60 protein-coding genes and 2 pseudogenes (2 of these 62 only partly in view) are annotated in these 55,685 nt (G+C 56.1%); 26 read left to right on the top strand and 36 right to left on the bottom strand.

Annotated elements, in window-relative coordinates:
* Positions 1–293, top strand: the final stretch of a protein-coding gene (locus F3J31_RS08105; RefSeq protein WP_167212419.1) for an SDR family oxidoreductase. Its footprint begins 1,144 nt before the window's first position; only the last 293 of its 1,437 coding nucleotides appear in the window; its start codon lies beyond the left edge, outside the window; it ends in the stop codon at positions 291–293.
* Positions 294–385: 92 nt separating this feature from the next.
* Positions 386–1,399 (top strand): NAD(P)-dependent oxidoreductase, encoded by a 1,014-nt coding sequence (locus F3J31_RS08100; RefSeq protein WP_032649241.1) that lies wholly within the window; start codon positions 386–388, stop codon positions 1,397–1,399.
* Positions 1,400–1,512: 113 nt separating this feature from the next.
* Here F3J31_RS08100 and F3J31_RS08095 read toward each other — a convergent pair whose 3' ends face one another.
* The 16 genes from F3J31_RS08095 to F3J31_RS08020 form a co-directional block, all read right to left on the bottom strand.
* Positions 1,513–3,324, bottom strand: coding sequence for a chitinase (locus tag F3J31_RS08095; protein WP_045908411.1), 1,812 nt, complete (start codon positions 3,322–3,324; stop codon positions 1,513–1,515).
* Positions 3,325–3,474: 150 nt separating this feature from the next.
* Positions 3,475–3,909: a type III secretion system invasion protein IagB gene (iagB, locus tag F3J31_RS08090; RefSeq protein ID WP_048027141.1), complete on the bottom strand. Its 435-nt coding sequence runs from the start codon at positions 3,907–3,909 to the stop codon at positions 3,475–3,477.
* Positions 3,910–4,044: 135 nt separating this feature from the next.
* Complete coding sequence (locus F3J31_RS08085) at positions 4,045–6,759, bottom strand: glycosyl hydrolase family 18 protein (protein WP_167212416.1); 2,715 nt, start codon at positions 6,757–6,759, stop codon at positions 4,045–4,047.
* A gap of 266 nt (positions 6,760–7,025) precedes the next feature.
* Positions 7,026–7,814 carry an A24 family peptidase gene (locus F3J31_RS08080; RefSeq protein ID WP_167212413.1) on the bottom strand — a complete coding sequence of 263 codons (789 nt, stop codon included), beginning with the start codon at positions 7,812–7,814 and terminating at the stop codon, positions 7,026–7,028.
* Positions 7,811–8,296 carry a type II secretion system protein M gene (locus tag F3J31_RS08075; RefSeq protein WP_045908415.1) on the bottom strand — a complete coding sequence of 162 codons (486 nt, stop codon included), beginning with the start codon at positions 8,294–8,296 and terminating at the stop codon, positions 7,811–7,813. Before F3J31_RS08075 ends, F3J31_RS08080 begins: the two co-directional genes overlap by 4 nt.
* Positions 8,293–9,435 (bottom strand): type II secretion system protein GspL, encoded by a 1,143-nt coding sequence (gspL, locus tag F3J31_RS08070; RefSeq protein ID WP_167212410.1) that lies wholly within the window; start codon positions 9,433–9,435, stop codon positions 8,293–8,295. The genes F3J31_RS08075 and gspL overlap by 4 nt, the downstream gene beginning before the upstream one ends.
* Before the next feature lie 15 nt (positions 9,436–9,450).
* Positions 9,451–10,461, bottom strand: coding sequence for a type II secretion system minor pseudopilin GspK (gene gspK, locus F3J31_RS08065; protein WP_167212407.1), 1,011 nt, complete (start codon positions 10,459–10,461; stop codon positions 9,451–9,453).
* A complete protein-coding gene (gspJ, locus tag F3J31_RS08060; protein ID WP_167212404.1) occupies positions 10,458–11,114 on the bottom strand; it encodes a type II secretion system minor pseudopilin GspJ in 657 nt (218 codons plus the stop codon). Before gspJ ends, gspK begins: the two co-directional genes overlap by 4 nt.
* Complete coding sequence (gene gspI, locus F3J31_RS08055; RefSeq protein ID WP_167212401.1) at positions 11,111–11,494, bottom strand: type II secretion system minor pseudopilin GspI; 384 nt, start codon at positions 11,492–11,494, stop codon at positions 11,111–11,113. The genes gspJ and gspI overlap by 4 nt, the downstream gene beginning before the upstream one ends.
* On the bottom strand, positions 11,487–11,972 hold the full coding sequence (gene gspH, locus F3J31_RS08050) for a type II secretion system minor pseudopilin GspH (protein WP_167212398.1): 486 nt from the start codon (positions 11,970–11,972) through the stop codon (positions 11,487–11,489). Before gspH ends, gspI begins: the two co-directional genes overlap by 8 nt.
* The gene (gene gspG / locus F3J31_RS08045; RefSeq protein ID WP_008500018.1) at positions 11,972–12,421 is read right to left on the bottom strand and encodes a type II secretion system major pseudopilin GspG; all 450 of its coding nucleotides are present in this window, start codon (positions 12,419–12,421) and stop codon (positions 11,972–11,974) included. The genes gspH and gspG overlap by 1 nt, the downstream gene beginning before the upstream one ends.
* A gap of 3 nt (positions 12,422–12,424) precedes the next feature.
* The gene (gene gspF, locus F3J31_RS08040; RefSeq protein ID WP_167212395.1) at positions 12,425–13,630 is read right to left on the bottom strand and encodes a type II secretion system inner membrane protein GspF; all 1,206 of its coding nucleotides are present in this window, start codon (positions 13,628–13,630) and stop codon (positions 12,425–12,427) included.
* Complete coding sequence (gene gspE, locus F3J31_RS08035) at positions 13,630–15,108, bottom strand: type II secretion system ATPase GspE (protein WP_048222252.1); 1,479 nt, start codon at positions 15,106–15,108, stop codon at positions 13,630–13,632. Before gspE ends, gspF begins: the two co-directional genes overlap by 1 nt.
* A gap of 15 nt (positions 15,109–15,123) precedes the next feature.
* Entirely contained in the window at positions 15,124–17,046 is a 1,923-nt protein-coding gene (gene gspD, locus F3J31_RS08030; protein WP_167212392.1) for a type II secretion system secretin GspD, read from the bottom strand.
* A gap of 13 nt (positions 17,047–17,059) precedes the next feature.
* Complete coding sequence (gene gspC, locus F3J31_RS08025) at positions 17,060–17,791, bottom strand: type II secretion system protein GspC (RefSeq protein WP_167212390.1); 732 nt, start codon at positions 17,789–17,791, stop codon at positions 17,060–17,062.
* Positions 17,742–18,071 carry a hypothetical protein gene (locus F3J31_RS08020; RefSeq protein ID WP_167212387.1) on the bottom strand — a complete coding sequence of 110 codons (330 nt, stop codon included), beginning with the start codon at positions 18,069–18,071 and terminating at the stop codon, positions 17,742–17,744. The genes gspC and F3J31_RS08020 overlap by 50 nt, the downstream gene beginning before the upstream one ends.
* A 21-nt stretch (positions 18,072–18,092) precedes the next feature.
* Between F3J31_RS08020 and F3J31_RS08015 the strand changes: the two genes are divergently transcribed.
* Positions 18,093–19,658 carry an ExeA family protein gene (locus tag F3J31_RS08015; protein ID WP_167212385.1) on the top strand — a complete coding sequence of 522 codons (1,566 nt, stop codon included), beginning with the start codon at positions 18,093–18,095 and terminating at the stop codon, positions 19,656–19,658.
* Positions 19,658–20,290: a hypothetical protein gene (locus tag F3J31_RS08010; RefSeq protein ID WP_048222245.1), complete on the top strand. Its 633-nt coding sequence runs from the start codon at positions 19,658–19,660 to the stop codon at positions 20,288–20,290. Before F3J31_RS08015 ends, F3J31_RS08010 begins: the two co-directional genes overlap by 1 nt.
* Here F3J31_RS08010 and F3J31_RS08005 read toward each other — a convergent pair whose 3' ends face one another.
* From F3J31_RS08005 to F3J31_RS07995, 3 genes are all read right to left on the bottom strand, one after another.
* Positions 20,291–20,914 carry a helix-turn-helix domain-containing protein gene (locus tag F3J31_RS08005; protein ID WP_045908427.1) on the bottom strand — a complete coding sequence of 208 codons (624 nt, stop codon included), beginning with the start codon at positions 20,912–20,914 and terminating at the stop codon, positions 20,291–20,293.
* 273 nt (positions 20,915–21,187) lie between these two features.
* A complete protein-coding gene (locus tag F3J31_RS08000) occupies positions 21,188–22,018 on the bottom strand; it encodes an N-acetylmuramoyl-L-alanine amidase (RefSeq protein ID WP_167212382.1) in 831 nt (276 codons plus the stop codon).
* The gene (locus F3J31_RS07995; RefSeq protein ID WP_023310944.1) at positions 22,015–22,338 is read right to left on the bottom strand and encodes a heavy metal-binding domain-containing protein; all 324 of its coding nucleotides are present in this window, start codon (positions 22,336–22,338) and stop codon (positions 22,015–22,017) included. The genes F3J31_RS08000 and F3J31_RS07995 overlap by 4 nt, the downstream gene beginning before the upstream one ends.
* A gap of 97 nt (positions 22,339–22,435) precedes the next feature.
* On the opposite strand from F3J31_RS07995, the gene F3J31_RS07990 reads away from it, so the two are divergent.
* From F3J31_RS07990 to artJ, 6 genes are all read left to right on the top strand, one after another.
* A complete protein-coding gene (locus tag F3J31_RS07990) occupies positions 22,436–22,954 on the top strand; it encodes a lipoprotein (RefSeq protein ID WP_167212378.1) in 519 nt (172 codons plus the stop codon).
* A gap of 226 nt (positions 22,955–23,180) precedes the next feature.
* Positions 23,181–23,909, top strand: coding sequence for an arginine ABC transporter ATP-binding protein ArtP (gene artP / locus F3J31_RS07985; RefSeq protein WP_008500030.1), 729 nt, complete (start codon positions 23,181–23,183; stop codon positions 23,907–23,909).
* Between the two features lie 19 nt (positions 23,910–23,928).
* Positions 23,929–24,660 carry an arginine ABC transporter substrate-binding protein ArtI gene (gene artI / locus F3J31_RS07980; RefSeq protein WP_008500032.1) on the top strand — a complete coding sequence of 244 codons (732 nt, stop codon included), beginning with the start codon at positions 23,929–23,931 and terminating at the stop codon, positions 24,658–24,660.
* A 6-nt stretch (positions 24,661–24,666) separates the two neighbouring features.
* Entirely contained in the window at positions 24,667–25,383 is a 717-nt protein-coding gene (artQ, locus tag F3J31_RS07975; protein WP_008500033.1) for an arginine ABC transporter permease ArtQ, read from the top strand.
* Positions 25,383–26,051 (top strand): arginine ABC transporter permease ArtM, encoded by a 669-nt coding sequence (artM, locus tag F3J31_RS07970; protein ID WP_167212375.1) that lies wholly within the window; start codon positions 25,383–25,385, stop codon positions 26,049–26,051. Before artQ ends, artM begins: the two co-directional genes overlap by 1 nt.
* Before the next feature lie 173 nt (positions 26,052–26,224).
* Positions 26,225–26,956: an arginine ABC transporter substrate-binding protein ArtJ gene (gene artJ / locus F3J31_RS07965; protein WP_045908430.1), complete on the top strand. Its 732-nt coding sequence runs from the start codon at positions 26,225–26,227 to the stop codon at positions 26,954–26,956.
* Positions 26,957–27,042: 86 nt separating this feature from the next.
* On the opposite strand, the gene F3J31_RS07960 is transcribed toward artJ, so the two are convergent.
* Together F3J31_RS07960 and F3J31_RS07955 are read right to left on the bottom strand one after the other, a co-directional pair.
* Positions 27,043–28,512 (bottom strand): ATP-binding protein, encoded by a 1,470-nt coding sequence (locus tag F3J31_RS07960; RefSeq protein ID WP_167212374.1) that lies wholly within the window; start codon positions 28,510–28,512, stop codon positions 27,043–27,045.
* The gene (locus F3J31_RS07955; RefSeq protein ID WP_025912904.1) at positions 28,496–29,203 is read right to left on the bottom strand and encodes a response regulator transcription factor; all 708 of its coding nucleotides are present in this window, start codon (positions 29,201–29,203) and stop codon (positions 28,496–28,498) included. The genes F3J31_RS07960 and F3J31_RS07955 overlap by 17 nt, the downstream gene beginning before the upstream one ends.
* 116 nt (positions 29,204–29,319) lie before the next feature.
* Between F3J31_RS07955 and F3J31_RS07950 the strand changes: the two genes are divergently transcribed.
* Positions 29,320–29,769, top strand: a complete 450-nt coding sequence (locus tag F3J31_RS07950; RefSeq protein WP_167212371.1) for a hypothetical protein — start codon at positions 29,320–29,322, stop codon at positions 29,767–29,769.
* 89 nt (positions 29,770–29,858) lie between these two features.
* Here F3J31_RS07950 and rlmC read toward each other — a convergent pair whose 3' ends face one another.
* The 9 genes from rlmC to nfsA all read right to left on the bottom strand — a co-directional run bounded on the left by rlmC (position 29,859) and on the right by nfsA (position 38,475).
* Positions 29,859–30,989, bottom strand: a complete 1,131-nt coding sequence (rlmC, locus tag F3J31_RS07945; RefSeq protein ID WP_167212368.1) for a 23S rRNA (uracil(747)-C(5))-methyltransferase RlmC — start codon at positions 30,987–30,989, stop codon at positions 29,859–29,861.
* 165 nt (positions 30,990–31,154) lie between these two features.
* Positions 31,155–31,628: a YbjO family protein gene (locus tag F3J31_RS07940; protein ID WP_045908434.1), complete on the bottom strand. Its 474-nt coding sequence runs from the start codon at positions 31,626–31,628 to the stop codon at positions 31,155–31,157.
* A 65-nt stretch (positions 31,629–31,693) separates the two neighbouring features.
* The gene (gene potI / locus F3J31_RS07935; RefSeq protein WP_008503447.1) at positions 31,694–32,539 is read right to left on the bottom strand and encodes a putrescine ABC transporter permease PotI; all 846 of its coding nucleotides are present in this window, start codon (positions 32,537–32,539) and stop codon (positions 31,694–31,696) included.
* The gene (potH, locus tag F3J31_RS07930; protein ID WP_024907854.1) at positions 32,536–33,489 is read right to left on the bottom strand and encodes a putrescine ABC transporter permease PotH; all 954 of its coding nucleotides are present in this window, start codon (positions 33,487–33,489) and stop codon (positions 32,536–32,538) included. The genes potI and potH overlap by 4 nt, the downstream gene beginning before the upstream one ends.
* Positions 33,490–33,499: 10 nt before the next feature.
* Positions 33,500–34,633 (bottom strand): putrescine ABC transporter ATP-binding subunit PotG, encoded by a 1,134-nt coding sequence (gene potG / locus F3J31_RS07925; RefSeq protein ID WP_045327359.1) that lies wholly within the window; start codon positions 34,631–34,633, stop codon positions 33,500–33,502.
* A 143-nt stretch (positions 34,634–34,776) separates the two neighbouring features.
* A complete protein-coding gene (gene potF, locus F3J31_RS07920) occupies positions 34,777–35,889 on the bottom strand; it encodes a spermidine/putrescine ABC transporter substrate-binding protein PotF (protein WP_045908435.1) in 1,113 nt (370 codons plus the stop codon).
* Between the two features lie 351 nt (positions 35,890–36,240).
* Positions 36,241–36,717: a YbjN domain-containing protein gene (locus tag F3J31_RS07915; protein ID WP_003858385.1), complete on the bottom strand. Its 477-nt coding sequence runs from the start codon at positions 36,715–36,717 to the stop codon at positions 36,241–36,243.
* A 63-nt stretch (positions 36,718–36,780) separates the two neighbouring features.
* Positions 36,781–37,683, bottom strand: coding sequence for a 30S ribosomal protein S6--L-glutamate ligase (gene rimK / locus F3J31_RS07910; protein WP_045908436.1), 903 nt, complete (start codon positions 37,681–37,683; stop codon positions 36,781–36,783).
* A 69-nt stretch (positions 37,684–37,752) separates the two neighbouring features.
* A complete protein-coding gene (gene nfsA, locus F3J31_RS07905; protein WP_008503442.1) occupies positions 37,753–38,475 on the bottom strand; it encodes a nitroreductase NfsA in 723 nt (240 codons plus the stop codon).
* 185 nt (positions 38,476–38,660) lie between these two features.
* Here nfsA and F3J31_RS07900 point away from each other — a divergent pair, with 185 nt between their 5' ends.
* A complete protein-coding gene (locus F3J31_RS07900) occupies positions 38,661–38,930 on the top strand; it encodes a GrxA family glutaredoxin (RefSeq protein ID WP_006809455.1) in 270 nt (89 codons plus the stop codon).
* A 30-nt stretch (positions 38,931–38,960) separates the two neighbouring features.
* Here the strand turns inward: F3J31_RS07900 and F3J31_RS07895 are convergent, their stop codons facing one another.
* The gene (locus F3J31_RS07895; RefSeq protein ID WP_024907859.1) at positions 38,961–39,335 is read right to left on the bottom strand and encodes an inner membrane protein YbjM; all 375 of its coding nucleotides are present in this window, start codon (positions 39,333–39,335) and stop codon (positions 38,961–38,963) included.
* 273 nt (positions 39,336–39,608) lie between these two features.
* Between F3J31_RS07895 and F3J31_RS07890 the strand changes: the two genes are divergently transcribed.
* On the top strand, positions 39,609–41,294 hold the full coding sequence (locus F3J31_RS07890; protein WP_014169303.1) for an aspartate:alanine antiporter: 1,686 nt from the start codon (positions 39,609–39,611) through the stop codon (positions 41,292–41,294).
* A 606-nt stretch (positions 41,295–41,900) separates the two neighbouring features.
* A complete protein-coding gene (locus F3J31_RS07885; protein ID WP_167212365.1) occupies positions 41,901–42,431 on the top strand; it encodes a hypothetical protein in 531 nt (176 codons plus the stop codon).
* A gap of 151 nt (positions 42,432–42,582) precedes the next feature.
* Here the strand turns inward: F3J31_RS07885 and F3J31_RS07880 are convergent, their stop codons facing one another.
* The 3 genes and pseudogenes from F3J31_RS07880 to F3J31_RS23415 form a co-directional block, all read right to left on the bottom strand.
* A complete protein-coding gene (locus F3J31_RS07880) occupies positions 42,583–43,014 on the bottom strand; it encodes a hypothetical protein (RefSeq protein WP_167212362.1) in 432 nt (143 codons plus the stop codon).
* A complete protein-coding gene (locus tag F3J31_RS07875) occupies positions 43,011–45,173 on the bottom strand; it encodes a glycoside hydrolase family 104 protein (protein ID WP_240152755.1) in 2,163 nt (720 codons plus the stop codon). The genes F3J31_RS07880 and F3J31_RS07875 overlap by 4 nt, the downstream gene beginning before the upstream one ends.
* A 151-nt stretch (positions 45,174–45,324) precedes the next feature.
* A pseudogene (locus F3J31_RS23415) lies at positions 45,325–45,531 on the bottom strand (hypothetical protein); the annotation flags it as partial.
* 159 nt (positions 45,532–45,690) lie between these two features.
* Here F3J31_RS23415 and F3J31_RS23410 point away from each other — a divergent pair.
* The 7 genes and pseudogenes from F3J31_RS23410 (at position 45,691) to F3J31_RS07845 (ending at position 49,821) form a co-directional block, all read left to right on the top strand.
* The gene (locus F3J31_RS23410) at positions 45,691–45,978 is read left to right on the top strand and encodes a hypothetical protein (protein WP_240152754.1); all 288 of its coding nucleotides are present in this window, start codon (positions 45,691–45,693) and stop codon (positions 45,976–45,978) included.
* Complete coding sequence (locus tag F3J31_RS23405; RefSeq protein WP_240152753.1) at positions 45,963–46,259, top strand: hypothetical protein; 297 nt, start codon at positions 45,963–45,965, stop codon at positions 46,257–46,259. The genes F3J31_RS23410 and F3J31_RS23405 overlap by 16 nt, the downstream gene beginning before the upstream one ends.
* Positions 46,260–46,272: 13 nt before the next feature.
* A pseudogene (gene tssD, locus F3J31_RS07865) lies at positions 46,273–46,614 on the top strand (type VI secretion system tube protein TssD); the annotation flags it as partial.
* Positions 46,615–46,837: 223 nt separating this feature from the next.
* Positions 46,838–47,158 (top strand): metalloregulator ArsR/SmtB family transcription factor, encoded by a 321-nt coding sequence (locus F3J31_RS07860; RefSeq protein ID WP_111967013.1) that lies wholly within the window; start codon positions 46,838–46,840, stop codon positions 47,156–47,158.
* 40 nt (positions 47,159–47,198) lie between these two features.
* A complete protein-coding gene (locus F3J31_RS07855) occupies positions 47,199–48,488 on the top strand; it encodes an arsenic transporter (protein WP_167212356.1) in 1,290 nt (429 codons plus the stop codon).
* A gap of 12 nt (positions 48,489–48,500) precedes the next feature.
* Entirely contained in the window at positions 48,501–48,932 is a 432-nt protein-coding gene (gene arsC / locus F3J31_RS07850) for a glutaredoxin-dependent arsenate reductase (RefSeq protein ID WP_167212353.1), read from the top strand.
* 118 nt (positions 48,933–49,050) lie between these two features.
* On the top strand, positions 49,051–49,821 hold the full coding sequence (locus F3J31_RS07845) for an SDR family oxidoreductase (RefSeq protein WP_167212350.1): 771 nt from the start codon (positions 49,051–49,053) through the stop codon (positions 49,819–49,821).
* Here the strand turns inward: F3J31_RS07845 and F3J31_RS07840 are convergent.
* Complete coding sequence (locus tag F3J31_RS07840; RefSeq protein WP_063621261.1) at positions 49,818–50,363, bottom strand: TetR family transcriptional regulator; 546 nt, start codon at positions 50,361–50,363, stop codon at positions 49,818–49,820. The two genes, F3J31_RS07845 and F3J31_RS07840, sit on opposite strands and share 4 nt — an antisense overlap.
* 81 nt (positions 50,364–50,444) lie before the next feature.
* Here F3J31_RS07840 and F3J31_RS07835 point away from each other — a divergent pair, with 81 nt between their 5' ends.
* Both F3J31_RS07835 and F3J31_RS07830 read left to right on the top strand, forming a co-directional pair.
* Positions 50,445–51,659 carry an MFS transporter gene (locus F3J31_RS07835; protein ID WP_167212346.1) on the top strand — a complete coding sequence of 405 codons (1,215 nt, stop codon included), beginning with the start codon at positions 50,445–50,447 and terminating at the stop codon, positions 51,657–51,659.
* The gene (locus F3J31_RS07830) at positions 51,649–52,461 is read left to right on the top strand and encodes a Cof-type HAD-IIB family hydrolase (RefSeq protein WP_167212343.1); all 813 of its coding nucleotides are present in this window, start codon (positions 51,649–51,651) and stop codon (positions 52,459–52,461) included. Before F3J31_RS07835 ends, F3J31_RS07830 begins: the two co-directional genes overlap by 11 nt.
* A 59-nt stretch (positions 52,462–52,520) precedes the next feature.
* Here the strand turns inward: F3J31_RS07830 and F3J31_RS07825 are convergent, their stop codons facing one another.
* Complete coding sequence (locus tag F3J31_RS07825; RefSeq protein WP_008503430.1) at positions 52,521–53,753, bottom strand: MFS transporter; 1,233 nt, start codon at positions 53,751–53,753, stop codon at positions 52,521–52,523.
* Between the two features lie 168 nt (positions 53,754–53,921).
* Between F3J31_RS07825 and F3J31_RS07820 the strand changes: the two genes are divergently transcribed.
* The 3 genes from F3J31_RS07820 to deoR form a co-directional block, all read left to right on the top strand.
* Complete coding sequence (locus F3J31_RS07820) at positions 53,922–54,650, top strand: phosphatase PAP2 family protein (RefSeq protein WP_167212340.1); 729 nt, start codon at positions 53,922–53,924, stop codon at positions 54,648–54,650.
* A gap of 7 nt (positions 54,651–54,657) precedes the next feature.
* On the top strand, positions 54,658–55,266 hold the full coding sequence (gene ybjG, locus F3J31_RS07815) for an undecaprenyl-diphosphate phosphatase (RefSeq protein ID WP_045908451.1): 609 nt from the start codon (positions 54,658–54,660) through the stop codon (positions 55,264–55,266).
* A 67-nt stretch (positions 55,267–55,333) separates the two neighbouring features.
* On the top strand, positions 55,334–55,685 hold the 5' end (the start) of the coding sequence (gene deoR / locus F3J31_RS07810) for a DNA-binding transcriptional repressor DeoR (RefSeq protein ID WP_008503427.1). 407 nt of this gene lie beyond the right edge of the window; only the first 352 of its 759 coding nucleotides appear in the window; the start codon lies at positions 55,334–55,336; its stop codon lies beyond the right edge, outside the window.

Below are 55,685 nucleotides of genomic sequence, written 5' to 3'. Positions count from 1 at the left end.
GCCCGTATCTTGAGGTGGGTGACGCGGTTGACAGCTGGAAGGTGATTATTGTCGAGCCGGAAAAACAGCTGGCACTGCTGTTCGGCATGAAAGCCCCGGGGCTGGGCCGACTCTGCTTTACCCTGAAAGACAAAGGCGATCATCGTGAACTGGACGTCCGCGCATGGTGGCATCCGCACGGAATGCCGGGTCTGTTCTACTGGCTGTTGATGATCCCTGCCCACCTGTTTATCTTCCGGGGCATGGCGAAACGCATTGCGCAACGGGCAGAACAAAAGACGGAAAAGATCTAAATAAAACTCTCTTTCTTTCACCTTTCCCATTGCATAGCGCCGTAATTCACGAAAGAATGCGCACGAAATTCTTTTCAACACAGTGGATAGCTATGAAGGTACTGGTTACCGGGGCGACCAGCGGCTTAGGCCGAAATGCGGTCGAATTTCTGCGCAATAAAGGCATCAGCGTCAGGGCTACCGGTCGCAACGAAGCGATGGGTAAACTGCTGCAAAAAATGGGCGCAGAGTTCGTCCATGCCGACCTGACGGAGCTCGTCTCCTCGCAGGCGAAAGTGATGCTCGCCGGTATCGACACGCTATGGCACTGTTCCAGTTTTACCTCCCCGTGGGGGACCCAGGAAGCCTTCGATCTCGCCAACGTGCGGGCCACCCGCCGTCTGGGTGAATGGGCCGTTGCCTGGGGCGTGCGTAACTTTATTCATATCTCGTCACCGTCACTCTATTTCGACTATCACCACCATCGCGATGTGCAGGAAGATTTCCGCCCTGCCCGCTTTGCCTGTGAATTTGCCCGCAGCAAGGCGGCCAGCGAAGAGGTCATTGACCTGCTGGCGCAGTCAAACCCGCATACTCGCTTTACGGTCCTGCGTCCGCAGAGCCTGTTCGGGCCGCACGACAAGGTATTTATTCCCCGTCTGGCGCAGATGATGCACCACTACGGCAGCGTGCTGCTGCCGCGCGGCGGCGATGCGCTGGTGGATATGACCTATTACGAAAATGCCGTTCACGCCATGTGGCTGGCCAGCCAGCCGGACTGCGATAAGCTGATCTCCGGTCGCGCCTATAACATCACTAATGGCGAACCCTGCACGCTGCGCAGCATTGTGCAGCGGCTGATCGACGAGCTGCAGATCGACTGCCGTATCCGTTCTGTTCCCTATCCCATGCTGGATATGATTGCCCGCAGCATGGAGCGCTTTGGCAGTAAAACAGCCAAAGAGCCTGCGCTGACGCATTACGGCGTCTCTAAACTCAACTTTGACTTCACGCTGGATATTTCGCGGGCGGAGAATGAGCTGGGGTATAAACCGGTTGTGACGCTGGATGAAGGGATTATGCGCACGGCGGCGTGGTTACGGGATCACGGGAAGCTTCATCGCTAGCCTTTTTGCCCGGTGGCGGCTTCGCCTGACCGGGCCTACAACTGCTCCGTACTGCCCCCTCGCCCCATTAGCCTCATGTACGAAAACGGCAACCCGAGGGTTGCCGTTTGCTTTTACAGAGCTGTCCAGGCATCTGCCCACGCCAGGCCAGCGCCTGGTTCGTAGTATGCCGGAGAGTTGTTACACCAGCCGCTGTACGGGAACGGTTTGCACTGGAACAGTTTACCGTGGTTGTTCACGATATCACCTGCGTTGTACTTGCTGTTCGCGCTCCACGCGGCGTAAGAGCCGGAAGTGCCTTCGTCCTTAGACGTGGCTTTCGCTTTCACGTTCAGCAGGTAGGACGTGGTGCTGGTCAGTTCGCCATCGCTGACGGTCAGGCCGATTTCGTACTGCTGAGCCGTTGCAGACTCTGGTGCCTTGAAGGTCACCACCGCTTTGTCCTGACCGGTCACGGTCTGGCCATCCTGGGAACGCCAGGTGTAGGTCAGCTTGTTACCGTCGGCGTCTGTGGAACCTTCCGCGCTCAGGGAAACCTGCGCACCCGCTTCAACTGCCCCGATTGGGCCCGCAATCTGCGCCACAGGGGCGTGATTCACGGTTGCCGGTTCAACAGGGGTGGTATCTTCCGCTGGCGTGGTATCCGCTGGCGGCGTGGTGTCTGCCGGGGTTTTGTCTTCGCCTGGGGTCACTGCCGAGCCGTCATCGTTAATGATGTTCACGTTATAGAACTTCTTAACGCAGTTGGTGTAGTCACCCTCTTTGAACGCGCTGAACGGCGTCTGGTAACCCACCAGCTGGCAGGAGTAGGTCTTACCGTCCGGCGTATCCGGACTCCATCCCCAGTCCTGCTCCCAGTAGATCTTCAGCGCGCCGGAGCCGCCTTCATCGAACTGCTTCATGTTGGCGCAGCCCAGCACTTCATTCGCCGGAACTGGCACTTTCAGGTAGTTCGCGAACTCTTTGTAGTACTTGATGCGGTTTTCAGACTGGGCAATCTCGGTCGGGCCGCCGCACTCTACGCCACCGTTGATGATCTGGGTGGTCACGCCGAAGCCAGGAACCAGGCCGTTGGCTTTATCGTGATCGTTTGGCTGCCAGGTGCCGTCGATAACCTGCAGCATGCTTGGTTTTGGCGGCTGCGGATAGGCGAAGAAGAAGATCGCACTCGCCAGGTTCAGCCAGGTATCCGCCACCAGCTCAGGTTTGTCGAGCAGGGTGCGGACGGTGCCAAACATCGCTTCCGAGAACGGACCGTAGTTGTAGTTGTAAGACAGCTGCTTTGCGCCGCGGCCAAAGTAGCTTACGAAGTCGCCGTCTTTGTCCTTACCGCATGGCCAGGTCTGTCCCTGCCAGATGTCAGGGTTACATTCGCCGTTATAGCCGCCTTTCTGACCTTCAGTCCAGCCCATTTCACGAACGTGAACCAGGGCCTGACGCCATTCGGCTTCCGGACGCCAGCTTTCATGACCGCCGGTTTCCTGCGCAAAGTGGGCAAACATGGTCGCCAGCTCTTTACGGCAGATGGCGTCGCTGTCGCGACCATCGTTATAGGTCTTACACAGTGCCGGGAATTTACCAACAGCCTTCAGGAAGTTACTGTAGGTGTAAGACTGAGCGCGCAGCGGGAAGAGATATTCCCAGTCGCTGGCCTTCACGATCCCTTCAACGCGCTTGACGTTGTCAGGGTTCGACGCACGACCTGGCTCAATCTGCTCAACGAGGCTGTTGTCCAGGGTCGCAATGGTGTCTTTCACCGAAACCATCAGCGGGAAATTGGTCAGCTCTTTTTCCTTTTTCGCCAGATCGCTGGCTTTCATGGTGTACGGCTCGCTGCTGGCCGCCTGCAGTGATGCAGCCTGCGCCATAAAGGGTGCAATGCATGCTCCCGCCACGAGAACGCTCAGTAATGTCCTTTTCGTCATTTCAAATAATCCTGTATTTAAGCAACTAGGGTGAGTACATTCCCGGCTTATGTATTACTCCCTTAATAAATAAGCCTGAGAGTGTGGTTCTTTTTCATTTTCTGAAGAACACCAAAAGGAATTCTTCAAAAAACAAAAATGACGCCATCGTTATTTACCCGACTTTATTTGCTGATACTTCGCCCACACTTTATGGGCATAACGCATGCGCTGCGGATAATTTTCTTTTTTCAACCCGGCGTTATAGGCGCCTACCGCTTCCCAGTTATAGCCATACACTTTTATCATCCCGGACAGAATGGACGCGCCGACCATAATAGAGGTACAGGGCTCAGTCATAAGCTGGTTCTCATCAATCCCCTGCCGCTCTAACTCGCTGAAGTGCGAGCTGTTAATCTGCATCAACCCGACGTCACGCGTGCCGTCGTGGTTCCAGCCTACCGCGTAGGGATTCATTCCGGATTCCACTTTGGCAATCGCATATAACAGCCACGGATCGACGTGATAATAATGTCCGGCATTATCCCAACAGTTCGCAAATACGCTCTGACTAAACAGCAATAAAAATAAAATCACGCGTTTCATGAGCACCTGCTCTTAAATACTGAACCTCTTCCTGCTCATAATTAGCGATCATTCTGAAGTGTTGGTCACCCCCGAAGTGGGGTGTGACCAACCATTGCGGGTTGATATCATTCCCGCAATTCACGGTTCAGAAGGTTATTTGCAATCGGTTGATGCGCCTTCTTTCACCCATACGTCGCTGTTGGCCGGGTTATCACCCTGCGTCCACCATTTCGCGCGGTAAACGTTACCCTGGTAGGTCGTGGTTTCGCCGCCGTTGTATGCCAGGTCAGAGCGCCAGTTCATCTTCACGTTGCTTACCATTTCCCATGCGTCCACGCCGAAGTCAGGCTGGTTGCCCTGCGTCCAGTATTTCGCTTTCCACACCAGATGGTCGAAGCTGACGGTATCGCCCGTGTTGTAGATTTTGCTGGATTCCCACGCCGGATATTTGCTGGCGTTGGCGTCAACAGGCTTATCGCAGCTGCCGGTCGCCGTCCCTTCATCTGATGGCGGGGTCAACTCGTCTGACGGTGGCGTCACTTCATCCGCAGGCGGGGTGACGTCTTCTGCCGGTGGCGTCACTTCGTCAGCCGGTTTTGGTGTGACCACGACCTGGACGTTGGACTGAACGCTGGTCTTGCCATCGCTCACCACCACGCTCAGGGTATAGGACGACTCAGAGCTCACCTCAGGCGCGGTGATGTTCACGTTCGCGCTATCGGTACCGGTCGCGTGCATATCAGCCGGTACGCTCCAGGCGTAGGTCAGCGCATCACCGTCTGGATCCGCCGCCTGTGCGTGCAGGGCGTAGGTTTCGCCTGCCTGCAGGGTGACGTTCTGCATTGGGTTAATCACCGGTGCCTGGTTCGCTTTTGGCGCTTTGTTAACGACCTGAACATCAGCGGAGTTGCTCAGCCCCTTCGCGTCGGTCACGGTCAGTCGGAACGCCAGCGTCTGGTTGCTGGTGACGGCCGCCACGTTGAAGGAAGCCTTCGCTTTGGTGCTGTTGGTGAGGGTCACTGATGGGCCAGAGATCTGGGTCCATTTGTAGGTAATGGCATCACCGTCTGGATCGGTTGAAGCCGAACCGTCCAGGGTCACGGTAGCCGGACCGGTTACCGTCTGGTCAACCGCGGTGGCAACCGGCGCATGGTTGGTCACGACCGGATCAACTGGCGCAGAGCCGCCCATCAGGCTTTCGTTCATCGCGTTCAGGATGTCGCCGGTATCGGAGTCGATAGACCAGGCGAAGAGGCCGCCCAGGTTTTTCGACAGCACGTACTTCCCTTTTGCCGTGGTAGAGCGTGCATCTTCATAGGAGATCAGATCACCCGTTGTCTTATTGAAGACATACGGCGCTTCGGCAGTCGCATCGTAGCCGGATTCCCAGCCTGGCTTGCCTTTGTACTCGTTCATAATCTGACGATAGTCCACCACGCCCGGTTCCCAGGTGCCTTTTACCATGCCGGTTGCGGTACCGGTGAACGGATTGTCGCCGGTGTAGCCATGCACGCCCGTCCAGCCGCGGCCATACATGCCCGCACCCACCACGATCTTGCCTGGCTGTACGCCCTGAGCAAGCAGCGCGTCCACGCCGTTCTCGGTGGTGTAGTTCGTGTCCGGACGCCATGACGGCGCGCGCAGCGCGGCCTGATGGCCCAGCTCGGTGTTGCTCCAGCCGCCGTAGAAGTCGTAGCTCATCAGGAAGATATGGTCGAGATCGCGCTGAGCGGTGGTGTAATCCACGTCTTCAATCTTATCGCGGCCTGCGCCAATGGCACTGGTCAGCTCATAGGTACGACCCGTCTGCGCGGAGAGCTCGTTCAGCATGGTACGCAGATCGTGAATCAGCGCCGTGTAGGTGGCTTTATCCTGCTGCGGGTTGCCTTTGGTTTCAGTCACGCCGCCGCCGCCCGGGAATTCCCAGTCGATGTCCACGCCGTCAAAGAATTTCCAGGTCTGCAGGAACTCCTTCACAGAGGCCACGAAGCGAGAGCGGATTGCCGGGTCGCCCATGTGATAGAACGGGTCGGACAGGGTCCAGCCGCCGATGGATGGCAGCACTTTCAGGTCAGGATGCGCTTTTTTCAGCGCCATCAGCTGGCCAAAGTTCCCTTTGTACGGGTCGTCCCAGTCGGCGACGCCCGCCTGCGGTTTTTGCAGAGCAGCCCACGGGTCATGGATGGCCACGGTAAAGTCCGGACGTCCGGCGCAGTCGCGCTGCAGCACGGAGAAGCTGTTGCCGCCCTCAACGGTTTTCAGACCGTCGTTAATGCCGTCGCCGCCACAGATTGGAATGAAGCCATAGAGGATGTGGTTAAGGTTTGCAGCCGGGATTTTATCAACCGGGAAGTTACGATCGTACACGCCCCATTCAGGGAAGTACGCCGCAACCACTTTATCAGGATGTTTGGCGAACGTTTTGTTGTTCTCCTGCAGCGGTGCGTTCAGCGGCAGCAGATGGCTGCCGTCGGTATCCGCCACGATGATCAGCTTGCTGGCGCTTTTAGTACAGCCGCTGGCGTTACAGGCTTCCACCTGTTCCTGATAACGTCCGCCTTTTTTCACCTTAAAGGTGGCTGAGCCGCTTGCACCGGCTGCACCGGTCCACACGGTTTGACCATCGAGCAGCACTTTTGCAGAGGTTGGCGCGTCGCCGCTCCACACGTTCCACTCGACTTTCACATCCACGCCGTCGTTATGCACCTTGACGAGGCTGTTGTAATCCTGCGCGGCCTGATCCACTTCCACCAGCGCAAATTTGTCATTGCCGTAGCCGATGGTCGGTGCACCTGGCGCAGCTGCGAATGCAGAACCGGTTGCCGCTGCAATAAAGAGCGCCAGATATTTAGGCTTAATAAATTTCATTTTTATTTCCTGATAAATTTATTCGTAAACGTAATTGACCCATGTCTTCCTTTAAAACATGGAATATTATTCACATAGTGCGTTTTTTAAATACGCAGACAGCCGTTACCCAAACCTTAAAGACGCGTTGTATTCCTCCATTAAAAGATACAAGCTAAAACTCCGTGTAGCTTATGCCTTTTACGATACACTGAGGATAAAAGGTCGTCCTTCTCTTTCCCCGTCGAAAAAATTGACAAAAAAACTTGACCCGGTTATTTAATATGTCAGTGAAATAACTGGCTGGTATAGAGTGCTATTCCAGCAAAAGCCAGATAAGGTCCGAAAGCGATGGTGAGGTTATTTTTATTTAATTTATTTAAAAGCAAATAACCCACGATGCCGCTTAATGCGGCAATTAATTCAATCTCAGGCAGCGCCTGCCAGCCGCACCAGGCACCCAGCGCCGCCAGCAGCTTAAAATCGCCGTAGCCCAGCCCTTCGCGTCGGGTGAGCAGACGAAACGCCCAGTACACCAGCCAGAGCGAAAGATAGCCCGCCACCGCGCCCAACAGCGCATCGCGCAGGGGCAGTCCGTGGCTAAAAGCGTGGAACAGCAGCCCGGCCCACAGCAGCGGCTGCGTCAGGCAGTCGGGCAGCAACTGGTGCTGTCCGTCAATCATCGCCAGCGACAACAGAAAGGCCGCCAGCACCCACAGCGAGAAAAGAGATGCCAATCCCGGTATCCACCAGGCGGTGACGCCAAAGAACAGCGCCATCACCAGTTCGAGTAAAAATAACCGCAGCGGAATCGCCGACTGACAGCAGCGGCAGCGTCCCCGCAGCGCCAGCCAGCTCAGCAGCGGAATATTCTCCCAGGCGCGCAGCGCATGCTGGCAGACGGGACAGTGCGAGGCAGGGAAAAGCAGGTTGCTGCGGCACGCCTCCTCCATCACCATCCCCGGCACGCGGTCCACCACGACGCCGAGAAAGCTCCCCAGGATCGCGCCGAGCACGCCGCTCATCGCGGCAAACCCGACGGGATAACTCTCCCGGACGAGCATCAGCCCGCTCATGCCACTTTTTTCCAGGTCAGCTGGATTTCGGCCTTCACGTCGCTCAGGTGATCAACCGGCGTGAGGTTTATTTTCTCCAGCCTGACGCCGGAGGCGAGGTTCATCTCACGCAGCCAGTTTTTTAATTCATAGACGTTGACCCGGTTCACCACAAAGGCCAGGGTCTGACCATCCTGGCGAATATCGGTCAAGGTCAGGTTAATTTCATGCGCGCTATTCTCCACCACGCTGCGTGGATTATCAGTTTTCACCTGTAGCACCGGCAGATGGTTTTTATCAATTTCTGTTTTCATCCAGTTTACCGTTTCCGTTTGTCGCGCCAGCGTCGCCTGGCTATTTTTTATCATGTTATCCAGGGGTATTACCCCCGCGTAATAGATGACGGCACCGAATAAGGCTCCCGCCGCTATTTTTAAAATGCGTTGTTCTCTGACGCTGTATTGTTGATAACGAGATTTAAGCTGTGCAATTCGCCCTTTCATTTATATTTCCCTGTAATCATGGCCGTATACGGCGCGTCCTTTGAAATAGGCTCTAACGTAAAATCAAAGTTCGCGCTGGCCTGATGAATGAATTCCTGTAGCGCCTGCTCGTTTTGCGCACTCACGCTTAACGTCAGGGTCCCCTGCGTGTCGTCATATTCAAACAGCGTAATTTCCATCGACGGAACGGACTGACGGATTTTTTCCAGCTCGTCCATCTGCAAAAAAATGCCTTTCGGCTGCTTCTTGATGTTCTGCCCGAAGTGGTACTTGAGGTTGGTCTGCTGGCGCATGCTTGGAAAATGGTGCTGATAGAGCTGGACCATCTCCTGCTGGACCTGATTTTCCTGATCGACCAGCATCCACGCCAGGGCGATGCGGGGGCCGAGCAGCAGGCCCAGAGAGAGAAGCCCCATCGCCGCGACGGCGGCCTTTATCCCTTTCGCCGCCCTCACGCTGGTCGCCTTCGCGCTGAACGCACCGTGCAGCAGGTTGACGCGGCACGCCTGCCACTGGGGCTGGATCAGCACCAGCGGATGTTCGCCCGCCAGCTGTTCGTCAACCTCAACGCCTGGCGGGATCTCCCCGTAGCAACGCACCTCGCCGTCTCCGGCTTTTTGCATCAGCAGCGGCAAGAGGCCCGCCTCAACGTTACAGGCGGTATGCGGGGATAAGCGCAGCCAGTAGTTCTCCTCCTGCGCGACCAGCGTGCTTCCGCCCGCCGTCACCGGCAGCAGCCAGGCGTCCGGCAGGGCCTGAATCACCTTCAGGCCCGCCTCGTGAAAGCGGGTCAGCCACTGCTGCAGGCGGGCGGTATCTATCGCCACGGCGTCCACCTCGGCGCCTTTTTTGTTCAGCACCGTCCAGTGGAGATCGTCCACCTCACCGATCAGGGTCTCCTCCGCCATCCACGAGAAGGCGGTCGCCTGCGACGCGACTTTCTTCGGCAGCGTAAAGTGGCGGAAGATCATCTCGCTGGCGGGCAGCAGCAGACAGACGCGCGCGGCCAGCGGATGATCGGCAAGGGTATGCAGCGCCTGCGGGGTGTCCAGGGTTGTAACCTGTTCGCTTCCCGACTCACACCACATGATTTTCCCGTCCTCACGGCTGTCGGGACGAACAAAAAGGACCTGTTTCATAGCGTTCTACTTTTCTTATTCAATCATTCGGTAACGACGTTGCCACGTCACAATTTCACCGGCTTCGTTATTCACCTGAAGCTGGCTCACCACGCGAAGCGTTAACTCATCGGTATTGCCGGTATAGTTGACGCGGAAATACCGGCTGTTGATGGAGAGAACCTCAGCCACCTGCGGGAGATCGTCCTTCAGCTGCGGGAAGGCCTGTTCCAGCGCTTTGCTGAAGACTTCCATACTTTCCCAGCCGGTCTCCGGCCGCGACGCAATCAGGCGAACGGCATCGTCCGCGGTCAGTTTTCCCGGGAACAGGGCTGCCAGTAAGGGAGCCTGCTCCGGCGTCAGGGTATTGACATCCACCTTGCTGGCAGAGTCCGGCAGCGCGCATAACAGCTTGCTCACCTTCGGGTACGCCGCAGCAGGAAACGCCGGCAGCAGCTTTATCTCGGCAAAGGTGCGCATCATCTGATTCGCTGGCTGACGCGCCGGCACCACGCCAGCCCAGGCGTCCGTCTCCGCGCCCTCTTTCACCGTTGTGGTGTCGCCGTCGAGATAATCCACCAGCTGCTGATAGACCTCTTCCGCCGTTGTCTGGCTGACGCCGCCGTCCGTCAGGATCTGCTCGACAATCTTCTCTTTCCGCGGCTTTTCCGGTACGGCTGACGCAGTTTGATCCTGAGCCACTTTGTCTGCGGCCAGCAGGTTATTGACGTTGAAGCAGTCCTGCGCGTCCTCGACCTGACTGACCACCGTATAGTCTTCACCCTGCGTCTCCAGCGGCTGGTGCCAGTCGCCCTCCGGGTCGAGCGGTTTGCTCTCGCCGCTGGCATCGCTCTGCAAGCGATCTTTCACCATCTTTTCCTGCGCCTGCATTGCCCAGCGCAGCTGCTGCTGGCTCACCTGATAGTGGGTTTTCTGCAAATTACGGCAGAACTGCTGGCTGATTTTGGCCGCCAGGGCCGACATCATGACCAACAGGATCAGCACAACCAGCAGGGCAACGCCGCGTTGTTGATGTATCCGGCTCATGGCTTCACGTCCGGCGCAGGCGCACGTTGCGGGGCGGGCGTATTTTCCGCCGCCGGTGCCGCCGTTTCGGTGCCCGGCTGCGGTGCCGCCGCTTCCGGCATGTCTCCCGGCGTGGTAAACACCCAGCGCCAGGTCTCGCCATTTTCCATGGTCAGCGTGAGCTCCACGCCGTCTGGCAGATGGGCGGACTCACCCCAGCTTTTTTGCCAGCCCTGGCGATAAAACCGCCACTGCATCGATTTCACCTCGCTGACAATCGGCACTTCATCGGGTTTGACGTCTGCCGGGCTGTCAATCACCGGCCAGACGTCGCGATACAGGCGCCCCTCTTCCAGCCGCCAGCGCACGCGCTCCAGCTGGACCGTGCCGCTCACGCCGTTCAGCGTGGTGAATTCAACCGCATCACCATCCTGCAAAAACAGGTCCGGCTCGTTGCGCGGCGCCCGCGCCTGCAGCTGGAAAAAATCGCGCTCCATCAGGCTCCAGGCACGCTGAAGCTGGTTGAGCTTTGCCGCACTGGCATCCGTGGCTGAACTGGTGCGCATCGCGCCATCCAGAATTTGCCAGGCCAGGGTGCTGATGACCGCGAAGATAGTCAGCGCAATCATGATCTCCAGCAGGGTAAAACCGCGCTGGCGTCGGATCGTCTTCACTTGCTCTCTTCTCCCGGCCCGATAATCTGAAGCGAAATGACCGGCTGGCTTTCATCACCTTCGGCGTAAACGCGGATGGCATTGGCCCAGCCGCTATTGGCGGTTTTCACCCGCTGCTTGTGCCAGTACCAGCTGCGTCCCCCCATAATTTCCGTCCCCTGCTCCTCGGCATCGGGAAAATCGGCTTTACCAAGCTGGGCTTCTGCCAGCTGATTTTCCGCAACCCAGCTGGCCTGCAGCGTGTCGGCCAGCCCGTGGGTGAAGCGTACGTTCAGGGAGACGGAATTCATCAGCGCCATCGCGGCGGTGGAGAAAATGACCAGCGCCACCATCACCTCCAGGAGCGTCATCCCGTTTTGCTTAACCTTGCCTTTAGTCATCGTTTTCTACCGATACCGGGGCTGCGCCCTGCGACACCACACGGAAGTGATGCTGTTTGTCGTAACTTTGCAGCGTCAGCGTAAAACGGCCAATCTCGCCGTCCGGCAGAAAGAGGATCTGGGGGTCGGCCTCGACGGTCGCCACCAGACGCTGAGGCGAAAGCGATACGTGCATCTCTTCCGGGAAATCGCCCTTCGTGGTAATACGGCCTGCGGATAATGGCACCCAGCGACGTTCGCCGTTTTTATCGTCGAGCGTGACCAGCTGATAGTTATCGGTAGTGATGACCAGCCCGACAATATTTCCGTCCATTACCGCGCGGTCTGAACCATAATCAACGAGAGCTTTTAATTGCTGACCAAATATATCCGCACCGCTGCGTGAGGGTATTGTTGATACAACCATCATGGCGCAGCTGGCAAATATCACCAGCGCCAGAATAATTTCCAGCAACGTAAAGCCGCGTTGACGCTTCATTATTTCTCTTTCTTATCCAGAGACCAGTTCGTAATATCGTCTGCGGTATTGGCTTCGCCATCAGGACCGGCAGAGAAGACGTCTACGGCGCCGTGTTCACCCGGGCTGACGAGCAGATAATCGTTGCCCCACGGGTCCTGCGGCAGGCGGCGAATATAGCCGTCGGCGCGGTAACCGTTGGGAATAGGCGCGATCTCAGGTTTGGTCACCAGCGCCTGCAGGCCCTGCTCGGTGGTCGGGTAGCGGTGGTTATCGAGCTTATACATATCCAGCGAGCCTTCGAGCGCAACAATATCGCTGGTCGCCTTTTGCGCGTCCGCTTTTTCTTTATTACCCATTAAATTTGGCACCACCATACTCGCTAAAACGCCGAGAATAACGATCACCACCATTAATTCGAGCAAGGTGAACCCCGCCTGGCGAGCCAGACGTTTTGTTTTTATAGCCATGATTTAACCTACCATATTATTAAGTTGCAGAAGCGGCTGTAATATTGACAGCACGATGAATAAAACAATCGTCGCCATGGAGACCACCAGCGCCGGTTCAAATACCGACAGCGTTAACGTAATACGATGCTGTAGCGCCGACTCCTGGTTTTCCGCCGCACGGTCCATTAAGTTGCCTAATTCGCCGCTCTCTTCACCGGAGGCAATCATGTACAGCATGGTGGGCGGGAATAATTTCGCCTGCTCCAGCGCGGCATAGAGCGATGCCCCCTGGCGCACGGTATCCGCCGCCTGCTCCAGAACCTGCCGGGCGTAGAGATTTTCGATACCGTCCATCGCGATATACATCCCTTCGAGCAGCGGCACGCTGCTCGCCTGCAGGATGCTGAGCGTGCGGATATAGCGGGCGCTGTTGATGGCGCACACCAGCTTTTTAATCGGCGAGCCGTTCACCAGCCAGCTGTGCCAGCGAAAGCGGTTTTTAGCGTTTCTGAGCCAGGCCTTAAAGCCGATAACCCCACCGGCCAGGATCCCGACAATATAGATGCCGTACGCCTGCAGAAAATCGCTCACCGCAATCAGCGTGCGGGTGGTGATCGGCAGCTGCTGCTTCATGTGGGTGAACTGTTCGATCACCTGCGGCACCACCGCCACCAGCAGAATGCTAATGACCGCGATGGCCACCACCGTCAGGGTGATCGGGTAGACCATCGCCTGCGTCAGCTTGCTCTTCATCTTCTGGCGCTGCTCGTTGTACTCCGCCAGCTTCTCCAGCACGTCGCCGAGGTGGCCGGTTTTTTCACCAGCCATCACCAGCGTGCAGTAGAGCTTGTCGAAGGTGCGCGGAAACTGGCTGAAGGCGTCGAACAGCGTATGCCCTTCCACCACCTTCTCGCGGATCTCCACCACCATCGCCGCCAGCTTTTTGTCCTCCGTCTGCTTCGAGATCGCCTTCAGCGCGCTCTCCAGCGGCAGTGCGGCGTTGACCAGCGTGGAGAGCTGACGGGTAAACATCGACAGCACCGGCGTGGAGAGCTTCGCCCCGGTTTTCGCTTTCCCGGACGCCGCCTCGCGCGTTTCGGAGATGCTGACGGGCATCAGCTTTTGCTCACGTAACGTCTGGCGAACCTGCTTTTGCCCTTCGGCCTGCAGCGTGCCGCGCCGGGTTTTGCCCGCCGCATCCGTTGCCGTCCATGCGTAGAGGGCCATTACTCATCCCCTCCACGCTCGGCGGTAACGCGCATCACCTCTTCCAGAGAGGTGACGCCGCTGATCACCTTCAGCAGCCCGTTTTCGCGCAAGCTGTAGGCCTGCTTAAAGAGCTGCGTTTCGATGGACATTTCATCTTTATCTTCATGGATGGCGCGACGCATGGCGGTGTCCACCACCAGGAATTCATGAATACCCGCACGTCCCTGATAGCCGCTCTGGCGGCAATGCTCGCAGCCCACCGCGCGATAGATCGCTTTCGGCGGCGTCGCCATGAAGCTGAACAGCGCTTTTTCATTGGCGTCCAGCGGACTGGTGGTGCGGCAGTGCGTACACAGCCGACGCACCAGACGCTGGGCAATGACACCGAGCAACGATGAACCGATTAAAAACGACTCCAGCCCCATATCCCGCAGACGGGTTATAGCCCCGGCTGCGCTGTTGGTGTGCAGCGTAGACATGACCAGGTGACCGGTGAGCGAGGCCTGCACCGCAATTTGCGCGGTTTCGCCGTCGCGAATCTCCCCGATCATCACCACGTCCGGGTCCTGACGCAGGATGGCGCGCAGCCCGCGGGCAAAGGTCATGTCCACGCGCGGGTTCACCTGGGTCTGCCCCACCCCTTCCAGCTCGTATTCAATCGGGTCTTCGACGGTCAGAATGTTGCGTTCGTGGCCGTTCAGCGCCGAGAGAATGGCGTACAGGGTGGTACTTTTCCCGGAGCCGGTGGGCCCGGTGACCAGGATGATGCCGTGCGGGCGGTCAATCAGCCCTTTTAACTTCTCCAGCTCTTCATCAATCAGGCCCAGCTTGTTGATGTCGGGCTTCAGATTGCTTTTATCGAGCAGGCGCATCACCACGCGCTCGCCGTACTGGGACGGAATGGTCGAGACGCGCACGTCGATGGCCTTGCGGCCAATGCGCAGGGAGATACGGCCATCCTGCGGCAGACGTTTTTCGGCGATGTCGAGTTTTGACATGACCTTGATGCGCGACACCAGCAGCGGCGCGAGCTTGCGCGCGGGCTGGAGAACCGGGCGCAGGACGCCGTCAACGCGGAAGCGAATGCTCAGCGTCCGTTCGAACGTTTCAATGTGAATATCCGACGCGCCGTCCTTCACCGCCTCGCCGAGAATGGCGTTGATCAGGCGGATCACCGGCGAGTTTTCGTCGTTATCGAGCAGATCTTCGTTGTCCGGGATCTCCTCGGTTAACGCCATCAGGTCGATATCCGCGTCCATATCGTCCACCAGCTGCTGGGAGACGCCGCTGCTCTGCTGCCAGATTTTGGCCAGCATCTCCTCAAAGGCCTCAGGGGCGAGGATCGTCGGCTCGAAGGGGCGTCCCAGTACCCGGCGCATCTCCAGCAGGGCAAACGCGGGAGCATCCTCGCGAATGTAGACGTCGTTGTTGTAAAACAGGACGCCGTTATCCTTTGCGTAACTGCTGCTGCAGAGCGTTTTACTCAGTTCATCCACGTTGCGCCCTCCGCCTTAGTTTTTAAACGGATTGCGCGACGTGCTGGCGCGGGTTGTGGCCGGCGCGGCGCTGGCCGACGGGAAGGCTGGCAGCACCGCGTTGTCGGACGGTTCAATAATACCGAGCTTCTTCTCCTCCACGCGCTGCTGCTGACGGGCGCGGATCTGGTCATATTTCTCTTTCGACGCCGCGCTGAAGTTATCGTCGTCGCGCAGGACGGTGGTATGGATAAACACCATCAGATTGCGCTTCGAGGTATCCTGCGAGGTGTAGCGGAACAGCTGACCAACCAGCGGGATATCGCCGAGCAGGGGCACTTTGGAAACCGACTGCTTGGTGACGTTTTCCATCAGGCCGCCAAGCACCACCGTCTGGCCGCTGTGTACCATCACTTCGTTGTTGATGGTGCGGGTGTTGAAGGTTGGGCCGAGGCTGGCGTCCTCCGTCGCGCTGTTGTCGACGCTGGAGACTTCCTGCTCAATCTTCAGGTGGATCATGTCGCCATCGTTGATCTGCGGCACAATTTTCAGCTTGGTACCGACCGTCTTACGCTCAACGGAGTTAAAGACGTTGTCGCCACTGGTGGTCTGCGAGCCGGAGAGCACCGGCACATCCTGCCCGACGTTGAACGACGCTTCTTTGTTATCCAGCGTGACCACGCTTGGGGTGGAGAGAATGTCGTTCTTGCCGTCGGTGGAGAGCGCGGTCATCAGGGCACCGAAATCGCCGTTAAAGAAGCCGGTCGCCAGGCCAGTGAAGCTCGCCCCCTTCATGGTGCCGTTTTTAATCTGGCTGATAGGCAGGCCGGTTGAGCCGAACTGTACGCCGCCGTGCTTGCTGGTCCACTGCACGCCGAGATCCAGGCCGTTACCGTCCTGTACTTCCGCGATGATGGCTTCCACCAGCACCTGTGGACGACGGATGTCGAGCTTGTCGATCACCTTCTCCAGAGAGTTCATCACGTTAGGCTGGGCGGTGATCACCAGCGAGTTGGTTGCCTCGTCGGCGGTAATGTTCAGATCGCTGGACGCAGGCGCGGCTTTCGACTTCGGCGCGCCCGCCTTATCCTTCAGCTGCTCGCCAATGCCGGTCAGGACTGGAACCACCTTGGTGGCGCTGGCATACTTGAGATAGAAGACGCGGGTATTCCCTTCGTTATTTTGCTCGCGATCCAGCTGATGGATCAGGGAGCGGGTACGCATGCGCGCGTCTTCCGAGCCGCTGATCACCAGGCTGTTGGTTTCGTCATCTGCCACCACTTTGGTGGCCAGCTGCGGCGCGTTCTGCCCCTTCTGCTCTTCATTGTTGAGGTTGTTCAACATGTCGGAGAGTTCTTTAGCGGACGCAAAGCGCAGCGGCACAATCTCGCGGCGCTGAATACCGTCTTTGTCCACGCGCTGAACCAGATCCACCAGGCGATTGACCACCGAGGCTTTACCGGTCAACAGCAGCACGTTGGACGGCTCGAAGTGCACCACGTTCCCGATGCCGGTGGCATCGTTGAGCTGGCGCAGCAGCGGGGCCAGCTCGCGCACCGGCACGTTTTCCATGCGCACGACGCGGGTGATGATTTCGTCGCCTTTGCCCGGATTTTTACCGTCGGCCAGCGGCGCACCGGCGGTGCGGGCAATGCTTGAGCGCACCACCTTGACCATGCCGTTATCCATCGGGATCACCGACAGGCCGTACAGGTCCAGCACGCTCAGGAAAAACTGGTAATACTCATCTTCCGTCAGCACGTTATAGGTTCTGACCGACACCGTGCCCTGAACGGACGGATCGACCAGAATGGTTTTGTTCAGATTGCGGCCTACCGTATCAATAAACTCGCGGATATCGGTATTTTTAAAGCTGGCGCTAAAGTTGGCTGCGAGCAGCGAACTGGAATATAACGACAATGCGGTCAGCGCCACGCACGCCCAAGGAAATTTCTTCATGTCTGTACACTTGTTAATTGTTTAGAACATTGACCCGAATATTTTCAAGGTGAGCGTGACGTCTGACGACGACCTCCGCTTCTTTCATTTTCGACCAGTTGGCAATAATATTTTTTGCCTTTGCTGCATCGGTCATATCGACAGAATTGACTTTTACCGCCACATCGCCTTTTTCCAGCCCGGAATGGCTGTAGAAGACAGAGGCATTCCTTGGATTAATGTTGTAGCCTTCCAGTTGGCCCTTTTCGATAAGTGGTTTTAACACCAGATAATCATCCAGATGCACGCTTTCCGCACCTGCATCTTTCGTCGATTTGGTTACCGGACCGCTGTCAACGCCGCCCTTAAAATAATCAGGTTTATTTAACGCCAGTACCTGTGTAGCACCTTCGTAATTAACCACCACATTGTCTTTGTTAATTTCCTGAATAAAGGCATCGTTAAAACCAGTCAGCGCCTCGCCTTCGCGATAGCTCTTCTGTCCCCCCGGCGTTTTGATCACGGCGAAGGAGAGCCAGGCATCGTCGCTGCGGACGATCCCCTCAATTTCGGCGGCGAGCGGGGCTTTCGCGGCCTCAGGCAGGCTATCCTGACGCACGGCGGCGGTGAAAAGTGAAAAAGCCTTTTCTTCCTGACGTCTTTTTTGCGGTTTCGCCGCTGCGTTCGCCAGCTTATTCGTCACTTTTTTATAATCTTTAAAAATGACGTAGCCTTGCTGACCGCAAAAAATCAGCAATACAAACATAATACAGGGCGTTATCCACCGTGAAAGAAGTGAGAACCTCATTATTCATCTGGCCTTTAGCAAAGCGAAAATAAGCAGCATCATGCTGCGCCAATATGTGGCATAAATAGTAATTAGCGGCCAGATAATCGACCACCTGCTTCGCCGTTAACTTTGATAAAGAAAAAGATTGACCGTCAAAAAAACCGGTGTTAGAGGTAGCCAACAGGTTATTTTTACCCTGTCCGTAAATTGACCATGATGCAGCCTTGCCGTACTTTTCCGGACCATTGCTATTCATGTCCAGAGACGGTAAGTCGCTATGTATCAGAGTCATTTTAAATTTAATCACCCGCCTTTTCGAAAAATCACCCGCGCCTCGGGCGATTTCTTCGTGCCGTATCATCAGGATATTTTCAACCTGCTGAAAGAGAAAACCCAACAGGCGGGGATTATTGGGCTCTTTGCTGACGATGCCCGGCTGCTGGGCCAGTTCAGCGACGCCCTGAAATCCACTTCCCCTGGCGTTATTGCTATCAATGCGTTTCCAAAACTGAGTGCCAGTAGCCTGCTGTATAAACTCAACCCGGGAACGAAAGAGAGCAAAAACCGGCTTCAGGCGGTGGATACCATCCTGCACCAGTGGCAGGGAGGGAAAAGCAGGACGAAAGTGCTGGTGATTAGCCATACCGATGCCATGAAAGAGACCTGTCGGGAGGTGCTGGCTCTGCTGCTGACGCGTGCGCAGGAGCTGGAGTTTCGCCTGTCCGTCGTGCTGATGGGGCCAGCGGATCGGGATGCCGCGCTGATGCAGCAGCCTGAACTGCGTGAATATGCGCATACCTGTCACACCCTGCGTCCCCTTACCTGCCGGGAGTTTCTCAGCTACGTTCAGGCGCAGTGTGAAGCGCACGGGTGTGAGCACGCGCCGTTAACCCCGGCGCGGGTGCGTAAAATGCATGCCCTGACCAAAGGGAATATCAGCAAGCTGAACGAGCTGGCGCACCTGTCGATGCTTGCCGCCTGGACCGAACGTGCAGCCCAGGTCAGCCCGCGTCATTTGCGCCTGGCGGCAGGTGAGATCCTGCCTGCGAAAAAACACGGTAAGCGCCTGGCTACCGTGGGCGTATTCGCCTCCGTGCTGTTCGCCGCCTGCGGCTGGTATTTGACCTCTTCGATCGGTGCAAGACTTCCGATTCAACTGCCGGTGCCTGCCAGCTGGAAACAGCAGACGCCAAAAGTCCAGGCGCCGGTGGTGCCGGTTATCGACAACGAGGTGGTTAATCAGCCGGATGCGATGCATCAGCTCTATCTGATGTGGGGGTATGACGCCTCGGCGGAGGATGCCCTGTGCCAGAACGCCGCGAAGGTGAACCTGATGTGTAAGCAGGGGAATGCTTCCCCGGATGCGCTGGCACAGGAAGGGTATCCGTGGGTGAGTGAACTGAAAACCGGCAACCACCTTAACTATGCCGTGGTCGCCCGCGTCGGGGATAACTCGCTTGACCTGCTGATGAACAACCGCACCTGGCAGGTAAGCCGCCACTGGTTTAACCAGCATGCCACCGGCAACTATACCCAGCTCCACCGCCTGACGCCGGAAGGCAAAGACGCCATCAGCGCCGCCAGCGACGGTAAAGAGCTGGCCTGGCTTGACCAGCAACTGAGCCAGGCCCTTGCCGAACCGGTAACCCACGCGCAAACCTGGACGGCAGAGATGATGAAACGCACCCGCGAGTTCCAGCAAAAAATGCATCTGCGCGTCGACGGCATTCCCGGGGAAGATACGCTGATGCAGTTAATGCGTGACACCAACACCACGCCGAGCGTGCTGCTTCAGACCACCCACGCCGCGCCGGACGCGAAAACGCAGGAGAAGCATTCCTAATGTCTACCATCTGTCTTGCGGCTCAGCGCAGCTACGTTTCCGGGGAAGCGGTCTGGTTTTCGTACCGCATGCCCAGCCTGAGAAAGATCGTTTCTAACGCCTTGTTAGGAATAGTAAGCCTCTGCGTCATGCTGATGGCGGGGCTGTACGCCCACGTTTACTGGCAACTGCGCCACCCTGCGCCGGAGCCGGTAAAAAAAGTGCACGTGGCGAAGCCTGAAACGCAGCTTTCCGACATGCACTACGTGTATGTGAGTAAGCCGTTCCCGCATCCGCACCCGAAACCCGCGCCGGTGCAGGCCGACGTCCCTGCCATGCAGGATCTGCCGATTAACAGCGACGACGCCGACTGGCAGCAGGCGCCGGACGGCACGGTGCCGCACGATACCTCGCGGGATACCCTCCCCGGCACGCAAGCGCACGACGATGCAGCCCCCGCCCGCACGGACGGTGACGACGGTTCATTAACCGAGCTGTTTAAGCAGGCGTTAAAAGAACAGGAGCAGGATTATTCGCAAGGCAAAATACCCGCGCCGCCGGTTGACGAAACGCAGGATAATGCTCAGGCCAGCACATTACATAAAGAAAATTCCCGGTCTCCGTTAAGTGAAAAAGGAGACCGGCTGGAATAGTTAATATTTTTCAGGCAGGTTGGTGATGTTAAGGAGTCGACCCTTTTCCACCACAATATATTGACCTTTTTTCAGGTCGGAGAGAATTTTGATAATGGTGCTGCGTGCCAGGTTGGTGTATTCCTGAATATAATCATAAACGTTGATATCGCGTTGATGATGGACAATCAGTTCATTAATCTCCAGCAAAAACTCGCGCACAACAGAATAGGCGCTGCGGGCGACCAGCACGTCATCACGCTTGCTCAGCATGCAGATATACCAGGCCAGCACTTTGGTAAGCTCAGGCCATAAGCCTTTCTCCGTCATAAGCTGAGAAAAGGCGTCTTTTGGAATCGAACGCACCACGGTATTCGAGCGGACCAGGCCATACATATGGGATGAATGATAAAAAATGGAAGAGAGTCCAAAGACGCACTGCCCCTGCAGGGTGAACATACAGAGCTCGTCGGATTCGCGGCGAAATTCCACTTCACCGCTGACGATAACATGAATAAATTCATTGTCGACGGTGGTAATTTTTTGCCATTTCTTTAACGTTTTTTCTTCATATCCTTCTGTTGCGGAAATAATGTTTTCCATTTCATGATGCGGACGCAATTTTCTGCCGTAAATGCTTAACATTGTTATACCCGAATTAAGATGTTAATTTTAGATAAAAAGGGGCCACGGTGGAACCACCGAACTATTCGTATAATCCTGATAAAAACTTCTGGAAGAAGTGAAATAAGAGCAATAAGCAGGTGTTATTTTTTGTTATTACTTAGCAAGCTATACGTCTATCTTAAATGAGGGTATTTTTAAGTCAATTAACTAAAAATGAATTGAGAATGTACTTAAGATTAATCTCATAGAAAATAAGGTAATATGACCTGGTCAGGGGGCAGTCCTGAAGGACTACCCCTGCCCGTATTTCTCTAAAAGCGCCTCGGCGATGGCCAGGGTTTCTACGTCAGCCACGCCGTTCCACAGCGCGGGGCGGAAGTGCATCTGAAACGCGCAGATCACCCTCTTCTGCTGCTGTTCCGTGGCGTTGTCCTGCACCTCGTAGCCATAGCGCTTCAGCACATCGAGCAGCGCCCCTCGTTCGACCTCCTGATAGCGCGGCCGTCCATTGATATAGAACGCCACGCGGGCAGGATCGGGCCAGGCACCTATCCCCTGCTGAGCCAGCTGCTGCCACGGAAACAGCGGACCGGGATCGTCTTTACGCTGCGGGGCGATATCCGAATGGGCCACCACATTTTCAGGTCTGATGTTGTAGCGGGTAATAATGTCTTTGGCGAGCGGCACCAGCGCCGCAATCTGCGCAGGCGCAAACGGAGTAAACGTTTTCACGCCGTCGCGCATTTGCCAGCCGCGGTTCTCGAGCTCAATGCCGACAGAGGTATCGTTGATGCGATTCGTGCCGCGCCAGAAGCTGATACCCGCATGCCAGGCCAGCTCGCTCTCGGGCACCAGCTGCCAGATGCGCGGCTTGCCGTCCGCCGCCGGGGGGCTGGCAGGGATCAAATAGTGAGAGCTGACATTTTTATCCGTCAGCGTGGCCAGCGAGCTGTCAAAATCATCCGCGGTGTAGTGGATCACCAGCACCTTGATGCGCGGGTAAGCCGCCTGCGCCTGATGACGCGTATCCAGCTCGTAGGCGCCTTTATCAACAATCCCCTTTTCCGTGACGCATCCTGCCAGCAGCAGCGCCAGCAGGAGCGCGGCAAACGAACGCGTCATCGCAGGGTTTTCACCGCCGTACCGCTTACGCTCACCATCAGCATGCTGGCATCTTTACCGACCGTTTCGTAGTCGATGTCAATCCCCACGACCGCATCCGCGCCGAGGGCTTCCGCCTGCTCGCCGAGCTCTTTGAAGGCGATTTCGCGGGCTTTGCGCAGCTCTTTTTCGTATGCACCCGAGCGGCCACCCACGATATCGCGGATACCGGCAAAAAAGTCACGGAAGATATTGGCGCCGAGAATCGCTTCGCCGGTGACCACGCCGCAGTACTCGGTAATTGTCTGCCCTTCCAGGGTTGGCGTTGTTGAAAACTGCATGGTTTCTCTCCTTCTTTAGCGTTCAATGCCTTAGGCACAGCATTATCGGTTCGTTACGCTATGATTGAAAGGATAGTTAATAAATAAGGAAATCAACATGCGCTATTCAGCTTTAACACTTTTGGTGCCCTGCGCGCTGGTGCTCAGCGCCTGTACCACCACGGTCACGCCTGCCTTTAAGGATATTGGTACCCGCAGCGGCCCCTGCATTGAGGGCGGCCCGGACACCGTGGCGCAGCAGTTCTATGATTATCGCCTCCAACACCGCAGCAACGATCTCACCGGCCTGCGCCCGTATCTGAGCGATGGCCTGGCAAAACTGCTTAATGATGCCACCCGCGATCCGCAGCATAACGCGCTGCTGAAATCCGATCCGTTCTCCAGCCGCACCACGCTACCGGACAGCGCCGAAGTGGCCAGCGCGTCAACCATCCCGAACACGGATGCCCGTAATATTCCACTGCGCGTGAAGCTGACGCAGGGCACCCAAACCTGGCAGGACGAAGTGCTGATGATCCGTGAAGGACAGTGCTGGGCGGTGGACGACGTACGCTACGTGGGCGGCAGCGTTCATGCCCCGGCAGGCACGCTTCGCCAGTCGATTGAGAACCGCTGATTCATCAATGATAAAAATGTTACCCCCGTAAAATGTCCGGCATTTCTTGCGGAATGCCGACATTTATACTCGCCGACCTTGCCGTTCGCTATTTTGTGCTATGTTTAAGAGGAAATACGGGTTATATTTAACTTTTAACGCAGAAATATTGCATAACTATTCTGTCAACGGTACTATCTGCGGCCTCAATTGCTATAGATTGCCTGGATGAGTAAAGACTGCCCCGATGAGTATTAAACTAAACGGCATTAACTGCTTCTACGGCGCACACCAGGCGCTGTTTGACATCACGCTAAACTGCCCGGAAGGCGAAACGCTGGTTTTGCTTGGCCCAAGCGGTGCAGGTAAAAGCTCCCTTCTGCGTGTTCTTAATCTGCTTGAGATGCCCCGTTCAGGTACGCTCGCGATTGCCGGTAACCATTTTGATTTCGCGAAGACGCCGTCTGATAAGGCGATTCGCGAACTGCGTCAAAACGTCGGCATGGTCTTCCAGCAATACAATCTCTGGCCGCACCTGACCGTGCTGCAGAACCTGATTGAAGCCCCGTGCCGCGTGCTGGGGTTAAGCAAGGATCAGGCCATTGCGCGTGCCGAAAAGCTGCTGGAGCGTCTGCGCCTTAAGCCCTACAGCGACCGCTACCCGCTGCACCTGTCCGGTGGTCAGCAGCAGCGCGTGGCTATTGCCCGTGCGCTGATGATGGAACCCGCGGTGCTGCTGTTTGATGAACCGACGGCGGCGCTGGATCCGGAAATCACCGCCCAGATCGTGAGCATCATTCGCGAGCTGGCGGAAACCAACATTACGCAGGTTATCGTCACCCACGAAGTGGAAGTGGCGCGCAAAACCGCCAGCCGTGTGGTCTACATGGAAAATGGGTATATCGTTGAGCAAGGTGATGCGAGCTGCTTCGCTAACCCGCAAACCGATGCCTTCAAAAACTATTTATCTCATTGATTGTGTCAGGGGAAATATAATGAAAAAAGTATTACTTGCCGTGCTGCTTGCTGGCGTTACCCTTTCTGCTACCGCAGCCCAGACCATTCGTTTCGCGACGGAAGCCTCTTACCCTCCGTTTGAGTCCATTGATGCGAACAACAAAATTGTGGGCTTCGACGTGGACCTGGCTAACGCCCTGTGTAAAGAGATCGATGCAACCTGTACCTTCAGCAACCAGGCGTTCGACAGCCTGATCCCAAGCCTGAAGTTCCGCCGTATCGACGCCGTGATGGCCGGTATGGACATCACCCCCGAGCGTGAAAAGCAGGTGCTGTTCACCACCCCTTACTACGACAACTCCGCCCTGTTCATTGGTCAGAAAGGTAAATTCACCTCTGTCGATCAGCTGAAAGGCAAGAAAGTGGGCGTGCAGAACGGCACCACGCACCAGAAATTCATCATGGATAAGCATCCGGAAATCACCACCGTTCCGTATGACAGCTACCAGAACGCGAAGCTGGATCTGCAAAATGGCCGTATCGACGGCGTATTTGGTGATACCGCGGTGGTGACCGAGTGGCTGAAAGCCAACGACAAGCTGGCGCCAGTGGGCGACAAAGTGACCGATAAGGATTACTTCGGTACCGGTCTGGGGATTGCCGTTCGTCAGGGCAACACTGAGCTGCAGCAGAAATTCAACGCTGCGCTGGAAAAAGTGAAGAAAGACGGCACCTACGAAACCATCTACAAAAAATGGTTCCAGAAGTAATTCCTGATGAATGAAATTTTTCCTTTAGCAAGCGCCGCCGGGATGACCGTCGGCCTTGCCGTTTGCGCACTGATTATCGGCCTCGTGCTGGCGATGTTCTTTGCGGTGTGGGAATCCGCGAAATGGTTCCCCGTCGCCTGGACAGGCTCCGCGCTGGTCACCGTGCTGCGTGGGCTACCGGAAATTCTGGTGGTCCTGTTTATCTATTTCGGCTCCTCACAGCTGCTGCTGACGCTGTCTGACGGCTTCACAATCAATCTTGGCTTTGCGCAGATCCCAGTGCAGATGCAGATCGACAACTTCGACGTCAGTCCATTCCTGTGCGGCGTGATTGCCCTCTCCCTGCTCTACTCCGCGTACGCGTCGCAAACCCTGCGCGGTGCGCTGAAAGCCGTGCCGCAGGGACAATGGGAGTCGGGTCAGGCGTTAGGGTTGTCGAAATCCGCCATCTTTTTCCGTCTGGTGATGCCGCAGATGTGGCGTCATGCCCTGCCGGGGCTCGGCAACCAGTGGCTGGTGCTGCTGAAAGATACCGCGCTGGTGAGCCTCATAAGCGTTAACGATCTGATGCTGCAAACCAAAAGCATCGCCACCCGTACCCAGGAGCCGTTTACCTGGTACATTGTGGCGGCGGCGATCTACCTGGTGATCACGTTGCTCAGTCAGTACATCCTCAAGCGTATTGACCTGCGAGCGACGCGCTTTGAACGGAGACCAGGCTGATGCTTGAATACTTTCCCGAGTTGATGAAAGGGCTGCACACCAGCCTGACGCTGACCGTGGCGTCCATTATCGTGGCGCTGCTCCTGGCGCTCATCTTCACCATCATCCTGACGCTGAAAACGCCGGTGCTGGTGTGGATTGTGCGCGGGTACATCACCCTGTTTACCGGTACGCCGCTGCTGGTGCAGATCTTCCTGATTTACTACGGCCCGGGCCAGTTCCCGTCGCTGCAGGAGTATCCGGTTATCTGGCATCTGCTCTCTGAGCCGTGGCTGTGTGCCCTGATTGCCCTTTCGCTGAACAGCGCGGCCTATACCACCCAGCTGTTCTACGGGGCGATCCGCGCCATCCCGGAAGGCCAGTGGCAGTCCTGCGGGGCGCTGGGCATGAGCAAGAAAGACACGCTGGCAATCCTGCTGCCGTACGCCTTTAAGCGCGCGCTCTCCTCCTATTCCAACGAAGTGGTGCTGGTGTTCAAAAGTACCTCGCTGGCCTACACCATCACCCTGATGGAAGTGATGGGTCACGGACAGCTGCTGTATGGACGCACCTATGACGTGATGGTGTTCGGCGCAGCGGGCGTGGTGTATCTGGTGGTGAACGGTCTGCTGACGCTGATGATGCGCCTGATTGAGCGTAAAGCGCTGGCGTTTGAGCGCAGAAATTAACCACGCGAATACATAAAACGGTATTCATAAAGCGGGTAACCTGATGGGTTATCCGCTTTTTTTTGCGATAAAAATAATACTTAATCATTTTTATTGCATATAAATTCATTAACTGGCATTGTACATCCAGGCCGCAGACACGGCGCATCAATAAGACAGACGGGAGCATTACAATGAAAAAGTTAGTTCTGGCCGCATTACTCGCCACCTTCGCCGCTGGCGCATCCGCTGCGGAAAAAATCAATTTCGGCGTGTCCGCCACCTATCCGCCGTTTGAGTCGCTGGATGCCAGCAACCAGATCGTCGGTTTCGATATCGATCTGGCGAAAGCGCTGTGCAAACAGATGCAGGCCGACTGCACCTTTACTAACCATGCTTTTGACAGCCTGATCCCGTCGCTGAAGTTCAAAAAATACGACGCGGTGATCTCCGGGATGGACATCACGCCTGAGCGCAGCAAGCAGGTGGCGTTCACCGACCCGTACTACGCCAACTCGGCGGTGGTGATTGCGAAGAAAGGCGCGTATACCTCTTTCGATCAGCTGAAAGGCAAACGCATCGGGATGGAAAACGGCACCACGCACCAGAAATACCTGCAGGACAAACATCCTGAAGTGAAGACCGTGGCCTATGACAGCTACCAGAACGCGATTATCGACCTGAAAAATGGCCGTATCGACGGCGTCTTCGGCGACACCGCCGTGGTGAACGAGTGGCTCAAAACCAACCCGCAGTTGGGCACCGCAACGGAAAAAGTGACCGATCCGCAGTACTTCGGCACGGGCCTCGGCATCGCGGTACGTCCGGATAACAAAGCCCTGCTGGAAAAACTGAACGGTGCGCTGAAAGCGATTAAAGCGGACGGTACGTACCAGAAAATCAGCGATCAGTGGTTCCCGCAGTAATGTCTTTTGCCGGGTGACGGCTTCGCCTTACCCGGCCTACGGGGGGATTTGTAGGCCGGGTAAGCGCAGTGCCGCCCGGCACTCTCTCATAACGGCACAAAGAACCTGAACCGTGCCCCGCTCACCGACTCCATTAGCCTGATCCCGCCCCCGTGCAGCTCCAGCATCCGTTTCACGATTAATAGCCCCAACCCGCCGCGATTCTCCCGCGAGGCCTGGGTATTGAGCGCCGACGGCCGCTGAAACAGATCGTCGCGCAGCGAGGCATCCACGCCCGTTCCGCTGTCGGACACTTCGACCTGCAGCTGTTCATTTTCCTGCCACACCGCCAGGCGAATTTCTCCGCCGCCCGGCGTATGGCGCATCGCGTTATCCAGCAGGTTAGTCACCACGCGTTCAATCATCGACACATCGGCGTTTACCATCGGCAGCGGCCCCGGCACGTCAATATGCAGATTGACCTCGCGCGTGCGGGCGGTGAGCTCAAACTTCTGCGCCACGTCGGAAATCAGCTCCGCCATTGCGAACCGCTCGCGCTGGGGTTTAATGCCGCCGTGCTCCAGGCGCGCCAGCTCAAACAGCTGCTGCGAAAGATGCCGGACTTTTTGCCCCTGACGCAGCGCGGTGGCGAGATACTGCTGGTGCTCCTGCGGCGTCAGGGTGGCGGATTTGAGCGACAGGGTTTCGAGATAGCCCAGCAGTGAGGTCAGCGGCGTGCGGAGATCGTGCGAAATATTGGCGATAAACTCCCGGCGCTGGCGATCGCTGTCGGCCAGCCGATCCCACTGTTGGGTGATTTTGCGCGCCAGCTCGATAAAGCTGTTGCGCAGGATCGCCACTTCATCTTTTGCCGCCGCGTCCGGCGTCTGTGCCGCCAGCAGCCTGATTGCGCTCATGCTGTCCTGCTCCAGCCCGGCGACCTCCACCGTAAGCTGTTTGACCGGACGCGTGACCCAGTACCAGACCAGCAGCCCTGCCAGCAGCCCAAACAGCGCGACCCACAGCAGTGACCACAGGACGGTACTCCACAGCGCCTTGTGCCAGGCCATTTCCGCCAGAGCATTTGACTCCTCGCCCTGCAAGATAATGTACAGATAGCCTTTTAGCTCGCCATCCTGCCGCAGCGGCGTGGCACTGAAGACTTTTTTATTTTGACTGCGCGGATCGTCGCCCAGTACCGGCATGGCGGTGCCGCTCAGGAAGCTCTGCACCGGCGCCAGATCGATTTTTTGCCGCTGAACATGGCCCGGCGGTGCGGCATCGGCGAGGATATCGCCGTCAGGAGAGATAACGTACAGCTCAACGCTCGGATTGAAGGTCATCAGCCGGCCAAACAGCGGTTTCAGCGCGCTGCGGTCGACCCGGCCCTGCGCGTCAAGAATCGGTTCGCGCTGGACGATCTGCTGCGCCAGCCCACCCGACAAACGCTGCACCATTGCATTACCGTACTGCATGCTGCTGTAGAGCTGTACCGCGCAGGCGACGGCGGCGCAGAGCATCATCAGCAGGATGAAGAGCAGCGTCAGGCGCTGGCTCAGGCTAAAGCGACGCATCATGCTGCGGCTCCGCAAATTTGTAGCCCTTGCCCCAGACGGTGCGAATGATCTCCGGCTCGGCGGCGTCCTTCTCTATCTTGATGCGCAGGCGGTTGATATGGGTGTTGACGGTGTGCTCGTAGCCTTCATGCTGGTAGCCCCAGACCTGCTCCAGCAGCGCCAGACGGGAGAACACCTCGCCGGGATGACGGGCAAAGAAGTAGAGCAGTTCGAACTCGCGCGGGGTGAGGTCCACCACCTGGCCGTGAAGCAGCACGCTGCGCGCCAGCGGATCGATGGTCAGTCCGTGCGCCTGAATGTGTCCGTCGGTTTGCGCCTGCCCCATCGCCTGCTGGCGACGAAACAGTGCTTTGATACGCGCAATCAGCTCCTGCACGGAGAACGGTTTTGCCAGATAGTCGTCGGCGCCGGTTTCCAGCCCGGTGATGCGGTCGGTTTCGCTGCTGCGGGCGCTGATGATGATCACCGGCAGGTAGCGCGTCATCTGACGGATGCGGCGGCAAATTTCCAGACCGTCCACGTTGGGCAGCATCAGGTCGAGGATCACCGCATCCCACGTCTGGGCTTCAAGACGCTGCAGGGCGTTGCCCCCGTCGGGCTCGTGGGTGATGGCGTAGCCTTCGTCTTCTAAATTGAGTCGCAGAAGCGCCGCGATATCGTGGTCGTCTTCCACCAGCAGGATCTGCTTCATGGGTAAGCCTTCATTCATTTCTTATGACGTAAGCTTACCTGATTTCGCCGGGATGAAGAGTTCACATTTTGTTGAAGATTTGGAAGGTAACAAACCAACATACTGAGGATGTTTATATGTCGATCGTCTCGTCTTTTTCGGACACACTTCTCACACTTCCTGTTAATCACAATACCGATTTCACCGATCTGGCCGACAACTGCCAGCGCTACTGCGAAGCGCTGGTTGAAGAAACCGATCCTGCCAGAAAAATCGTGCTCTGTGGCCGCCTCGCCACCTGTCTTGCCTTGCTCCGCCCGATGCTGCTGGAACCTGTGCCGGAGCATTTGTATGAACGATTAACGGTGGACGTTTTCCCAGAAAGAGAACCTGCATTCAACGCGGAGCCTGATCAACTGTGCCGTTATTGTGAGGAGATTACGCAACTCTTAATAGGGGGGGTACTTGCGCCGGAGTCAGCCCGCGTGATGGGTGATCTGCTCTTTGAGCTGACAGGCTATTTTGCCGACCAGTTGAAAGCGCCACGCTGGCTTAAAACAGAGGCGGGAGTCGCATTCCTGGGTTGAGCAAACAAAGCCGGGTGCGGCTACGCCTTACCCGGCCTACTCCGGATCGTAGGCCCGGTAAGCGCAGCGCCACCGGGCGATGTTGAGGATTAGTGCGTTTTCACCAGCAACGTCAGCACTTCATAATGCGCGGTATGCGGGAACATATCAAAAAGCTGAACGCGTTCAACGCGATAGCCCGGTAGTTGATCGATGTCTTTCGCCATGGTCTGCGCGTTGCAGCTGGAATAGATGATGTATTCCGGCGCCATCTGGCTCAGGTAGTCGCACAGCGCATTGCCGATGCCGCGGCGCGGCGGGTTGACCAGCACCAGCTCCGGCACGTTGCCCTGGCCGGTCGCGAACTGCGTGGAGTCGAGCGCCTGGAAGTGCAGATTCGTTAACCCCAGTTCGGCGGCGGACTGCTTCGCGCAGGCAATCGCTTCGCCAGAGATCTCAATCCCGGTGAGCTGCATCTCCGGCGTGGCGCAGTGCAGGCCAAACCCGCCCACGCCGCAGAACAGATCCCACATGTGGTGAACGTTCAACGCACGCACCCAGTCGCGGGCGGTGGCGTACAGGCTGCTTGCCACGGTCGGGTTGGTCTGGAAGAAGCTTTGCGGGCGGATCCACAGCGGCACGCCGTTGAAGCTCTCCGCCAGCGCGTGCTGGTCGGTGAAGAAAATCTCTTTCTCCCCTTCCATGATCGCCATATGTACCGGCTGAATGTTCGCCGTAATGACCTTAAGCTGCGGAAGCTGTTCCTGCAGCCACGGCAGCGCCGCGCGCAGCTGCGCCAGCTTAGTTTCAGAGCGCAGCACGAAGCGCAGCATCATGCCGCCGTCGATCTGGCTTTCGGTCAGCAGAAGGTATTTCAGCTCGCCGCGCTTGCGGGCCACGTTATAGGGCGTTAACCCTGCCCGGGCAATAAACGGCTTGAGTGCGGCAAAGACCGGCGCAAAGGAAGCGGGATAGAGCGGGCAGTCGGTTAAGTCTTCCGGCGTGCCGTCGCGGTGCAGCATCCCCAGCAGCGGTTTTTCCACGCTGCCGCTGACCACCATTTTGGCTTTATTGCGAAAACCCTGCTCAGGGCCGCTGACGGGTGCGCACCACTCGCCCACCGCGTGTTCTGCCAGCAGCTGTTGCAGGTCGGCCATTTTGGCGGTGAGTTGTTGAGAGACCGGCTGTTCTATCCACTGACAGGAGCGGCAGCGTCCGGCGGCATAGAGTGCGCACTGCATATGAAAACCTTAAAAATCACGAGGGCTGCGATTATATACACAAAATCATTCAAGTTGTATCAAGGCGGCAAGTCTGAGAATCCCCAGGAGCTTACTCAAGTAAGTGACTGGGGTGAACAGACGCGGCCAACGCAGAGACGGCTTGAAGGATGACGTGTATACACATTATTGCAGGCGGAAGAATCTCCGACTGGAGGCCGGAACGAAGAGAAGAAAGAGCACCAGCATGTCCGGCAGTTTTTGCATAAACAGCGCGCGCAGGATCTCGCGTTTGGACTCACCGGCAATACTGAACAGCTCCGGGTAGCCATACCCCAGCGAAGCGGCCCAGAGATAGCTCGCCGCGGTAATCTGCGTCAGCATATAGACCCAGCGCGCCCAGTTGCGCCCTTTAACCAGCGAAAACGCGCAGTAGATCTCGATAAACACCAGCACCAGACTGCTCAAAAAGACCAGCGTCAGATTCCACGTCTGCACGCTGCGGTGAATGAATTCACCGATGCCGCGCACGCCCAGGGTATTCAGAATCATCAGCACGTCCAGGCAGCGGATCATAATAATGGCGAGCGCCGCCACCTGAACCAGTGCAGGTACGTTAGGACGCGCGTGCGTAATACGTGATTTTTTTAATAATCCCAATGTTTTACTTCCCTGAAAAACAGTGCCGCGTCATGCGCGGCACATCACTGGAAATTTTAAATCCTTCAGCCGCGTCTTGCACGCTGGATATCGCGCACGCGCTGTTTTTCCGCGCGCGCCATCAAATACCAGGCGATAAATCCGACAATTCCGACCACGCCGAGGATGATAGAGGCCAGGGCGTTGATCTCCGGGTTGACCCCCATGCGCACGCTGGAGAAAACCAGCATCGGCAGCGTCGTCGCCCCCGGGCCGGAGACAAAGCTGGCGATAACCAGATCGTCGAGCGACAGGGTAAACGCCAGCAGCCAGCCGGAGATCACCGCTGGCATAATCATCGGCAGCGTGATGATGAAAAAGACCTTCAGCGGCGTCGCGCCGAGATCCATTGCCGCCTCTTCAATGGAGCGATCCAGCTCGCGCAGGCGCGAGGCGATCACCACCGCGACATAGGCGGTACAGAAGGTGACGTGCGCCAGCCAGATGGTGAGCATCCCGCGGTCCGCCGGCCAGCCGATGGCGTGCGCCAGGGCCACGAACAGCAGCAACAGCGCGAGACCGGTGATCACGTCCGGCATAACCAGCGGAGCGGTGATCATAAAGGCGAAGCCGTTTGAACCGCGAAAACGTCCGAAGCGCACCATCACCAGCGCGGCGATCGTGCCCAGCACGGACGCCATGGTCGCCGCCAGCGCCGCAATGGTCAGGCTCAGCCCCACCGCGCTCATCATCGCATCATCGTGGAACAGCTCGCTGTACCAGCGCGTCGACCAGCCTGCCCAGACCGTCACCAGCTTGGAGCTGTTAAACGAGTAGATCACCAGCATCAGCATCGGCGCATACAGGAAGGTAAAGCCGATGACCAGGATCGCAATTCGCCACGGGGAGCGCACTACCGGTAAGTTGTTCATCCGTGATCTCCCATCTGTTTCTGCTGATGCTTGTGGAACCACATGATCGGCACGATCAGCAGCAGTAACATCACGATCGCCACCGCCGAGGCCACCGGCCAGTCGCGGTTATTGAAGAACTCCTGCCACAGCACGCGGCCAATCATGATGCTGTCAGGCCCGCCGAGCAGTTCCGGGATCACAAACTCCCCCACCGCCGGGATAAAGACCAGCATCGACCCGGCGATAATGCCGCCCTTGGTCAGCGGGACAATGACGCTGAAGAAGGTTTTCAGCGGACGGGCACCGAGATCGAGCGACGCTTCCACCAGCGAGTAGTCGATACGCGTCAGCGCCGTGTAGATCGGCAGCACCATAAACGGCAGATAGGCGTACACAATCCCAATATAGACCGCGAGGTTGGTGTGCAGGATCGTCAGCGGCTGATCGATAACCCCGAGCCACATCAGGAAGTTGTTCAGCACGCCGTTGTTTTTCAGGATCCCCATCCACGCGTAAACGCGGATCAGGAACGAGGTCCACGACGGTAAAATCACCAGCAACAGCAGGATGTTACGCGTTGACGGCTTGCTGTGTGCCACCGCCCACGCCAGCGGGTAGCCCATCACCAGACAGCAGAGCGTCGAGATCGCCGCCACCTGCAGCGATTGCAGATAGGCTTCGAAATAGAGCGGGTCGTCGGTGAGCTGCAGGAAGTTACCCAGGTTTAAGGTCAGCGTCAGCTGCCCGTCGGCCCAGTCCAGCAGGTTGGTGTAAGGCGGGATCGCCCGCGCCATTTCCGCCAGGCTTATCTTGAAAACAATCAGGAACGGCAGCAGGAACAGCAGGATCAGCCACACGTATGGCATGGCGATGACCAGCTTGCGGCCGTGCTTCATCTGCATGCGCGTCAGCCAGTGGGCAAAGCCGCCCGGCTTTTCGACGCGGGCTGGAGGTTCAAGTGTACTCATTGGCCGCTCCTTATACCGTCAGCACAACGCAACTGTCTGCATCCCAACACAGGCGCACTTCGTCGCCCCAGGTCGGCTGTCCCTTGCGATAGCGATGTTCGTTCTGTAACTGCGCGCTGAGCATCTGCCCGCTTTTCAGGCGCACGTGATAGATAGAGAGATCGCCCAGATAGGCAATGTGCACCACTTCCCCGACGGCAAAGTTATAGCCATCAGCAGGCGGATCCTCACAGAGCATGATCTTCTCCGGACGTAGCGCGACGTAGACCGGCACGTTATCCACCACGGAGCTATCCGGATCAACCTTAAGCGGATGCTGCAGCCCCGGCGATTCGATGACCAGACCGTCTTCCTGACGATCTTTCAGCAGCCCTTCGAAGACGTTAACCGAGCCGATGAACTCCGCGCTGTAGCGGGTGGTCGGATGCTCATAAATCTCTTCCGGCTCGCCAATCTGCACGAACTTCCCGCGGTTCATGATGGCGATACGTCCGGCCATGGTCATGGCCTCTTCCTGGTCGTGGGTCACCATCACGCAGGTCACCCCCACGCGCTCGAGGATATCGACCACTTCGAGCTGCATACGGTCGCGCAGCTTTTTATCCAGCGCGCCCATCGGTTCGTCGAGCAGCAGCAGTTTCGGGCGTTTTGCCAGGCTGCGGGCCAGGGCCACGCGCTGGCGCTGGCCGCCGGAGAGCTGGTGCGGCTTACGCTTGGCGAACTCCTGCATGTGCACGAGGCTCAGCATCTCGGCCACGCGCGCGGTAATTTCGGCTTTCGGCAGCTTGTCCTGCTTCAGGCCGAAGGCGATGTTCTGCTCCACCGTCATGTGCGGAAACAGCGCGTAGGACTGGAACATCATGTTGATCGGGCGCTGATACGGCGGCACGCTGGAGAGATCCACGCCGTCGAGCACGATCTGCCCGGCGGTGGGCTGTTCAAAACCGGCCAGCATGCGCAGCAGGGTCGATTTACCGCAGCCAGAGGCCCCCAGAAGGGCAAAAATTTCGCCTTTATAGATCGTCAGGCTGACGTCGTCCACGGCATGCTGGCCATCAAAAGATTTGGTGAGGTTACGAATTTCAAGCAGCGGGGTCAGCGCTTTACGGACTTTCGCCTGCGGGCGGGGGATCGCGTCATTCACGGGGTGTTCTCCGGTAGAGATCAAAACTGGTGCAAACGCACCGTCAGGGTGCGCATCGCCGGGCGGCGCTAACGCTTGCCCGGCCTACGGGTTGTAGAGGCCCGGTAAGCGATAGCGCCTCCGGGCAGCAATACCAAACGCCGTTATTTACCGCTTTTCACCTTGGTCCACGCGCGGGTACGCACGCGGTCAATTTTTGGATCCTGAACTTTCAGGGTGAAGAGCTTGGCGAACACATCCGCTGGCGGATAGATAGCCGGGTTATTACGGATCTCTTCGCTCACCAGCGGCACGGAGGCCTTGTTACCGTTCGCGTAGTAAACGTGGTCGCTGATGTGGGCGATAACCTCAGGACGCATCAGGTAGTTGAGGAACTGATACGCTTCGTCTTTGTTTTTCGCGTCAGCCGGCATCGCGAAGACGTCAAAGAAGGCCAGCGCCCCCTCCTTCGGAATGAAGTAAGAGACGTTCACGCCGTTTTTCGCCTCTTTCGCGCGGTTAGCCGCTTGCCAAACGTCCCCTGCCCAGCCAATCGCGACGCAGATGTCGCCGTTCGCCAGGTCGTTAATGTACTGGGAAGAGTGGAAGTAACGAATGTTTGGACGCAGCTTCAGCAGCAGATCGGTCGCCGGGCCGGTGTAATCATCCGCCTTATTGCTGTTCGGGTCTTTGCCCAGGTAGTTCAGCACGGTCGCGAAAATCTCTTCCGGCGCATCGAGGAAGGAGACGCCGCAGCTTTTCAGCTTCTCAAGGTTTTCCGGCTTCAGCACCACGTCCCAGCTGTCCAGCTTCACGTCCGGGCCCAGCGCCGCCTTCACTTTATCGACGTTAAAGCCGATACCGGTGGTCGCCCAGAGATACGGCATCGCGTATTTGTTGTCCGGGTCGTGTTTGGCCACCAGCTTCAGCACTTCCGGATCGAGATTTTTCCAGTTCGGTAATTTGCTCTTATCCAGCGGCTGGAAGACGCCTGCGGTCAGCTGGCGCTCGAGGAAGCTTGCGGAAGGCACCACGAGGTCAAACCCGGTGCTGCCCGCCATCAGTTTTCCTTCCAGCACTTCGTTGGAATCGAACACGTCGTAGACTACTTTAATGCCGGTCTCTTTTTCAAAATTTGCCACCGTGTCCGGCGCAATATAGTCAGACCAGTTATAAACGTGCAGCGTTTTTTGTTCCGCAGCGAGCGTGCCGGCAGAGACGGCCATCAGAGCACCCGCAACCAGACCCGATAACCATTTTTTATTCAAGGCGATCATAGTGTTATTCCTTCTGAAAGCTCGTTAACAAACGAACTAAAACTGTGCAATCTGGATATATGCAAAAATCATGCATAGTTTGTCGCTCTGCTCAAAATAAAAAGAAACCTCTTTACCCGGCAGCTTCCGCTCGCTTTTTGAAGCATCGCAAGAATAACTGTAGCCCGTGTCTCCGGCTATAGCCCAGACGAAAAAACGCCTTTTATCAATTTTTTATGCAGGTTAAGTCTACGTGATAAGCCGAAATGGCCTTCAGGGAGGTGAATAATTCTTTAAAGGAAGGTTAAAAGCAGCAGAAAAAATGGCCTTCTGCAGCCGCCATGGCAGCGACTGCGCAAAAGTCAGACAGGCTTAGTGAAGAAAATTGGGAGATGCATCATTATTCTCTGCATCATCTTCCGCGCTATACAGCAGATGATGTGCATTGGCTTCCATCATGACCATCGAAATTTGCTCTTCGCTCAGGCGCATAAACCAGGCGAACTGCTTGAACGATAGCCCTGCCCCGGAGAATAAAGACTGGCAAACGACCAGTTTTGGCAGATTATCATCCTGTATGTCGAGAAATGCCTTCACCGTCAAAGAACTGGCATTGATGGCCGACAGGTCGGAGGCCAGCGCCAGCAGCGCGGAGGGCTTCACTTCGGCCAGCGCGGAGAAAAGGATCACATCGTTAATCAGATCGATTTTGGCATCGAAAATGCCGTCGAAATTCTGCATATGAGGCAGATGCAGCGCCTGGCAGGAATCGCATTCGAAGAACGTAATTCCGGCATCATCAAGCCATTGACGTAACGTATCCAGTGTAGGTACGACCTGTAAATCCATCGCGATGCAGCCTCTTTAATAAAAACTTCGCATAGGGTACTCAAAAAGCGCGCGGTAATCCATTTAACCACCCGTTTTCAGACAGTAGCCCGGCGTCGCATGACGCTCGATCCATAAGATCATTTTACCCGCAATATCGACCCCTGTGGTTTTTTCCACGCCTTCCAGTCCGGGCGAGGCGTTCACCTCCATGACCAGCGGCCCGCGCGTCGCCCGCAGCAGGTCTACACCCGCCACGTCCAGCCCCAGGGTTTGCGCCGCTTTCACGGCAATTTCCCGCTCCCGGTCGCTGATATCGGCTACACGCGCGACGCCGCCGCGATGAAGGTTAGAGCGGAAATCGCCCTCTTTGGCCTGGCGCTCAATGGCCGCCACCACCTCGTTTCCCACGACGAAGCAGCGGATGTCGCGCCCTTTGGCCTCTTCAATATACTCTTGCACCAGAATATGGGCATTCAGCCCGCGGAAGGCGTCAATCACGCTCTCCGCTGCCTGACGCGTCTCCGCCAGCACCACGCCAATGCCCTGGGTGCCTTCCACCAGCTTGATCACCAGAGGGGCGCCGCCCACCATGTCGATCAGATCGCTGGTGTCGTCCGGTGAATGGGCAATCCCCGTGACGGGGAGATCGATCCCCTGACGGGCAAGGAGCTGCAGCGAGCGCAGCTTGTCGCGGGCGCGGGAAATGGCGACGGATTCGTTGAGCGGATAGCTGCCCAGCATCTCGAACTGGCGCAGCGCGGCGGTGCCGTAGTAGGTAATCTGGGAGCCGATGCGGGGGATGACCGCATCAAAATGCGGCAGCTTGCGACCTTTGTAGTGAATCGACGAGGCGGCCGGGTCGATGTTCATATAACAGGACATCGGGTCGAGGATCTCAACCTGATGCCCGCGTTTCGCCGCCGCTTCTCTCAGGCGCTTACATGAATAGAGCGTTCCATCCCGGGACAATATGGCAATTTTCACCCTGCACCTCTCTGAAGACATGGAAAAAGCCTGCGTATCATATACGCAGGCAGGCGCAGGATAAATGGACTATCGCGTCGCCCAGCCCTGTTTGTGCAGATAATCAAGAATAAACGGGCGATTTTCTTTAATGATGGTGCGGCGAATATGGTCAGTCCAGGTGTCGCGGCGGTTATTGCTGCCGCGCGTCATGTAGTAATTCGCCAGCTCTTCATCGTAGTGATTCAGGACATCCTGATCGACCGGCTGGTAGTGGTTTTCATGCACCAGCATCGCCGCAGGAATGCGCGGCTTCAGATCCGGGTTATCCGCTGGCCAGCCAAGGCACAGGCCAAACAGCGGCAGCACGTGTTTTGGCAGCTTCAGCAGGTCGGTCACACTTTGAATGTTGTTACGCAGGCCCCCAATGTAGACGCCGCCTAACCCCAGCGACTCCGCCGCCGTAAAGGCGTTTTGCGCCATCAGCGCGGTATCCACCACGCCCAGCAGCAGCTGTTCGGCCAGGCCCAGCTCGGCCTCAGGGCAGATCTGCAGGTGGCGGTTAAAGTCGGCGCAGAATACCCAGAACTCGGCTGCCTGAGCCACATGCTTCTGCCCGCCGGTCAGCGTCACCAACTGCTCGCGCATCGCCGGGTCGGTAATGCGGATAATGGAGCTGCACTGCAGGAAGCTGGAGCTGGAGGTCGCCCTTGCGCTGTTAATAATCGCTTCGCGCTGCGCATCGGTAATCGGCTCATCGGTGAAGTGGCGAATGGAACGATGGGAAAGGAGCAGGTCTATGGTTGGCGTCATCTTGTCTCTCTTTGTCTTGCTTAAACCGTATGGCAGCCAGTATAGGCAATGATATGCGCGATGTAATTGGCGAAACATAGCTCATAGATATTATAACGACAGGCGAAACCTTCTTTAATGACGACAGGTTATGGGGCACTATACGTGTCATTCGCCGTCAGGCTTGTTTTTTTGAGGAGAGAGAAATGTTTGCAGTTATTTTTGGTCGTCCAGGATGCCCTTACTGTGTGCGCGCGAAAGAGCTGGCTGAGAAACTGACCGAAGAGCGCGATGACTTCAACTTCCGCTATGTGGACATCCACGCGGAAGGCATCACGAAAGCGGATCTCGAGAAAACCGTCGGTAAGCCGGTTGAAACCGTACCGCAGATCTTCCTCGATCAGAAACACATCGGCGGCTGCACCGACTTTGAAGCCTACGCCAAAGAGCATCTGGGCCTGTTTGCCGCCCAGTAATGTGAAGACGCCCTCACCGAGAGGGCGTTTTTATTTGTGGTGCCGTCGATGCCGAAGCAGACTGCGCACAAATAAGTAGCAGAGCGCGCCAAGGGCGCACCAGAATACGGCGCTCATCAACCATGCCAGCTCCTGCCAGAAACTCCGCGTTGAGATATAGAGCAAGCGCATCAGTAACAAACAGAGCGGCGCGGCCAGCATGGCGCCCAGCAGCGGCTTCACCACCTCCCCTTTACGGGAGAGAAAACTGGCAGCAGCCCCCGGCAGCGTAAAAAAGAGCAGCCCCAGCTCCGGATGACCCGACGCCCTGAATGCCCCTTTCACGTTAAAAGCAAGCGACATGCATACGACCGTGAACAGCAAAAAGCAGCTGATCACCCCCGCCCAGTTTCGTTTAATGTTCAAACTATCCTCCTGACTTATCTCTATCAAATACACTTTCGTCGGGTAGACGCCCAGTCAGATAAAGCAATGCGGCAATCCTTGCCAAAGTACGCACAGGGTGATGCGATAATCAGTAGCTGTCAGTAGCTAATACGATTAAACTACACGCCAGCTAATGTTTTAGGGAATAAAGCAGGAAACAGGGAGCGTTAACGCCTTTCCCTGACCCAGAAAACAGTAGCCCAAAAAGTCCTTTCATTCAACAACTTACTGGTAAACAAGAAGTTAGCCTCCGTGAATATAAACGTCGCAGACTTGTTAAATGGGAATTACATCCTGTTATTATTTGTGGTACTGGCGCTGGGCCTTTGCCTGGGTAAATTGCGCCTGGGTTCAGTTCAACTTGGTAATTCCATTGGCGTTTTAGTCGTCTCCTTATTATTAGGCCAGCAGCACTTCAGCATTAACACGGACGCGCTCAACTTAGGTTTTATGCTGTTTATTTTTTGTGTTGGCGTGGAAGCAGGACCGAACTTTTTTTCAATTTTCTTCCGCGACGGCAAAAATTATCTGATGCTGGCGCTGGTAATGGTCGGCAGCGCGCTGCTGATCGCCTTAGGGCTGGGTAAACTGTTTGGCTGGGATATCGGGTTAACGGCCGGTATGCTGGCAGGCTCCATGACGTCCACCCCTGTGCTCGTGGGCGCCGGTGATACCCTGCGCCATTCCGGCATGGCCGGCGCGCAGCTTTCTACCGCACTCGACCACCTGAGCCTCGGCTATGCCCTGACCTATCTGATTGGTCTGGTGAGCCTGATTGTCGGCGCACGCTACCTGCCAAAACTGCAGCACCAGGATCTGCAGACCAGCGCCCAGCAAATCGCCCGCGAGCGCGGTCTGGATACCGACTCCAAACGTAAAGTCTATCTCCCGGTGATCCGCGCCTATCGCGTCGGGCCAGAGCTGGTGGCCTGGGCTGACGGCAAAAATCTGCGTGAGCTGGGGATTTACCGCCAGACGGGTTGCTACATCGAACGTATCCGCCGCAACGGCATTCTGGCGAACCCGGACGGCGACGCGGTGCTGCAGATGGGCGATGACATCGCGCTGGTAGGTTACCCGGACGCCCACGCCCGTCTCGACCCGAGCTTCCGTAACGGCAAAGAGGTGTTCGACCGCGATCTGCTCGACATGCGCATCGTCACCGAAGAGATCGTGGTGAAAAACCATAATGCCGTGGGTCGCCGCCTGGCGCAGCTGAAGCTGACCGACCACGGCTGCTTCCTCAACCGCGTGATCCGCAGCCAGATTGAGATGCCTATCGACGACAATGTGGTGCTCAACAAAGGCGACGTGCTGCAGGTCAGCGGCGACGCCCGCCGCGTGAAAACCGTGGCCGACCGCATCGGCTTTATCTCCATTCACAGCCAGGTCACTGACCTGCTGGCCTTCTGCGCCTTCTTTATCGTTGGCTTGATGATCGGGATGATCACCTTCCAGTTCAGCAACTTCAGCTTCGGCATCGGTAATGCCGCCGGTCTGCTGTTCGCCGGGATCATGCTGGGCTTCCTGCGAGCGAACCACCCGACCTTCGGCTACATTCCGCAGGGCGCGCTGAACATGGTGAAAGAGTTCGGTCTGATGGTCTTTATGGCGGGCGTGGGCTTAAGCGCGGGCAGCGGGATTGGTCACAGCCTCGGCGCCGTCGGCTGGCAGATGTTGGTTTCCGGACTTATCGTCAGCCTGGTACCTGTGGTGATCTGCTTCCTGTTCGGTGCCTACGTGCTGCGCATGAACCGCGCCCTGCTCTTCGGGGCGATGATGGGGGCGCGTACCTGTGCGCCTGCTATGGAAATCATCAGCGATACCGCGCGCAGCAACATCCCGGCGCTGGGCTATGCGGGCACGTATGCTATCGCTAACGTGCTGCTGACGCTGGCGGGTACGCTGATTATCATCATCTGGCCAGGACTCGGATAACTCCTAAGAATGCGCGTAGTGGAAAATATTTTTGTTACGCGCAGAACTTTTTTATCAGGGGGCAGTCATAACTAGTGCCACTGCTTTTCTTTGATGTCCCCAATTTGTGGAGCCCATCAACCCCGCCGTTTTGGTTCAAGGTTGATGGGTTTTTTGTTGTCTGAAAACTACCACTCTGTAAATTAATGCTTTATGCCTCCAGGTTCCCCTGCATAGCGACATCGTCGCGGCAGAACTTTTATATAGCTGTAACAGATAATAAAAAACCAGCCAGCGGCGGGTCTGTATCAGTCAGCTAATTGTTCCTGCAATTCTTCCGGATTTTGGAACGCGCCACTCAGTATTGAACTCATCGATTCGCACTTAAAGCTCTCGATAAATCGTATTTTGATTAAAAAAAATCAGGTCATTATCCTAAAAATCCCCTGCTTTTCATAAACATGAACTGCTTTGAACGTCCATATTAGTTACAGGCATACGCTGGAGCGGATAGAAACACTATGGAGGGGACAGGAATGCAGTTTTCAAGCTCAGTAATGGCAATTCCGGTCTTAGGGAATGCAGCAAAAGATCGCTCAAGTGGGCTGAAGTGCGAGGTCAGTAAGCATGTACCATTCTGAAGAGATCATCCGACAGCTTCAGAGCCAAAAGATACCGGCCATGAAGCTGGACCAGGCGGTACGCGCGGTAGGTGAAGAAGTAAAGAGCCAGTTGAGTAATATAGGTGCCGGTGCCCAACGCCTGTTGTACTACACCTCCTGCTTTACTGATGAATATTACGATGTATGCACCCGACAAAACCTGGAGGACGCTCGCTTCCGAAAGGGCATATTCCATCTCGTTTCTCGCTGGAACATCGTCTTTGACCTAATCAACACGTACGTTGAGGAGCTGGTTAAGAATTATTCCCCGGCAGAATTATCAGCGATACAGCATGCTCTAATGCGCGCTAACGTTCACATATCCACCAGCACGCTAACCTCGTATTCATTCTCTGCAGGCGCTGCATCGACTATTTGCCTCTATGTGACCCTCCCACCTTCAGAAGTAAAGGTCGTTTCAGGATTAACGGGCGCGGCTATTGGCGGGTTGGGGATGTCTGGAGTTGCCCAAATTGCTTCAAGAAAAAATAGATGAAATATTAGCCGGATTTCCTCAGATAAAACCATCAGACTTTGTAAGCAAGTGATGGATGTTCGGTAAGGGGGCTTTTAATTATTACACGCGGAGGTATTAGCTCCGCGATTTCTTGTTTCCACATTTAATATACTTAAGGATGGGGCGAGAGTTATTTTTCACATTTATGTAGAATAATAACACCATCATCAGCATAAAACTGCATGAAATCAGGATCATTAACCCAAAAATATTTCAATTTCTTATTGTCGAAAAACCCTTTCCAGCGGAATTCGCCATTTTTTTTGATGATACTAAGTTCTGCCACAGGTTTTATCGGGCTTACATTTTTCCAGTCGAAGTTCATGCCGCCTCTGCCAAGGTCTGCAACACTATCATAAAAAATATCAATTTTATCTTTATCGACTTCCTTTGCATGAATGTTGATAACTATTTGATTATCATTAACAACGAGACTGGTTGGTTTGTTATCGATTTTTATTGAGAAACCATCATTATCACAGGAGGTCGACCACATGCCGAAATTTGAGTTTGCATGTGTTGTCATAGAAATTAATAATAGCAAAAATGGCCAAGTTTTCATTGGTTAGACTCCGCAATAGTTGAAATATACCCAATATCAAGATGAAGATCTGACCTGCCAGCTAATTCTTCCTCAAGATAATGATTGTACAAAGAAAGTGCTTCTTGCTCTGATTTTGCAGGCTGACCATACCTACCCGGCGGAAGGCTTGCCCATTCGTAGCTCAGCATATCTAACGCTCCTACAATATCACCAGACATGATTTTATCTAAAGAGCGTTTTCTTTTATATTTGAAAATTAAAACACAAAATTTATCCTGAGATTCAGGTGTAAAATCAGTAATACCTTTATTAGCCCTAATTGATGTCATTTTCGGATCATTCCAGGTATAGCCCATTACTTGGTATGCTCCTGCTGCTGACGAAGTAAGATTACCTCGTGTAATCGAAATTTGGGGGTGATTGCTAAAGTCTTTATGGTAATGCCTAATGAAGGATTGTCCACCGAATAACGTTTCATATCCAGCTTCCCCTACCGTGCCTTCTCCAACTCGGAGCATACGCATAAATGCCCTTACCCTTACTTCTTCAAGAGACAATGCAGAAAATTTCAACGCATCAAGAAATACCACGGGATGCATATGCCAGACAGGTTCACCATTGCTGAACTCTGGCACCTGGCTCATCCATTCCATATTGTCGAACCACTGTCGTACATACGACACATACAGACGGTCTGTGCGTTGCAGGAACGTTTTCCAGCGGTGATGCTGACTGCCGCCAAACCATTCGCTGTCATGCTTTACCACCATTCGGGACGCAATATCCCGCACATCCATCTCCGGAAAGTGGACCGCGTGATACAGCTCCGCCCCGGACAGGTCGCCACTGCTGTCACTGTCCATTTTTCGCAGGATGGCCTTATACCAGGTGGAAACCTGCTGTTCCTGAATGCCGCGCTCAGGCCGTACCCACTCCGCAAGCTGTGTGAATGCTGATTTTATCCAGCCCTCATGCAGGGATTGCGTCATATCGGACGTGGGCGGCTCCTCAAAGGCTGAGAACCCAAGCTTCATCAGGTCATACTGAGCAATGTCTGCATCCACATCCTCCTCGCTCAACCAGGCACTTTCCCCGATATCAAACCAGCGTTTTCCGCTGTTGTCGGTGAACGGGTGGCACTTGTCCTGCGGCAGGATCTGGTGAATGTCTTTCTTCACCAGCCCGTCTGTGCGGGTAAAAGTGTCGCCGGTGCGTTGATACAGGTAGCTCTCCGGGTGGATATGAAGATACTTCTGCCCGCTTTTCACCCCGGCGGTGTTGTTAAGAAAATCACGCATCCGGCTGTCGGTGCTCAGCAGTTCGATATGCACAAAGGCGCTTTTCTCCACTCGCTGCTCACCGTCCGGGGCGATGTCCTCCGCCAGATACCCCACCGCATCCCCGGCAGCAACCACGCATTTTGTGGCTGGGGTAACAACAGCATCATAAGCACCCTGTGTGATGGCCTGCTGCATCCACGCAGGCAGGTGCGCCCGTTGCTCGCCGTCCGGGTTCATAAACATCGGGTCAAGCGATACCCAGAACGCCGCCCCGTTCATCTCTGATTTGCTGTTCAGTGTCCGGGCAAGCCCGAATCTCTGGGCTACACCGTTTAGTTCAAACGTGTTTTCCCGCAGTACTACCACGCGATCGCCTGTCGTCAGATGCCCGCCGTCTGGCACGGGAACCAGCTCGCCCGGCCTTTCCTGCCCGGTATGCTGACGTTTCCGAAGTCGGTTTCCCCGCTCCGTGACCTGATATATCTGATGCACTGGAAAGGCGGACAGCGGGGCAAGCCCCATATAAAGTGCGTAAAAATCCAGGGCGTTATCCGGTTTCTCAGGGTCTGGCGTACAGGTGGATTTAACCAGCACAAAGGTGCTGGAGTACTGCAACGCATTCCCCATGTAATCGCCGGACAGATAGTCCTGATTCAGTCGCCAGGCAACCACCTCGCCACCAGTCATAAACGGAAGCGGGACGGCGGTATCTGCTGTTTCGTGAGTGAGTACTGATCCCGGCGCACTGACATCTGTAATATGAAGTCCGCCATGCCACATAGCATTTGTCCCGGCAAGCCAGGAACCATGAGGCTCCTGAAGTATACGGGCCATAATGTCATCTACTGTGGAGTAATGGTCGCCGTTTGCTTTTTTGGCAGGAAAACAGATGTCCATTTGCATAGTCCCTTACAGCTAAGAAGTTAAGCCTTTGATGAAGCAGTTTTAGCTTATTTTACAAACAATAACCACATGAGCAATAAGCATTAGACTTAAGTAAAACTTTCTTTCGTAACATTCGGTAAGCCCATACCATAACGAGACTTTGCTCACTGTCAGTCGTGTCGAAACTTTTGCTGTACGGGGAATGTTTCGATTTTGTCCGGTAGGTGAAGATATAAATTTTATTGGAGTAGACGCACAAGGTTTGCCCGTTCGCCGTGGTCGTCTGCTCCGGGTTGCTCATAGTTATGTTTCCGGTACTGGCACTGAACGCAGCAAGAATAAATCCCGTCAACAGTACTTTTCTTACCAGCTCTAAACCTCCATTAAAGCTGATTTCAGCCTCCTTCCTGCAAGCGGCGTATGTAGGATGTACCTTAATAATCAATCTATAAAAAAAATCAATAATATAATTTCAATCGTTAAAAACTATTGTTAATTTTAACGGTCAAGTCTGCATTCAGGAAGAAGCATGAAAAATATTATTGCGCTGTCTCTGGTATTCTGCGCTTTCTCATCCGTAGCTGGTGGTGCGGTCTCGGGCGAAATCCAGGCATATCCTGATTACCTGTCTGCCTATGTCAAAATGCTTGTTAAAGCTAGTTGCGACCACGTACTTTCAGATGATGGAACGAACTCCATTGATAGAGCCATCAAGTCCATTAGCGCTAGCGCCACCAAAGGAATGACTACCGACACGGAAAGTTACTACGCTGTTTATAATTCAATCGTTTTTGGGGTGAGATGGGAGATAAGCTGAAAAATGCTAAGAAACAGAAAATGATTCTGGCAACGAAAGGCAAAATTGGAATAGATAGTTGCGGTGGTGTTGGTGCTTATGCATTGATACAGAAAGATTTTAGAAAGATGACCCTCGCGGGGCTAATGCCTTTAGCTCCGCCAGCAGGTGTCGCAAAATCAAAGGTGACAACTTCAGACGAAAGCGTGTATCGAACTACGGCGAAAGCTCTGGCTGAACTTTATAAAGCTAACGAAGTTGAAGCTGATGACAAAATTGATGATTGTAAAGTGCAAAAATGATGTATTTTCTGGTTGGGGCAAGCTCACCGGCACGCGCGTCCATCGCCCTATTACTATAATCAAAGAATTTGATCAGACTACCCCACTTCTTTACCGAGCCGTGTGCGAAGGGCGAGTGATGAAGAAGGGGATGATTAAGATGTACCGTATTCTGGAGTTCGGTATCGAGGCCGAATATTTCAATATCGTGATGGAAAACGTTAAGTTCACGACAGTGGCACCCTTCCTGACCCCTAACGGGATGAGCAGCACCCATCTTGAAACGCTCGAATTGCGTTATGAAGCCATCTCGTGGAAGTACACGGAGAGGAATATCATTTACCGTGACACCTGGAACGATCGCTGTTGCGCCTGAGCGCAGAAGAGTGTTGAAAGTGAGCAGATAAAAAGAGACCGTTCCAAGGGACGGTTTCTTTCTCATGACTGTCAGGATTGTTCCGGGCAAGCCATAAAGACTATTTTGACCTTCTACAAGCCCTCCCTGAGTTTTTCTATCCTTGCTGCTTTTTCCTCTTCTCTCGCCAGCCATAAACACATATGATTTAATGCATATGATAAAAGACATTCAGGATGACCGAATGCTCCACCCACTCCACCTCTTCAAAACCCTCTCCGACGAAACGCGGCTCGCCATCGTCATGCTGCTCCGCGAAGCGGGCGAACTGTGCGTCTGCGATCTCTGCTCCGCGACCGCCGAATCTCAGCCGAAGGTCTCACGCCACATGGCCCTGCTCCGCGAGTCCGGGCTGGTGATCGACCGTCGCGAGGGTAAGTGGGTCCATTACCGTCTCTCTCCCAACATGCCTGCATGGGCGGCAGCCGTTATCGACACCAGCTGGAACTGCCTGCGGGAAGAGACGCGCATGAAGTTGAAAAACCGGCTTCCGGGTTCGTGCTAACCCAAACACATTCACAAAAACAGATATAACGGAGTAAGCGATGTTTCTGGCAGGGGCAATTTTTCTGTTTACGCTGGTATTGGTCATCTGGCAGCCCAAAGGACTGAGTATTGGCTGGAGCGCGACCATCGGCGCGGTGCTGGCGCTGGTCAGCGGCGTGATTCACATTAACGATATACCGGTAGTCTGGAATATCGTCTGGAACGCTACGGCAACGTTCATCGCCGTCATCATCATCAGCCTGCTGCTGGATGAGTCCGGCTTTTTCGAGTGGGCGGCGCTGCACGTCGCCCGCTGGGGGAACGGTCGCGGGCGATTGCTGTTTACCTGGATTATCCTTCTGGGCGCAGCCGTCGCGGCGCTGTTTGCCAATGACGGCGCAGCGCTGATCCTGACGCCTATCGTTATCGCCATGCTGCTGGCACTGGGGTTCAGCAAGCAGGCTACGCTGGCATTTGTGATGGCGGCAGGTTTTATCGCCGATACCGCCAGCCTGCCGCTGATTGTGTCGAACCTGGTCAACATCGTCTCGGCCGACTTCTTCACGCTGGGATTCAGTGAATATGCTTCGGTGATGATTTCCGTTGATATCGCTGCGATTGCCGCAACGCTGGTCATGCTCCATCTGTTCTTCCGCAAGGAAATTCCGCCGGAATATGACCTGGCGAAACTGCGTGAGCCTGCACGCGCGATAAACGATCTTCCGACGTTCAGAACCGGCTGGATCGTGCTGCTCCTTCTTCTCGTCGGTTTCTTTGTGCTGGAGCCGCTGGGTATTCCGGTCAGCGCCATTGCGACTGCGGGCGCGCTGGTTTTGTTTGCCGTTGCAAAACGCGGACATGCGATAAATACCGGAAAAGTGCTACGCGGCGCACCGTGGCAGATCGTGATCTTCTCACTGGGGATGTATCTGGTGGTGTATGGCCTGCGCAATGCCGGGCTGACGGACTCTCTCACAGGCGTACTGAACAGCCTGGCCGGGCACGGATTGTGGGCCACCACGCTGGGTACCGGGTTCATCACCGCGTTCCTGTCATCCATAATGAACAATATGCCCACGGTGCTGATTGGCGCGCTCTCCATTGAGGGCAGCACGGCAACGGGGTTGATTAAGGACGCGATGATTTACGCCAACGTGATTGGCTGCGATCTGGGCCCGAAAATCACGCCTATCGGCAGCCTCGCCACCCTGCTCTGGCTCCACGTGCTGGCGCAGAAAAACATGACGATCACCTGGGGTTACTATTTCCGGACGGGCATCATCATGACGCTGCCGGTCCTGTTTGTGACGCTCGCCGCGCTGGCGCTACGTCTCTCCTTTACACTGTAATGAGCTACTGATATGAGCCACATCACCATTTACCACAACCCCGCCTGCGGCACCTCGCGCAACACGCTGGAGATGATCCGCAACAGCGGCACGGAGCCAGAGATTATCCTCTATCTGGAAACCCCGCCGTCGCGCGATACGCTGACCACCCTGATTGCCGATATGGGCATTTCGGTGCGGGATCTGCTGCGTAAAAACGTGGAGCCCTATGAACAGCTCGGCCTTGCCGACGATAGCTTCACCGACGACCAGTTAATCGAGTTTATGTTGCAATACCCGATTCTGATTAACCGTCCGATCGTGGTCACGCCGCTGGGCACCCGCCTGTGCCGCCCGTCTGAAGTCGTCCTCGACATTCTGCCGGATGCGCAGGAAGGGGCATTTACAAAAGAGGATGGCGAAGCCGTCGTAGACGCCAGCGGGAAAAAAATCTCGCCAAAGTAACCCATTGATAATGGCGCTGTAAGATCTGCCAACCACATACCCCGCCCAACGGCTGAGTTGCTTCCGCCGAAACCCGGCACATACTGTTGAGGGTTAACTCTGGTGAGGGTATGCAGGCATGGGTCTTAAAAACAAAACCGCCGTCATCTTCGGCGGCAGCGGCGCCATCGGCAGCGCTGCGGCACACGCTCTTGCGCGTGAAGGCGCGGAGGTGTATCTCGCCGCACGTGACCACACCAGGCTGGAGCAGGTCGCCAGCCGTATTCGCGCAGCGGGCGGTTCTGCCCGCACGTTTATTTTCGATGCGCTTGAGGAGTCCTCGCTGCTCCCCGACCTTGCCCGCATTGATATCGTCGTCAACGCCACGGGCTTTATGCACGATCAGGGCAAACGTCTTGAGGCATTAACGCTCGGCGAATTCCGTCAGGGCTTCGACCCTTTCCTGGCCGCGTACTTTAACATTGCGAAAGCCGTGTCATCCCGCATGGGCGGCGAGCATGGCGGGACCATAATTACCGTCGTCGCCCCCGCCGCAAACATGACGATGGCGGGCCACCTCGGACATATCGTCGGCTGCGCGGGAACGGAAGCCTTTACCCGGGCGCTTGCGGCTGAGCTGGGGACTCAAAATATTCGTGTGCTGTGTCTGCGCTCGCACGCAATAGCCGACGCGGTGCAGGCGGGTTCGTATGTGGGGGCCATTTTCGCCGCCAAGGCGCAGGCGATGGGGATAACGGTTGAGCAATTTCTCGGCGGCGCCGCGCAAAGCACCCTGACGCATCGCCTGCCGACGCTGGCGCAGGTAGCAGACACGATTGCGTTTCTGGCTTCAGATACGGCAAGCGCAATGACGGGAACCACCGTCAACATGACCGCGGGCGCAACCTAGCTCTCGCCCGCAATCCTCCCCACCATCGCCCGAATCTCCTCCCGGGATAGCGGCGTCCGGTCAGTCACGTAGTGCAGCGTCATCCCTTCGATAAACGCATCCAGCGCGCGGGTGGTAACCGGGTCGAACCACTGCTCCAGCGTGGTCTGGCTCATCTTCATCCAGTCCTGCATCACCGTTTTGAGCGCCGCGCTGCGGTGCATAAAGGCGTAAAGCTGATACATCAGCGCCATGTTGTGCGGCGTGGTCACCTGCGAGCTGTGGATCAGGGTAGTTATGGATTCGCACGCCATTTCCGGCCCGGTGACGCCCGCGAAGAAATCCCGGTACTGCTGCGACATCTGGCGGGTAAACCACGTGAAGGCCTCCTCCAGCAGCGGCTCCATACCGTCGAAATAGTAGGTCATCGACCCCAGCGGCACGCCCGCGCAGGTGGCGATTTTACGGTGCGTGACGGCGTGAATACCGTGTTCAGCAATGGTGTCGAGCGTCGCCTGCAGGATTTTCTCCCGGCGATGCGGATCGTTGGGTGGTCTGCTCATCAATTCCTCATCTGGTTTGTGTACAAATGTACACAAATTTGCTAGTGTTGTCGCTATTGTTGTACTTCTGGTGCTACCCCAATGACGCAGACCTCTCCCCGCAAAGCCCTGCAGCTCCGCATGTGGGCGCTGTTTATGTTCTTCTTTATTCCCGGTCTGCTGATGGCCTCCTGGGCCACGCGCACCCCCGCTATTCGCGACATTTTGTCCGTTTCTACCGCAGAAATGGGCATCGTGCTGTTCGGCCTGTCGATAGGCTCCATGAGCGGCATTCTCTGCTCCGCATGGCTGGTGAAGCGCTTCGGTACGCGGGCGGTGATCCGCACCACCATGTGCTTCGCGGTGTTCGGGATGATGGTGCTGAGCGCGGCGCTGTGGTTTGCCTCACCGGTGATGTTTGCGCTGGGGTTGACGGTGTTTGGCGGCAGCTTCGGCTCGGCGGAAGTGGCGATAAACGTTGAAGGGGCGGCGGTCGAGCGCGAGATGAACAAAACCGTGCTGCCGATGATGCACGGCTTTTACAGCCTCGGCACGCTGGCCGGGGCGGGCGTGGGGATGGCGCTGACGGCCTTCGGCATGACCGCGAATCTGCATATCCTGCTGGCGGCGGTGGTGTGCATTATTCCGATTCTGACCGGCATCCGGGCGATTCCGGACGGCACCGGCAAGAACGCCTCAGATGAACAGCATTCGGCCGAAAAAGGGCTGCCCTTCTACCGCGATTATCAGCTGATGCTGATTGGCGTGGTGGTGCTGGCGATGGCGTTCGCGGAAGGGTCCGCCAACGACTGGCTGCCGCTGCTGATGGTGGACGGTCACGGCTTTAGCCCGACCTCCGGCTCGCTGATCTACGCCGGGTTTACGCTGGGGATGACCGTCGGGCGCTTCACCGGCGGCTGGTTTATCGACCGCTACAGCCGCGTGGCGGTGGTGCGCGCCAGCGCCCTGCTCGGCGGGCTGGGTATCGCGATGATTATCTTTGTGGATGTGGACTGGATTGCCGGCGTCTCGGTGATCCTCTGGGGGCTGGGCGCGTCCCTCGGCTTCCCGCTGACCATCTCCGCCGCCAGCGACACCGGCCCGGATGCCCCGACGCGCGTCAGCGTGGTGGCGACAACCGGCTATCTCGCCTTCCTGGTCGGGCCGCCGCTGCTCGGCTTCCTCGGGGAGCACTTCGGGCTGCGCAGCGCCATGCTGGTGGTATTAGGGTTGGTGATCGTCGCGGCGCTGGTGGCGCGCGCGGTGGCAAAGCCGGAAACGAAACACACGACACTGGAGAAGGGATATGAGCGTTAAACTGATCGCCGTCGACATGGATGGCACATTCCTGAGTGATGCCAAGACCTACAATCGCCCGCGCTTTCTGGCGCAGTACGCGCGCATGAAGGCGCAAGGCATTCGCTTCGTGGTCGCCAGCGGCAACCAGTACTACCAGCTGATCTCCTTTTTCCCGGAGATTGCGCATGAAATTTCATTCGTCGCCGAAAACGGCGGCTGGGTCGTGAGTGAGGGTGAAGACGTCTTCAACGGTGAACTGTCGAAAGCCCATTTCGAGACCGTCGCGAACGTGTTAAACGACGTGCCGGGCATCGAGATCATCGCCTGCGGGAAGAGCAGCGCCTACACGCTCAAGTGCTATGACGAGGGCTTTAAGGCCATCGCGGCAAAGTACTATCACCGTCTGGAAATGGTCAGCGATTTCGACAACCTGAACGATATTTTCTTCAAGTTCGGGCTTAACGTGTCTGATGATGAAATTCCGCGTATTCAGGCGCTGCTGCATGAAAAACTCAGCGACATCATGGTGCCCGTCACCACCGGTCACGGCAGTATCGACCTGATTATCCCCGGCGTGCATAAAGCCAACGGCCTGCGGATCCTGCAACAGCGCTGGGGGATAGAGAACAGCGACGTGGTGGCCTTCGGCGACAGCGGCAACGACGTGGAGATGCTGCGCCAGTCCGGGTTCAGCTTTGCGATGGCGAATGCCAGACCGCATATCAAAGCGGCGGCGCGTTTTGAAGCGCCGCACAATAACGAGGAAGGCGTGCTGGATGTGATTGATAAGGTGCTGGATGGGGAGGCACCGTTTAATTAACACAGTGCGGTCTGGTGCCCTCACCCTAACCCTCTCCCACCGGGAGAGGGAATAAACAGTTAAGGTTGCAGGGCGTTTCCGACGCGCTTGTCTTTCAGGAACACCACCATCAGGCCAACCCACAACACGCCGTTGGCGAGGTTAAACAGACTGAACAGCCCGTTACCGCCCATCGCGTAGGCATGCTTGCTCACCTCGATACCGACGGTAAAAATCAGCATCTGCAGCATCCCCATCGCCGCGGAGACCGTACCTTTACTCATCTCGCTGGCAAACAGCGTCAGGCGCACCAGCCCCGCGTTCGCCACGCCAATCCCGAAGGCGTAAATGCTGAGTCCTGCCGTCATCCATAAGTAAGCATGTGATGACGCGACGGTCGCCACCGCCGCCAGAATCAGCCCGGCTGCAATCGGCCAGCCACCCATGATAATCAGTGAACGCACGGTGCGGCGTGAGGTCAGACGCGCCAGCACCAGGTTACCGATAATCAGCGCGCCAAAGATTGGTACCTGCAACAGGCCGTACTCGTAGCTGCTCAGCTTTTCACCGCTGATGATAATGACCGGTGACTGGGCAATCCACGCCAGCAGCGGCAGGCTAACGAACCCGGTCGCCAGCGCGCCCGCCACAAAGCGGCCATTCTTCAGCACTTCTTTGTAATCCCGCCCCAGCTCTTTCAGCGAGAGTTTCTCGCCGATGCGGGTGGCGGTTTCCGGCATTGCCCGGTGCAGACCAAAGAACGCGATGGCGGCGAGAACCGCAAAGAGCACAAACATCCCTTCCCACGGTGCAACATGCACCCATGCGGCGCCTACCAGCGGCCCGAGCAAGGGAGCGATCAGCGCCACGTTCGCCATCAGCGCGGTAATTTTGATACACACCGCCTCTTCAAACGACTCCTGAATGGCGGCATACCCCACAGCGCCGATAAAGCACAGGCTCACCCCCTGCAGGAAACGCAGCAGGGTAAATTGTTCAATGTTTTGTGCCAGCAGCGTGGCAAGACAGGTGACGATAAACCACACCACGCCCGTCAGCATTACCGGACGACGGCCAATACGATCCGACAGCGGGCCTAACAGCCACTGCAAAAACATGCCGCCGGCCAGATAGGCGGTCATGGAGGTCGGTACCCACTCGATTCCGGCGTTGTACTGCGCCACCACGGCCAGCATCCCGGGCTGGATCATATCGTTGCCGATATAGGTAGAAAATTCGTAGAGCACCAGACACAGAGGGAAAAGCAACGCCTGACGACCCAGACGTGAACCTGAAGAAGAACGGTTTAACATGCAATCTCTTTATAATGACAAAATCGCGACGAGTGTAATGAAATGCCGCAGCCCGAGATAGTGATTTATCGAGGATAAACAGAAATAAAGCACATATCGTCTTCGTTTAAGGTTTCCTTAATTTGACAGATTTATGATAGCCCCATTACTCGTCAACGACCCCAAATTATGGCACTCACCTCCAGTCGTTCAGAATTGTCTACGTTACAGAAAAATAAGACAAAACGCCTTTACCGCTTACCGGCCCGCTTTTATGGTTATCAGCTTTTCATACTGATAGCCCTTGCCGTGGTGTTTACGTGGCTATCGCGCAATGAAGCGCTCGACAGATGGGTAACCGGCTTCTGGTATGACGCGGCGACGCAGAGCTTCCCGCTGCAGAAAGACCACCTGCTGGATCTGCTCAACCATCGTCTGGCGAAGTACATCGCCATCGCCTTAGGCGCCGTGGCGCTGTTTTACGGCGCTTACAAGCGTAACGCAAGGCTCGTGACGGCGGCGCTGCTGATGGGCGTTGGCGCGCTGGTGGTGGGCCTGCTGAAAAGCATGAGCCATCACAGCTGCCCGTGGGACCTGGTGGAATATGGCGGTAAGGCTGTCTCTTATCCCCTGTTTAGCGCCGCCCCTGCAGACAGCGGCCCGGGGCGCTGTTTCCCCGGCGGTCATGCCTCCAGCGGCTTTATGGTGATGGGGCTGTTTTTTGCCTTCTGGCGCGAGCGTCCGCGTCTCGCCTGGAGCTTCGTTGCGCTGGGCGTGGTGTTAGGTCTGGTGATGGGTTATGGCCAGATCATGCGCGGGGCACATTTTTTCTCTCACAACCTGTGGGCTGGGTGGTGGGTCTGGTTTTCTCAGGTGGTGGTCTACGGCCTTGTTTCCACCCGGTTTGCTAAAGAGTGATAACGCTATGCTAGAGAATCTGAATTATCAGCTGTTCTATCTGATCAATGCCACCCCGGCCTCGCCCGAGTGGATGATCGACTTTGCCACCTTTCTGGCAAAAGATCTGATCAGCATCGTACCCGCGCTGGCCGCCATCCTCTGGCTGTGGGGACCTCGTAGCCAGGTGAAAGCGCAGCGCCAGCTGGTGATCAAAGTGGCGATGGCGCTGGGCGTGAGCGTTCTGGTGAGCTACATTCTGGGCCACGCATTCCCGCACGATCGTCCGTTTGTCGATCACGTGGGCTATACCTTCCTGCACCATGCGCCAGATGACTCTTTCCCGAGCGATCACGGGACGGTGATCTTCACCTTCGCGCTGGCCTTCCTGTTCTGGCATCGCCTGTGGTCAGGTGCGGTGCTGATGGTGGTCGCGGTGGCCATCGCCTGGTCTCGCGTTTATCTGGGCGTCCACTGGCCGCTGGATATGGTGGGCGGCTTCCTGGTGGGGCTGATTGGCTGCGTGAGCGCGGCTATCCTGTGGAGCCTTATCGGTGAGGCGCTCTATAGCGGGCTCTCTACCCTCTATCGCGCCATTTTCGCTATTCCGATCCGCAAAGGCTGGATACGTGACTAACCCCGACCTGACAGGTTACACTTGAACCCCCGCCCTGCGGGGGTTCACTTTTTTATCCCGAGGAACTATGGAAACACGTCGCGATGACCGCATTGCTCAGCTGCTTCAGGCGCTGAAGCGCAGCGATAAGCTGCATCTTAAGGAAGCCGCCAACCTCCTCGGCGTCTCAGAGATGACCATTCGTCGGGATCTGAACAGCGAGAGCGCGCCCGTCGTGCTGCTGGGCGGATATATTGTGCTTGAGCCACGCAGCGCCAGCCATTATCTGATCAGCGACCAGAAGACACGCCTGGTGGAGGAGAAACGCAAAGCCGCGCGGCTTGCGGCCTCACTGGTACAGCCGCACCAGACGCTGTTTTTTGACTGCGGTACCACCACGCCGTGGATTATCGAAGCCATCGACAGCAGCATCCCTTTCA

Source organism: Enterobacter sp. Acro-832 (assembly GCF_011752745.1).
GTDB lineage: Bacteria > Pseudomonadota > Gammaproteobacteria > Enterobacterales > Enterobacteriaceae > Enterobacter > Enterobacter quasiroggenkampii.
The sequence above is the reverse complement of the archived record's forward strand: the minus strand, read 5'-3'. Positions and strand labels throughout refer to the sequence as shown.

Excerpts from the sequence above, each read along its gene's own strand:
- F3J31_RS07960 (WP_167212374.1), bottom strand. The coding sequence starts at position 28,512 with ATGATGCGTCGCTTTAGCCTGAGCCAGCGCCTGACGCTGCTCTTCATC.
- F3J31_RS07880 (WP_167212362.1), bottom strand. The coding sequence starts at position 43,014 with ATGAAAACTTGGCCATTTTTGCTATTATTAATTTCTATGACAACACAT.
- F3J31_RS08080 (WP_167212413.1), bottom strand. The coding sequence starts at position 7,814 with ATGAGCGGGCTGATGCTCGTCCGGGAGAGTTATCCCGTCGGGTTTGCC.
- F3J31_RS23410 (WP_240152754.1), top strand. The coding sequence starts at position 45,691 with ATGAAAAATATTATTGCGCTGTCTCTGGTATTCTGCGCTTTCTCATCC.
- gspD (WP_167212392.1), bottom strand. The coding sequence starts at position 17,046 with ATGAAGAAATTTCCTTGGGCGTGCGTGGCGCTGACCGCATTGTCGTTA.
- F3J31_RS07835 (WP_167212346.1), top strand. The coding sequence starts at position 50,445 with ATGACGCAGACCTCTCCCCGCAAAGCCCTGCAGCTCCGCATGTGGGCG.
- F3J31_RS07955 (WP_025912904.1), bottom strand. The coding sequence starts at position 29,203 with ATGAAGCAGATCCTGCTGGTGGAAGACGACCACGATATCGCGGCGCTT.
- artQ (WP_008500033.1), top strand. The coding sequence starts at position 24,667 with ATGAATGAAATTTTTCCTTTAGCAAGCGCCGCCGGGATGACCGTCGGC.
- F3J31_RS07825 (WP_008503430.1), bottom strand. The coding sequence starts at position 53,753 with ATGTTAAACCGTTCTTCTTCAGGTTCACGTCTGGGTCGTCAGGCGTTG.
- F3J31_RS07845 (WP_167212350.1), top strand. The coding sequence starts at position 49,051 with ATGGGTCTTAAAAACAAAACCGCCGTCATCTTCGGCGGCAGCGGCGCC.
- F3J31_RS07830 (WP_167212343.1), top strand. The coding sequence starts at position 51,649 with ATGAGCGTTAAACTGATCGCCGTCGACATGGATGGCACATTCCTGAGT.
- F3J31_RS07990 (WP_167212378.1), top strand. The coding sequence starts at position 22,436 with ATGCGCTATTCAGCTTTAACACTTTTGGTGCCCTGCGCGCTGGTGCTC.
- artP (WP_008500030.1), top strand. The coding sequence starts at position 23,181 with ATGAGTATTAAACTAAACGGCATTAACTGCTTCTACGGCGCACACCAG.
- F3J31_RS23405 (WP_240152753.1), top strand. The coding sequence starts at position 45,963 with ATGGGAGATAAGCTGAAAAATGCTAAGAAACAGAAAATGATTCTGGCA.
- potF (WP_045908435.1), bottom strand. The coding sequence starts at position 35,889 with ATGATCGCCTTGAATAAAAAATGGTTATCGGGTCTGGTTGCGGGTGCT.
- ybjG (WP_045908451.1), top strand. The coding sequence starts at position 54,658 with ATGCTAGAGAATCTGAATTATCAGCTGTTCTATCTGATCAATGCCACC.
- F3J31_RS08005 (WP_045908427.1), bottom strand. The coding sequence starts at position 20,914 with ATGTTAAGCATTTACGGCAGAAAATTGCGTCCGCATCATGAAATGGAA.
- gspK (WP_167212407.1), bottom strand. The coding sequence starts at position 10,461 with ATGAGCCGGATACATCAACAACGCGGCGTTGCCCTGCTGGTTGTGCTG.
- F3J31_RS08010 (WP_048222245.1), top strand. The coding sequence starts at position 19,658 with ATGTCTACCATCTGTCTTGCGGCTCAGCGCAGCTACGTTTCCGGGGAA.
- F3J31_RS07995 (WP_023310944.1), bottom strand. The coding sequence starts at position 22,338 with ATGCAGTTTTCAACAACGCCAACCCTGGAAGGGCAGACAATTACCGAG.
- potH (WP_024907854.1), bottom strand. The coding sequence starts at position 33,489 with ATGAGTACACTTGAACCTCCAGCCCGCGTCGAAAAGCCGGGCGGCTTT.
- F3J31_RS08085 (WP_167212416.1), bottom strand. The coding sequence starts at position 6,759 with ATGAAATTTATTAAGCCTAAATATCTGGCGCTCTTTATTGCAGCGGCA.
- gspI (WP_167212401.1), bottom strand. The coding sequence starts at position 11,494 with ATGACTAAAGGCAAGGTTAAGCAAAACGGGATGACGCTCCTGGAGGTG.
- potI (WP_008503447.1), bottom strand. The coding sequence starts at position 32,539 with ATGAACAACTTACCGGTAGTGCGCTCCCCGTGGCGAATTGCGATCCTG.
- F3J31_RS07885 (WP_167212365.1), top strand. The coding sequence starts at position 41,901 with ATGTACCATTCTGAAGAGATCATCCGACAGCTTCAGAGCCAAAAGATA.
- artI (WP_008500032.1), top strand. The coding sequence starts at position 23,929 with ATGAAAAAAGTATTACTTGCCGTGCTGCTTGCTGGCGTTACCCTTTCT.
- artJ (WP_045908430.1), top strand. The coding sequence starts at position 26,225 with ATGAAAAAGTTAGTTCTGGCCGCATTACTCGCCACCTTCGCCGCTGGC.
- F3J31_RS07820 (WP_167212340.1), top strand. The coding sequence starts at position 53,922 with ATGGCACTCACCTCCAGTCGTTCAGAATTGTCTACGTTACAGAAAAAT.
- F3J31_RS08075 (WP_045908415.1), bottom strand. The coding sequence starts at position 8,296 with ATGAAAGGGCGAATTGCACAGCTTAAATCTCGTTATCAACAATACAGC.
- F3J31_RS08100 (WP_032649241.1), top strand. The coding sequence starts at position 386 with ATGAAGGTACTGGTTACCGGGGCGACCAGCGGCTTAGGCCGAAATGCG.
- iagB (WP_048027141.1), bottom strand. The coding sequence starts at position 3,909 with ATGAAACGCGTGATTTTATTTTTATTGCTGTTTAGTCAGAGCGTATTT.
- arsC (WP_167212353.1), top strand. The coding sequence starts at position 48,501 with ATGAGCCACATCACCATTTACCACAACCCCGCCTGCGGCACCTCGCGC.
- F3J31_RS08015 (WP_167212385.1), top strand. The coding sequence starts at position 18,093 with ATGTATCAGAGTCATTTTAAATTTAATCACCCGCCTTTTCGAAAAATC.
- F3J31_RS07900 (WP_006809455.1), top strand. The coding sequence starts at position 38,661 with ATGTTTGCAGTTATTTTTGGTCGTCCAGGATGCCCTTACTGTGTGCGC.
- gspH (WP_167212398.1), bottom strand. The coding sequence starts at position 11,972 with ATGAAGCGTCAACGCGGCTTTACGTTGCTGGAAATTATTCTGGCGCTG.
- F3J31_RS08020 (WP_167212387.1), bottom strand. The coding sequence starts at position 18,071 with ATGAATAGCAATGGTCCGGAAAAGTACGGCAAGGCTGCATCATGGTCA.
- nfsA (WP_008503442.1), bottom strand. The coding sequence starts at position 38,475 with ATGACGCCAACCATAGACCTGCTCCTTTCCCATCGTTCCATTCGCCAC.
- F3J31_RS08095 (WP_045908411.1), bottom strand. The coding sequence starts at position 3,324 with ATGACGAAAAGGACATTACTGAGCGTTCTCGTGGCGGGAGCATGCATT.
- gspC (WP_167212390.1), bottom strand. The coding sequence starts at position 17,791 with ATGTTTGTATTGCTGATTTTTTGCGGTCAGCAAGGCTACGTCATTTTT.
- gspF (WP_167212395.1), bottom strand. The coding sequence starts at position 13,630 with ATGGCCCTCTACGCATGGACGGCAACGGATGCGGCGGGCAAAACCCGG.
- rlmC (WP_167212368.1), bottom strand. The coding sequence starts at position 30,989 with ATGCAGTGCGCACTCTATGCCGCCGGACGCTGCCGCTCCTGTCAGTGG.
- gspG (WP_008500018.1), bottom strand. The coding sequence starts at position 12,421 with ATGGCTATAAAAACAAAACGTCTGGCTCGCCAGGCGGGGTTCACCTTG.
- F3J31_RS08000 (WP_167212382.1), bottom strand. The coding sequence starts at position 22,018 with ATGACGCGTTCGTTTGCCGCGCTCCTGCTGGCGCTGCTGCTGGCAGGA.
- F3J31_RS07875 (WP_240152755.1), bottom strand. The coding sequence starts at position 45,173 with ATGGACATCTGTTTTCCTGCCAAAAAAGCAAACGGCGACCATTACTCC.
- F3J31_RS07950 (WP_167212371.1), top strand. The coding sequence starts at position 29,320 with ATGTCGATCGTCTCGTCTTTTTCGGACACACTTCTCACACTTCCTGTT.
- artM (WP_167212375.1), top strand. The coding sequence starts at position 25,383 with ATGCTTGAATACTTTCCCGAGTTGATGAAAGGGCTGCACACCAGCCTG.
- gspL (WP_167212410.1), bottom strand. The coding sequence starts at position 9,435 with ATGAAACAGGTCCTTTTTGTTCGTCCCGACAGCCGTGAGGACGGGAAA.
- F3J31_RS07855 (WP_167212356.1), top strand. The coding sequence starts at position 47,199 with ATGTTTCTGGCAGGGGCAATTTTTCTGTTTACGCTGGTATTGGTCATC.
- F3J31_RS07860 (WP_111967013.1), top strand. The coding sequence starts at position 46,838 with ATGCTCCACCCACTCCACCTCTTCAAAACCCTCTCCGACGAAACGCGG.
- F3J31_RS07840 (WP_063621261.1), bottom strand. The coding sequence starts at position 50,363 with ATGAGCAGACCACCCAACGATCCGCATCGCCGGGAGAAAATCCTGCAG.
- F3J31_RS07915 (WP_003858385.1), bottom strand. The coding sequence starts at position 36,717 with ATGGATTTACAGGTCGTACCTACACTGGATACGTTACGTCAATGGCTT.